Origin of the sequence: Mesorhizobium sp. B3-1-9 (assembly GCF_006439595.1) — a bacterium.
GTDB lineage: Bacteria > Pseudomonadota > Alphaproteobacteria > Rhizobiales > Rhizobiaceae > Mesorhizobium.
Window position 1 is genome coordinate 1 of record NZ_VFTJ01000004.1, and the last position, 56,252, is coordinate 56,252.

General features: G+C 64.6%; 54 protein-coding genes. 16 read left to right on the plus strand and 38 right to left on the minus strand.

Going from position 1 to position 56,252, the window contains the following annotated elements:
• Positions 1-274 precede the first annotated feature (274 nt).
• The 6 genes from FJW07_RS08585 to FJW07_RS08610 form a co-directional block, all read right to left on the minus strand.
• Entirely contained in the window at positions 275-1,771 is a 1,497-nt protein-coding gene (locus tag FJW07_RS08585) for a sugar ABC transporter ATP-binding protein (protein ID WP_140706532.1), read from the minus strand.
• Entirely contained in the window at positions 1,771-2,826 is a 1,056-nt protein-coding gene (locus tag FJW07_RS08590) for a hypothetical protein (protein ID WP_140855778.1), read from the minus strand. The genes FJW07_RS08585 and FJW07_RS08590 overlap by 1 nt, the downstream gene beginning before the upstream one ends.
• Positions 2,823-4,946 carry an SMP-30/gluconolactonase/LRE family protein gene (locus FJW07_RS08595; RefSeq protein ID WP_140855780.1) on the minus strand — a complete coding sequence of 708 codons (2,124 nt, stop codon included), beginning with the start codon at positions 4,944-4,946 and terminating at the stop codon, positions 2,823-2,825. Before FJW07_RS08595 ends, FJW07_RS08590 begins: the two co-directional genes overlap by 4 nt.
• 78 nt (positions 4,947-5,024) lie before the next feature.
• Positions 5,025-6,050, minus strand: a complete 1,026-nt coding sequence (locus FJW07_RS08600) for a sugar ABC transporter substrate-binding protein (protein WP_140656843.1) — start codon at positions 6,048-6,050, stop codon at positions 5,025-5,027.
• A gap of 90 nt (positions 6,051-6,140) precedes the next feature.
• Complete coding sequence (locus tag FJW07_RS08605) at positions 6,141-7,127, minus strand: ABC transporter permease (RefSeq protein WP_140656841.1); 987 nt, start codon at positions 7,125-7,127, stop codon at positions 6,141-6,143.
• 280 nt (positions 7,128-7,407) lie between these two features.
• Entirely contained in the window at positions 7,408-8,850 is a 1,443-nt protein-coding gene (locus tag FJW07_RS08610) for an MFS transporter (RefSeq protein ID WP_140856212.1), read from the minus strand.
• 111 nt (positions 8,851-8,961) lie between these two features.
• Between FJW07_RS08610 and FJW07_RS08615 the strand changes: the two genes are divergently transcribed.
• Both FJW07_RS08615 and hutH read left to right on the plus strand, forming a co-directional pair.
• Positions 8,962-9,963: an ornithine cyclodeaminase family protein gene (locus FJW07_RS08615; RefSeq protein ID WP_140855782.1), complete on the plus strand. Its 1,002-nt coding sequence runs from the start codon at positions 8,962-8,964 to the stop codon at positions 9,961-9,963.
• Positions 9,960-11,456 (plus strand): histidine ammonia-lyase, encoded by a 1,497-nt coding sequence (hutH, locus tag FJW07_RS08620; RefSeq protein ID WP_140855784.1) that lies wholly within the window; start codon positions 9,960-9,962, stop codon positions 11,454-11,456. Before FJW07_RS08615 ends, hutH begins: the two co-directional genes overlap by 4 nt.
• A 15-nt stretch (positions 11,457-11,471) precedes the next feature.
• Here hutH and FJW07_RS08625 read toward each other — a convergent pair whose 3' ends face one another.
• From FJW07_RS08625 to FJW07_RS08690, 14 genes are all read right to left on the minus strand, one after another.
• A complete protein-coding gene (locus FJW07_RS08625; RefSeq protein ID WP_140855786.1) occupies positions 11,472-12,275 on the minus strand; it encodes a 3-methyl-2-oxobutanoate hydroxymethyltransferase in 804 nt (267 codons plus the stop codon).
• Between the two features lie 29 nt (positions 12,276-12,304).
• Positions 12,305-12,619, minus strand: coding sequence for a MocE family 2Fe-2S type ferredoxin (locus FJW07_RS08630; RefSeq protein ID WP_140855788.1), 315 nt, complete (start codon positions 12,617-12,619; stop codon positions 12,305-12,307).
• Positions 12,620-12,664: 45 nt separating this feature from the next.
• A complete protein-coding gene (locus tag FJW07_RS08635; protein ID WP_140856214.1) occupies positions 12,665-13,750 on the minus strand; it encodes a fatty acid desaturase family protein in 1,086 nt (361 codons plus the stop codon).
• A 67-nt stretch (positions 13,751-13,817) separates the two neighbouring features.
• Positions 13,818-14,999, minus strand: coding sequence for an aldose 1-epimerase family protein (locus FJW07_RS08640; protein ID WP_140855790.1), 1,182 nt, complete (start codon positions 14,997-14,999; stop codon positions 13,818-13,820).
• Positions 15,000-15,003: 4 nt separating this feature from the next.
• Positions 15,004-15,780 (minus strand): ATP-binding cassette domain-containing protein, encoded by a 777-nt coding sequence (locus FJW07_RS08645; protein WP_140855792.1) that lies wholly within the window; start codon positions 15,778-15,780, stop codon positions 15,004-15,006.
• Positions 15,781-15,782: 2 nt separating this feature from the next.
• Positions 15,783-16,787 carry an ABC transporter permease gene (locus FJW07_RS08650; RefSeq protein WP_140656829.1) on the minus strand — a complete coding sequence of 335 codons (1,005 nt, stop codon included), beginning with the start codon at positions 16,785-16,787 and terminating at the stop codon, positions 15,783-15,785.
• Positions 16,788-16,847: 60 nt separating this feature from the next.
• On the minus strand, positions 16,848-17,792 hold the full coding sequence (locus tag FJW07_RS08655; protein WP_140855794.1) for a substrate-binding domain-containing protein: 945 nt from the start codon (positions 17,790-17,792) through the stop codon (positions 16,848-16,850).
• Between the two features lie 61 nt (positions 17,793-17,853).
• Positions 17,854-18,768, minus strand: a complete 915-nt coding sequence (locus FJW07_RS08660) for a sugar phosphate isomerase/epimerase (protein ID WP_140855796.1) — start codon at positions 18,766-18,768, stop codon at positions 17,854-17,856.
• A 61-nt stretch (positions 18,769-18,829) separates the two neighbouring features.
• Positions 18,830-19,918 carry a Gfo/Idh/MocA family oxidoreductase gene (locus tag FJW07_RS08665; RefSeq protein WP_140855798.1) on the minus strand — a complete coding sequence of 363 codons (1,089 nt, stop codon included), beginning with the start codon at positions 19,916-19,918 and terminating at the stop codon, positions 18,830-18,832.
• Between the two features lie 35 nt (positions 19,919-19,953).
• Entirely contained in the window at positions 19,954-21,024 is a 1,071-nt protein-coding gene (locus tag FJW07_RS08670; protein ID WP_140855800.1) for an ABC transporter ATP-binding protein, read from the minus strand.
• 3 nt (positions 21,025-21,027) lie between these two features.
• Complete coding sequence (locus FJW07_RS08675) at positions 21,028-22,113, minus strand: ABC transporter ATP-binding protein (protein ID WP_140855802.1); 1,086 nt, start codon at positions 22,111-22,113, stop codon at positions 21,028-21,030.
• Positions 22,110-23,066, minus strand: a complete 957-nt coding sequence (locus tag FJW07_RS08680; protein ID WP_140855804.1) for a sugar ABC transporter permease — start codon at positions 23,064-23,066, stop codon at positions 22,110-22,112. The genes FJW07_RS08675 and FJW07_RS08680 overlap by 4 nt, the downstream gene beginning before the upstream one ends.
• A complete protein-coding gene (locus FJW07_RS08685; RefSeq protein ID WP_140855806.1) occupies positions 23,063-23,923 on the minus strand; it encodes a carbohydrate ABC transporter permease in 861 nt (286 codons plus the stop codon). Before FJW07_RS08685 ends, FJW07_RS08680 begins: the two co-directional genes overlap by 4 nt.
• An 81-nt stretch (positions 23,924-24,004) precedes the next feature.
• The gene (locus FJW07_RS08690) at positions 24,005-25,618 is read right to left on the minus strand and encodes an extracellular solute-binding protein (protein WP_140855808.1); all 1,614 of its coding nucleotides are present in this window, start codon (positions 25,616-25,618) and stop codon (positions 24,005-24,007) included.
• A 352-nt stretch (positions 25,619-25,970) separates the two neighbouring features.
• On the opposite strand from FJW07_RS08690, the gene FJW07_RS08695 reads away from it, so the two are divergent.
• The gene (locus tag FJW07_RS08695; RefSeq protein WP_140640061.1) at positions 25,971-26,999 is read left to right on the plus strand and encodes a LacI family DNA-binding transcriptional regulator; all 1,029 of its coding nucleotides are present in this window, start codon (positions 25,971-25,973) and stop codon (positions 26,997-26,999) included.
• Between the two features lie 29 nt (positions 27,000-27,028).
• On the opposite strand, the gene FJW07_RS08700 is transcribed toward FJW07_RS08695, so the two are convergent.
• Positions 27,029-27,922, minus strand: a complete 894-nt coding sequence (locus FJW07_RS08700) for a LysR family transcriptional regulator (protein ID WP_140783652.1) — start codon at positions 27,920-27,922, stop codon at positions 27,029-27,031.
• A gap of 94 nt (positions 27,923-28,016) precedes the next feature.
• On the opposite strand from FJW07_RS08700, the gene FJW07_RS08705 reads away from it, so the two are divergent.
• Positions 28,017-28,985: a DMT family transporter gene (locus FJW07_RS08705; RefSeq protein ID WP_140855809.1), complete on the plus strand. Its 969-nt coding sequence runs from the start codon at positions 28,017-28,019 to the stop codon at positions 28,983-28,985.
• Here FJW07_RS08705 and FJW07_RS08710 read toward each other — a convergent pair.
• From FJW07_RS08710 to FJW07_RS08740, 7 genes are read right to left on the minus strand one after another with little or no spacing between them, the layout of a single operon-like run.
• Entirely contained in the window at positions 28,982-30,049 is a 1,068-nt protein-coding gene (locus FJW07_RS08710; protein WP_140855811.1) for an ABC transporter ATP-binding protein, read from the minus strand. The genes FJW07_RS08705 and FJW07_RS08710 overlap by 4 nt on opposite strands.
• Positions 30,049-30,837, minus strand: coding sequence for an ABC transporter permease (locus FJW07_RS08715; protein WP_140855813.1), 789 nt, complete (start codon positions 30,835-30,837; stop codon positions 30,049-30,051). Before FJW07_RS08715 ends, FJW07_RS08710 begins: the two co-directional genes overlap by 1 nt.
• Complete coding sequence (locus FJW07_RS08720; protein WP_140855815.1) at positions 30,837-31,706, minus strand: ABC transporter permease; 870 nt, start codon at positions 31,704-31,706, stop codon at positions 30,837-30,839. The genes FJW07_RS08715 and FJW07_RS08720 overlap by 1 nt, the downstream gene beginning before the upstream one ends.
• Before the next feature lie 26 nt (positions 31,707-31,732).
• A complete protein-coding gene (locus tag FJW07_RS08725; protein ID WP_140783647.1) occupies positions 31,733-32,812 on the minus strand; it encodes an ABC transporter substrate-binding protein in 1,080 nt (359 codons plus the stop codon).
• 39 nt (positions 32,813-32,851) lie between these two features.
• A complete protein-coding gene (locus tag FJW07_RS08730; protein WP_140855817.1) occupies positions 32,852-33,820 on the minus strand; it encodes a PfkB family carbohydrate kinase in 969 nt (322 codons plus the stop codon).
• Complete coding sequence (locus tag FJW07_RS08735) at positions 33,817-34,848, minus strand: ADP-ribosylglycohydrolase family protein (protein ID WP_140855819.1); 1,032 nt, start codon at positions 34,846-34,848, stop codon at positions 33,817-33,819. Before FJW07_RS08735 ends, FJW07_RS08730 begins: the two co-directional genes overlap by 4 nt.
• Before the next feature lie 2 nt (positions 34,849-34,850).
• Positions 34,851-35,576 (minus strand): GntR family transcriptional regulator, encoded by a 726-nt coding sequence (locus FJW07_RS08740; protein ID WP_140855820.1) that lies wholly within the window; start codon positions 35,574-35,576, stop codon positions 34,851-34,853.
• Between the two features lie 270 nt (positions 35,577-35,846).
• Here FJW07_RS08740 and FJW07_RS08745 point away from each other — a divergent pair, with 270 nt between their 5' ends.
• Positions 35,847-36,710: an HNH endonuclease signature motif containing protein gene (locus FJW07_RS08745; protein ID WP_140855822.1), complete on the plus strand. Its 864-nt coding sequence runs from the start codon at positions 35,847-35,849 to the stop codon at positions 36,708-36,710.
• 125 nt (positions 36,711-36,835) lie between these two features.
• On the opposite strand, the gene FJW07_RS08750 is transcribed toward FJW07_RS08745, so the two are convergent.
• Positions 36,836-37,606, minus strand: coding sequence for an IclR family transcriptional regulator C-terminal domain-containing protein (locus FJW07_RS08750; protein ID WP_140855824.1), 771 nt, complete (start codon positions 37,604-37,606; stop codon positions 36,836-36,838).
• A gap of 102 nt (positions 37,607-37,708) precedes the next feature.
• Between FJW07_RS08750 and FJW07_RS08755 the strand changes: the two genes are divergently transcribed.
• From FJW07_RS08755 to pcaF, 3 genes are read left to right on the plus strand one after another with little or no spacing between them, the layout of a single operon-like run.
• A complete protein-coding gene (locus FJW07_RS08755; protein ID WP_140855826.1) occupies positions 37,709-38,566 on the plus strand; it encodes a CoA transferase subunit A in 858 nt (285 codons plus the stop codon).
• Positions 38,563-39,366, plus strand: coding sequence for a CoA-transferase subunit beta (locus tag FJW07_RS08760; RefSeq protein WP_140855828.1), 804 nt, complete (start codon positions 38,563-38,565; stop codon positions 39,364-39,366). Before FJW07_RS08755 ends, FJW07_RS08760 begins: the two co-directional genes overlap by 4 nt.
• The gene (gene pcaF / locus FJW07_RS08765) at positions 39,367-40,572 is read left to right on the plus strand and encodes a 3-oxoadipyl-CoA thiolase (protein WP_140855830.1); all 1,206 of its coding nucleotides are present in this window, start codon (positions 39,367-39,369) and stop codon (positions 40,570-40,572) included.
• 13 nt (positions 40,573-40,585) lie between these two features.
• Here the strand turns inward: pcaF and pobA are convergent, their stop codons facing one another.
• From pobA to pcaD, 6 genes are read right to left on the minus strand one after another with little or no spacing between them, the layout of a single operon-like run.
• Complete coding sequence (gene pobA, locus FJW07_RS08770; protein ID WP_140855832.1) at positions 40,586-41,758, minus strand: 4-hydroxybenzoate 3-monooxygenase; 1,173 nt, start codon at positions 41,756-41,758, stop codon at positions 40,586-40,588.
• The gene (locus FJW07_RS08775) at positions 41,758-42,810 is read right to left on the minus strand and encodes a 3-carboxy-cis,cis-muconate cycloisomerase (RefSeq protein WP_140856216.1); all 1,053 of its coding nucleotides are present in this window, start codon (positions 42,808-42,810) and stop codon (positions 41,758-41,760) included. Before FJW07_RS08775 ends, pobA begins: the two co-directional genes overlap by 1 nt.
• An 11-nt stretch (positions 42,811-42,821) precedes the next feature.
• Complete coding sequence (gene pcaG, locus FJW07_RS08780; protein ID WP_140855834.1) at positions 42,822-43,436, minus strand: protocatechuate 3,4-dioxygenase subunit alpha; 615 nt, start codon at positions 43,434-43,436, stop codon at positions 42,822-42,824.
• On the minus strand, positions 43,436-44,188 hold the full coding sequence (pcaH, locus tag FJW07_RS08785) for a protocatechuate 3,4-dioxygenase subunit beta (RefSeq protein ID WP_181166955.1): 753 nt from the start codon (positions 44,186-44,188) through the stop codon (positions 43,436-43,438). Before pcaH ends, pcaG begins: the two co-directional genes overlap by 1 nt.
• Entirely contained in the window at positions 44,181-44,579 is a 399-nt protein-coding gene (gene pcaC, locus FJW07_RS08790) for a 4-carboxymuconolactone decarboxylase (RefSeq protein ID WP_140640091.1), read from the minus strand. Before pcaC ends, pcaH begins: the two co-directional genes overlap by 8 nt.
• Positions 44,572-45,408 (minus strand): 3-oxoadipate enol-lactonase, encoded by an 837-nt coding sequence (gene pcaD, locus FJW07_RS08795; protein WP_181166956.1) that lies wholly within the window; start codon positions 45,406-45,408, stop codon positions 44,572-44,574. The genes pcaC and pcaD overlap by 8 nt, the downstream gene beginning before the upstream one ends.
• Positions 45,409-45,476: 68 nt before the next feature.
• Between pcaD and pcaQ the strand changes: the two genes are divergently transcribed.
• The 8 genes from pcaQ to FJW07_RS08835 all read left to right on the plus strand — a co-directional run bounded on the left by pcaQ (position 45,477) and on the right by FJW07_RS08835 (position 53,601).
• Positions 45,477-46,394 (plus strand): pca operon transcription factor PcaQ, encoded by a 918-nt coding sequence (pcaQ, locus tag FJW07_RS08800; RefSeq protein WP_140640095.1) that lies wholly within the window; start codon positions 45,477-45,479, stop codon positions 46,392-46,394.
• 181 nt (positions 46,395-46,575) lie between these two features.
• A complete protein-coding gene (locus tag FJW07_RS08805; protein ID WP_140855837.1) occupies positions 46,576-47,892 on the plus strand; it encodes an ABC transporter substrate-binding protein in 1,317 nt (438 codons plus the stop codon).
• Positions 47,893-47,920: 28 nt separating this feature from the next.
• Positions 47,921-48,652, plus strand: coding sequence for an ABC transporter ATP-binding protein (locus FJW07_RS08810; RefSeq protein ID WP_140856220.1), 732 nt, complete (start codon positions 47,921-47,923; stop codon positions 48,650-48,652).
• Complete coding sequence (locus tag FJW07_RS08815; protein WP_140783631.1) at positions 48,649-49,377, plus strand: ABC transporter ATP-binding protein; 729 nt, start codon at positions 48,649-48,651, stop codon at positions 49,375-49,377. Before FJW07_RS08810 ends, FJW07_RS08815 begins: the two co-directional genes overlap by 4 nt.
• A complete protein-coding gene (locus FJW07_RS08820; protein WP_140855839.1) occupies positions 49,374-50,270 on the plus strand; it encodes a branched-chain amino acid ABC transporter permease in 897 nt (298 codons plus the stop codon). Before FJW07_RS08815 ends, FJW07_RS08820 begins: the two co-directional genes overlap by 4 nt.
• Entirely contained in the window at positions 50,267-51,328 is a 1,062-nt protein-coding gene (locus FJW07_RS08825; RefSeq protein ID WP_140855840.1) for a branched-chain amino acid ABC transporter permease, read from the plus strand. The genes FJW07_RS08820 and FJW07_RS08825 overlap by 4 nt, the downstream gene beginning before the upstream one ends.
• A gap of 2 nt (positions 51,329-51,330) precedes the next feature.
• A complete protein-coding gene (locus FJW07_RS08830) occupies positions 51,331-52,116 on the plus strand; it encodes a coniferyl-alcohol dehydrogenase (protein ID WP_140856222.1) in 786 nt (261 codons plus the stop codon).
• Positions 52,117-52,155: 39 nt separating this feature from the next.
• Positions 52,156-53,601 (plus strand): aldehyde dehydrogenase, encoded by a 1,446-nt coding sequence (locus FJW07_RS08835; RefSeq protein WP_140855842.1) that lies wholly within the window; start codon positions 52,156-52,158, stop codon positions 53,599-53,601.
• Between the two features lie 4 nt (positions 53,602-53,605).
• On the opposite strand, the gene FJW07_RS08840 is transcribed toward FJW07_RS08835, so the two are convergent.
• The 3 genes from FJW07_RS08840 to FJW07_RS08850 are packed head-to-tail and all read right to left on the minus strand — an operon-like array spanning position 53,606 to position 56,221.
• Positions 53,606-54,478, minus strand: coding sequence for a sugar phosphate isomerase/epimerase family protein (locus tag FJW07_RS08840; protein WP_224600686.1), 873 nt, complete (start codon positions 54,476-54,478; stop codon positions 53,606-53,608).
• Positions 54,462-55,238, minus strand: coding sequence for an ATP-binding cassette domain-containing protein (locus FJW07_RS08845; RefSeq protein ID WP_140656656.1), 777 nt, complete (start codon positions 55,236-55,238; stop codon positions 54,462-54,464). Before FJW07_RS08845 ends, FJW07_RS08840 begins: the two co-directional genes overlap by 17 nt.
• Entirely contained in the window at positions 55,235-56,221 is a 987-nt protein-coding gene (locus tag FJW07_RS08850) for an ABC transporter permease (RefSeq protein WP_140706604.1), read from the minus strand. Before FJW07_RS08850 ends, FJW07_RS08845 begins: the two co-directional genes overlap by 4 nt.
• Positions 56,222-56,252 lie beyond the last annotated feature (31 nt).

Consider the following 56,252-nt stretch of genomic DNA (forward strand, 5'->3'; position numbering starts at 1 on the left):
ACTGCGGAGATTGGCCGAAGCACCTCAGCGTCGTCATTCTAGGGCGGAGCAAGGAGCGAAGCGACGCGCGCAGACCCTAGAATCCATGCCATGACCTCGCACGAAGGGTGCAGCGGAGCAGAGTTCTGGACCGTCGCAGCACTCGAGAATCGCGGCATGGATCCTCGGGTCTGCGCGCGTCGCTTCGCTCCTTGCTCCGCCCGTGGATGACGAAATGACGGACGCCTCGGCTAATCTCCCGTGGTGTGCGATCGTCGGCCATTCCCCTGCCACCCTAGTGCACCGCCGCATACATAATCTTCTCCTCCGTCGCCTCCGCCGGCGAGAACTCCTCGACGATACGGCCCTGCCGGCAGACCAAGATGCGGTCGGAAAGGTTCATGATCTCCGGCAGGTAGGACGAGATGACGACGACGGCCAAGCCTTCGTCGGCCAGCCGGTTGATGATCTGGTGGATCTCGGCGATGGCGCCGACATCGACGCCACGGGTCGGCTCGTCGAAGATGACGATGCGCGGCTGCTGCACCAGTCCCTTGCCGATCACCACCTTCTGCTGGTTGCCGCCGGAGAGCTCGACGACGCGAGCATTGTCGTTGATCGCCTTGATGTTCAGCGTCTTGGTCCATTCGGCGGAAAGCTGCCGCATCTCCTGCTGGTTGATCACCCAGGCCTTTTCGCGGCCCGCTGCGAGCAGCCCGCCGAACAGGTTCTCGGCGATGCCCATCGTCTCGAAGATGCCTTCGCTCTTGCGGTCCTCGGTGACGTAGACGATGCCGTCGGCCACCGCCTCGCTCGGGACGAGGTAGCGCACCGGCTTGTCGTCGAGCTCGATCGCGCCACCGCGCCGAAAATCGCGCTTGTAAATGCCCGACACGATCTTGAAGGTCTCGGTGCGGCCGGAGCCGATCAGCCCGAACACGCCGGTGATCTGGCCCTCGAAGATCGAGAAGGAATTGTTGCGCACGATGTTGCTCATCGAGATGTCCTGCACGGACAGCACCTTCTTGCCTGCCTTGCGCAATTTCGTGTCGTCGCGCTGGCGGTAGATCTGCCCCGACAGCGAGCGCCCGACCATGGCGGCGACAATTCTGTCGCGGTCGAAGGCCGATGCCTCGTCGGTGATCACCAGTTCGCCGTCGCGCAGGATGGTGATGCGGTCGGCGATCATCAGCGCCTCTTCCAGCGCATGGCTGATGAAGACGATCGACACGCCGCGCGCCTTCAGCCGGCGGATCAGCGCGAAGAAATGGCGCTTCTCCTCAGGCGTCAGCGTCGCCGTCGGCTCGTCGAAGATGATGATCTCGGCATTGTGGTGGACGGCGCGCGCGATCTCGACCATCTGCCGCTTGGCCGCGCCAAGCGTCGCCACCATCGCGTTCGGATCGACCTGAAAATTCAGCGACTGCAGGAATTGCTGCGCCGAGATGTAGGTGCCGCGCAGCCGGTTGAGGAATTTCTCGGTGCCGAGATAAAGGTTCTGCGCCACCGTCATCGACGGCACCAGGCTGGTCTCCTGGAACACCATGGCAATGCCGGCTTCCAGCGCGGCATGCGGCGAGGCGTAAGCGATCTCTTGCCCCTTGTGGAACATCTTGCCCGAAGTGGCGTCGACGACGCCGGCGATGATTTTGGTCAGCGTCGACTTGCCGGCGCCGTTTTCGCCGAGCAGCGCGTGGATCTCGCCTTTCCTCAGATCGAAGCTGACATTCTTCACCGCTGGCACGCCGCGATAAGTCTTGGTGACGTTTTCGAGACGGACGATCGGTTCCATCAGAAGCCTCCCGAAGCGAGGTCGACGGCAAGCACGCAATCGCCGCCTTTCGAGGCGATGAACAGGCGGCCGCCCTGTTCCGCGACGCTGCAGATGCCGTGGCGCGTGCCGTCGGCGCGGCTGTGCAGGCTGAATTGCGGCTGCAGGGTCCGGTCGAGCCTGACTACGAGCCCATAGGAGCGGCTGGGCGACCACGGCTTGTGGATGCCCATGGTGCGGATGCCTCCGCATTGCAGCGGCTCGAGAAAACTGCGGTTGGAGGCCAGCGCCGGCGCGATCCAGTAGGCCGGCGGCACCTGGTCGATCATGTCCTGGCGATAATGCGTTTCCTGCAGCACGAATTCGATCAGCCGGTTGCGCGGCGCAAACAGCGTCAGCCAGGCGCCACCGTCGCCGGCCGGCGAGAGCCGCGCGGGATAGCCGGGCAGATGCGTCAGCACTGTCGACCGGCTCCCGCTCAAGCCGTCAAAGCGCACAAGCTGATGGCGCCAGCTTTCGCTCACCAGCACATCGCTGCCGAGTGGGTGAAGCCCATAAGGAAAGGCAATGCCGCCAGCGGTCTTCTGGAAACCGACATCCCCTGGCCCGCACCGCCACAGCGAGCCGGACGCGCCCTTCTTCATCAGGTCGGCCGCCCATTGCGACGGCAGATACTGTGCCGAACCATTGGCCAGCCAAAGCGTACCGTCATCGGCATAGGCAAGCGCGGTGATGCAACGGATTTCAGCCGGCAGCGAAACCTCCTTGCCGGCGATGAGCAGCTTGCCGCTCTCCAGCCCGACCGTCAGTTCGCCCGCTGGTGACAGCGCCAGCGCGGTGACGGGGGATTGAAAGGTCTCGACCACGACGGACTCAGAATCGGCCGCAACCGTCAGGACAGCGTTGCCGCTGGATGCGAGCAGCCGCTCGTCGGCGACCAGCAGGTTGTCCGGTTCAGTCAGCGCGGCGAAGGCCGGCGCGTCGTCCAGCCGCGTGTTCGGACGGAAGGCGCCGTCGAGCGGCGGTATGGTGACCGCCTTGCCACGGAAGACATCCAGGATCGGATCGAGGATCATGGCTTGCCTCCCCAATAGGAAGCGGGGCTTGTCCAGTTCGGATCCGCGCCGGTGATCTTGTAGCGCCCGATGCGGTTGTTGAGGATGCCGCCGACGAACAGATAACCCTTGTGCTCGCGCATCGACGTCACCATCGGATGCGCGTTGCCGGAAAGATCGCCGAGCGTCTCGACGATGCCGCCCTTCTCGTTGAACTTCACCACCCCGCCGGTGTTGATGTTGGGGAACAGCCATTCGTCCTGCGGCAGGCGGCGCGTCATGCGCTTGCGCATATCAGGGTGGCGCAGCGACAGGTCGAAGCTCGGTGTGCGCATGCCGAGCCAGGCCATCCAGTAATTGCCGTCGGAAGCCCGGTTGATGTTGTCGGGGTAGCCCGGCATGTCGCGGATGACGCATTCGGCGGTACCGGCCTTAGGCCCTTCCAGCCAGTAGCGGTGTACGCGGCAGGCCCAGCTTTCGGCGAAGAACAGCGACTTGCCGTCATGCGCCATGCACACGCCGTTGGTGTAGCGATAGCCGTCGAGCAGCGTCTTGGTCGAACCGTCCTTCGGGTCGTAGACCAGAAGGCGGCCCGTGGCGCGGTTCTCGATCGAGTCCAAGGCCCAATCGTGGGCGTCATAGCGCTTGGTGGAATCGGTGAAATAGATACGGCCGTCCGGCGCGATATCGCAATCGTTGGGATCGCGCAGCCGCGCATCGTCGACGATCGAGGCCCAGGAGCGCGTCGTCTCGGCCGACAGGCGCTGCACGTCCCGCTCCGGCGAGACCGAATAGAGCCCCATGGCGCCGACGCAGCTGATCAGATTGCCTTCCTTGTCGAAGGCCAGGCCCAGCGGGAAGCCGCCGATATGGGCAAACACTTCCGACTTCACATAGTCAGGCGCGAAGAAGCGGACGATCTCGCCATGGCGCGTGCCGCAGTAGAGATGGTCGTCGCGGTCGACGATGACGTCTTCGGGTCCTTCGAGTTCGCCAAGCCCGATATGGTCGGCCGCCGACAGCCGATTGTCGAGCTCGTAAGGCGTGCCCGAGCCGGGCGACGCGGACTGCGTCTCACCCATCTTGAGGTAGACCGGCGCGACATAGACCTCGTTCAGCACCTTGTGGCGGTTCTTCAGCCAGCGGATGTCGATGGTGACGGCGACCGCGAGCAGGATGCCGAGCACCATCTGGTTGGTGCCGGTGCCGTAACCCAGCCGGATCAGACCGTTGGTCATGGTAAGCACGATGATGGCGCCCATCAGGCCCTTGACCACAGAGCCGCGTCCGCCGCCCAGGCTGACGCCGCCGACCACCGCTGCCGTCAGCGCCATGATCTCGAGATTGAGGCCGGTGCCCGGCCCCGCCCCACTCAACCGGCAGGCGATGAGGAAGCCGCCGATCGAGGCGCAGAAGCCGGAGAAAACATAGGTCATGAACACGGTGCGGCGCACGCGGATGCCGGCATTATGCGCCGAGCGCCGGGAACCGCCCACCGCCAGCACATGCCAGCCGGGGCGCGATCGCGTCAGCGCGATATGCGTGACGATGGCGAGGACGATTGCCAGCCAGACCGAGACCGACAGACCCCAGAACGTGCCGTCGCCGATGAAGTCGAGCACATCGGAGCTCGCCTGGGAAAGCTGCACGTCGGCGGCATAGGTGGTGACGAGGATGTCGAACAGCGCCCGCCCGAAAATGAAGGTGACCAGCGTGGTGAGGAAGGCGCGCAGCCTGAGATAGCCGACCAGGTAGCCATTGATGGCGCCGAAGACGAGCCCCGTGCAAAGTGCCGCGGCCAGGGCCAGCCAGATCGACTGTTCGAGAATGAAGAAGACGTAGACGGCGGAGAAACAGGACAGCGCGAAGATCGAGCCGACCGCAAGATCGATGCCTCCGCCCAGCATCACCACGGTCATGCCGATGACCACAAGCGAGAACTCGCCCAGCTGGCGGGTCGATTCCTGCAGCGAGGTGAGCTTGAAGAAGCCCGGAATGATCGAGCCGAACACGCCGAGCGTCGCCACCAGCGCCAGGAAAGGTATGGCGTTGTCGGTCCAGCGTTTGGTCAGGATCTCGCCGACCAGATGGTCGGGCACGAGATTGTAGCGCCAGGCCTGGAGGCGTTCACGAAAATTCATCGGCTGCTGCTGTCATCAATGGGAAAGAGGTGGCCGGACCGATCCGGCCACCTCGTGGATGCGTTCTGGCGGCGTGGCTTATTTCGCCGCCGCTTCGGCCTGCAGCGCCTTCAGGTCCCAGCAGCTGTCGGGCTTGAGGTCGGCCTTGGTCGTCGCTTTCTCCAGCGTGTAGATATAGGTGTGCGAGGTGCCCGCCGGCTGCCCGCTCTGCAGCAGGAACTTGATGATGGCGTTCATGTCGCCCGACTGGCGGGCAAGATCGGTCATCACCACGGCGCCGTAGGTGCCGTCCACGAGTTTGTCGCAATCGGCTGCCTTCTCGCCGCCGCCGGTGGTGACCAGGAACACCTTGCCGTCGAGCTTGGCGTCGCGGATCGCGGCCGAGGCGCCGGTGGCGTCGCCATCCCAGAAGTCGATGATCGAGCAGATGTCAGGGTGCTGCTGCAGCATCGTCGTCGTCACGTTGCGCGAGGTGGTCGCGTCCCAGTTCGAGTCGGGCTTTGCCACCACCTGGAAGTCGGGATGCTTCTCCAGCACCTTCATGATGCCGGCATACTGGTAGAGGCTGGAGGAGTTCGCCTGGTCGCCCTGCACCAGCCCGATCTTCTTGGAGGAATTCTCGCCGCAGCCCTTGATCGCCGCTTCGGCTTCGAGCTGGCCGAGCTTGTCCCAGTCGCTGCCGACGAAGGCGTCGGCCGGGAAGTTGGCCGGATTGTCGACCAGCAGCACATAGGTGCCGGCGGCCTGCGCCTTCTTCATCAGCTTCGAATAGGAGTTGAGGTCGGGCGCATGGATGATGAGCACGTCAGGCCGCGTGTCCGAAGCGATGGCGTCGGTGATCGCCTGCGCGCCGGCATCCACGACCCAGTTCGGGTCACGGGTCTCGAAGGTGCCGCCCCAGGCCTCGACTTCCTTCTTCAGATAGTGCGCCCAGCCCTGCGCCAGGTCGAAGCCCATCGCCAGCGGCACCAGCATGACACGCTTGCCGTTGAGCGACTTGGCATAGGCGGCCGGACCCGGGTCGTCGGCGGCGAAGCTCGGCGCCACGAAGGCGGTAACGGCTAGCGCCGTGGCGGCGGCCATCAATGTTCTGAGTAGTTTCATGTCACATCCTCTGGTTCGGTTTTCATTGCCGGCCGATCGTCGCGATCGCTCCGGGTACCCCGAGAGCAAGATGGTGCTAGCCCATCTGCTCTAAATGTCGCCTTGTTGCGCCGTCTGTTCGTCGCGCGGATTGATGATGCCGTCGACGATGATGGCCCCTAACAGGATCGCCGCCTTGATCAGGTTCTGGTAGAGCAGCGGAATGTCGATGATGGTCATGGCGTTGAGCAGGATGCCGATCAGCGCCGCTCCCACCAGCACGTTGCGCACCCCGCCCCTGCCGCCGGACAGCCCGATGCCGCCGATCACCGCCACCAGGACAATGTCGTAGAGCAGCGTCGAATTGACGATGCGGGTGTTGATCGAATGCAGGCTGGCCGCCGTCAGCAGGCCGGCGATCAGGGCCACGAAAGCCGACAGCACATAGCGCAGCACCAGCATGGGCCGCACCGGGACGCCGATGTTGCGGGCGGCGACCGGATTGTCGCCTGCGAAATAGATGAAGCGGCCCCATTTGGTGTAGCGCAGGAACAGGAAGACCAGGAAGGCCAGCCCGGCGAAGACGAACACCTCGACCGGAATATCGAGGAAGCGGATGCCGCCGAGCAGCTCGACCCAGTGCCCCCCAGGCACCGGCACGGCATCCTGGGTGATCAGTTGCGAGCGCACATAGCCAAACACGAAGGAGCCGGTGGCCAAAGTGACGAATATAGCCGGGACGTCGGCATAGGCGACGAGAAAGCCGTTGAGCAGGCCGATGGCGAGCACGCCCGCCAGCACATAGACGAAGGCGAGCCCCTCCGAGGTGCCGGTGTTGAGCAATTGCAGGTACCAGGCGACCGACATCGCCATGATCGCCACCGCCGACAGGTCGATGCCGCGGCCGATGATGACGACCGCCATGCCGAGTGCCAGAATGCCAAGCACAGAGACCGAGCGAACGATGGCCACCAGATTGTCGGCTGTCAGGAATCCCGGCAGGCCCAGCGCAGCGGCGGCGAACAGCAGGATGGCGATGGCAAAGACGATGCCTTCTTGATTAAGGCGCCTCCAGTTCGGCCAGCCGATCGCATTCATCGCCTATGTCTTTCGCCCCGATGGCAAGGCCGTGTCGGCTCCCATCCCGCCCGAAAGCTAATCGGCTCAACAGTGGCTCGTCAAATGAATCCGCGTTCAAGACCCGTGCCTCTGCAACTATTTTCCAAGTGGACGCATCGATTGCCGAAACTGGCGCAATAGCCGGAAACTCCTGCGCTTTTGGCTATCCGTTGCCCCGATCGCCCGGTCGGCGGAAGAGCCCGTTCGACGGCGGCGGAGCCGACGCAATTTAAGTCCGAAAAATGCGACCGGCGCGACCTCAATTGTTCGTCGAATGGCCAGAAACCTCAGCCCCGGCATTGGCCGGCAGGACCAGGAAGCGCATCGCCGCGGCGAGACCGAGCAGGCCGATCGAAACAAAGGTGATTCTGAAGTCGGCTAGGTCGGGCACGGCTTCGCCCCTGACGATCTGCGACAGATTGAGGATCGCCGCCGCGATCGCCACGCCGAACAGCATCGCTATCTGCTGCAGCATGCTGGAGAGCGTCGCGGCTGAACTTCGCTGCGGCGCGCCGATATCGGCGAAGGCAAGCGTGTTCAAAGCGGTGAATTGCATCGAGCGCGTGAGACCAGCAACCAGCATCAGCGCGACGGTCAGCGCCAGCGGCGTCTGCGGCGAGATCGCGCCGCAAGCCATGATCGCCAGCGATGCGATCGCTCCGTTCACCACCATCACGGTGCGGAAGCCGAAGCGCCTCAGCGTCGGTGTGGTCACGGTCTTCATGCCGAGATTGCCGAGGAAATAGGCCAGCACCAACAGGCCGGCATCGACTGGACGCAACCCGAAGCCGATCTGGAACAGCAGCGGCAGCAGGAAAGGCGTGGCGTTGATCGCGACACGGAAGACCGTACCCGCGGCAAGCGTCGAGATCGCGAAGGTCAGTATCTTGAAGGCCGAAAGGTCGAGCAGCGGATGCCGGGCCTGCAAGAGGTGGCGAACGGCGAACCAGCCGATCACTATGCCAATGCCGATGGAGCCTATCGTCGGCAGCAAGCCGTCCTCGGGATGCGCCAGGCGTTCAAGCCCGTAAAGCATCACCGCAAGGCCGAGCGAGGTGAGGAAAAAGCCCGGCCAATCGAATGGCTTCGCCTCGGATACGCGATCGCCCGGCACGAACCGGGCGACCAGCGCAAGTCCGGCCAACCCCAGCGGCGCGTTGATGAAGAAGTTCCAATGCCAGGAGAGATAGGTGGTGATGAAGCCGCCGAGCACCGGACCGACCACCGGCGCGAACAGGGCGGGCCAGGTGATCAGCGCCGTGGCGTTGAGCAACTCCGACTTTTCGGCGTTGCGCAGCACCAGGATACGACCCACGGGCGTCATCAGCGCGCTGCCAAGGCCCTGCACGATGCGGGCCGCGACGAACTCCGTCAGGCTCCGCGAAAAGCCGCAGGCGATCGAGGCCAGCGTGAACAGCGCGATCGCCACGAGGAAGATGTTGCGCGCGCCGAACCGGTCGGCAAGCCACGCCGACAGCGGCACGAACACCGCCATGGTCAGCATATAGGCAGTGATACCGATGCTCATCGCCACCGCCGGCACGCCGAAGGACTGCCCCATCTGCGGCAGCGAGGTCGAGATAATCGTCGAATCCAGCAGTTGCATGAAGAAGGCGACCGCCACGATCAGCGCGACGCGCCGCGACTGCCTTGCGGAATCCATCGGCCGGGACACGCCTTCGTTGTCGGGGATGCTGGTCATGACGCGCTGGTTGAACAGCATAAGCATGGTCCAGTCCAGAGCTTATCCAACAAACTTCCGTGTCGCCGTTTCGCCTGTTATGGATGAGCCCGGGGTGGCCGAGGAAAACGCATGAAGCCCATCTATATCGACTACCTCAATGCTCTCGACATCGAAGCGCTTGCCATGACCGACGCCGAGATCATCGGCGCCGTGGAAGCCGGGCTCGTCGCGCAGGGCAACGGCCGGACTGTGATCGAGCCGCGCGTCCATCTCGAGCCCGACCCGTCCTTCCACGGTCACTTCAACGTGCTGCGCGGCTATGTGGCGCCGCTCGACGCCGCCGGCGTGAAGATCGTCGGCGACTATGTCGACAACTACAAGCACGGCCTGCCGTCGGAATTCGGCATTCTCAACCTTTTCGATCCGCGCACCGGCGCGCCACGCGCCATCCTCGACGCCACCGTCATCACCGACATGCGCACCGGCGCCGTCACCGCCATCGGCGCCAGGCACCTGGCGAAGAAGTCGTCCAAGGTGCTCGGCCATATCGGCGCGCGCGGCACCGCCTATTGGAATGTGCGCCTGCTCGATCATCTCTTCGACTTCGACGAGATCCGCGTCCATTCGCGCCGGCCGGAAAGCCGCGACGCCTTCGCCGCGAAGCTGGCCGCCGACCTCGGCAAGCCGGTCCTGGCCGTGGCTGACTGGAAAAGCTGCGTCGAAGGCGCGGATATCGTGGTCGAGGCCTCGCGGCTGCCGGAGCCGCAGCCGCTGCTCAAGACCGAATGGATCAAGCGGGGCGCGCTGGTCGTGCCCTACGGCACGATGAGCGCCGTCGAACTGTCGCTCACCGACATCATGCAAAAGATCGTCGTCGACGACTGGGGGCAGTGCAAGGGCGGCAAGTTCGGCTCGCTGCGCGCCCATGTCGAGACGGGACGGCTGAGCGAGGCGACGCTCCACGCCGAACTGGGCCAGATCGCGGCCGGCCTGAAGCCAGGTCGGCAAAGCGATGGCGAGACGATCCTGTTCTGGCATCGCGGCCTCTCGCTCTCCGACATTGCGCTCGGCAAGGCCATGCTCGCCAAGGCCGGCGAAAAAGGCATCGGCCAGCGGCTGCGCTTCGCATGAGCCCGCTCGTTCTCACCGGCGCCGGCGTCAGCATCGAGGATGTGGTTGCCGCCGCGCGCAATGCCTGCAAGGTCGAGGTCACGCCTGCCGTCCTCGAAAAGCTCGCCAAGGCACGCCAGGTCCTCGATGCCGCCGCGGCCGGTGGCCAGCAGATCTACGGGTTGAACAGAGGCCTCGGCGCCAACCTCGTCACCGCGGTCGAAGGCGACGCGAGCGCCTTCCAGCGCCAGTTGATCGAAGGCCGCAGCGCCGCAGTCGGCGAGGCCCTGCCGGTGCCGGCGGTGCGGGCGGCGATGTTCGCCCGCATTGCAATGCTGGCTTCCGGCGGCTCTGGCCTGTCGCCGCGTGTATTCACGGCGCTGGTCGAGGCGCTCAATGCCGGCGTGCATCCGGTGATGCCGTCGCTTGGCTCGATCGGCGCCGGCGACCTCCTGCTGATGACGGCGATCGCCAGGGTGCTGATCGGCGAAGGCGAAGCGGAATACCAGGGCCGCCGCATGCCTGCCGCCAAGGCGCTGATGATGGCGCGGCTTGCGCCCGTCACGTTCTCGCCGAAGGACGGCCTCTCCCTGATCAACGCTTCGGCGGTTTCCGCCGGCACCGGGGCGCTGGCGCTGACCGATGCGCTGTCGGCGCTCGAACAGCAACAGCAGGCCGGCGCGCTGACGATGGAAGGTATTGGCGCCAACCGCACCATCCTCGATCCGCGCCAGCACCAGGCACGTCCTGGCGCCTGCCAGCAGCTTGCGGCAAAGGCGCTGCGCGACCTGCTGGCGCGCGATGAAGCGCCGGCGCCGACCACGATCCAGGATCCGCTGTCGATCCGCTGCATGCCCTCGATCCATGGCGCGCTGATCCAGGCGATCGACCATGCGCGGCTGGCGGTCGAGATCGAGCTCAACGCCGCCGCCGACAATCCGCTGGTGCTTGCCGAGGATGCGCTGGTCATGTCGACCGGCAACTTCCACACCGCGTCGCTGGCGCTCGCCTTCGAGACGCTTGGCCTGGCGATCGCGCAATGCGCGGCGGCGTCAGCCGCGCGCTTCATCCAGCTCACCGGCTCAACCCGCCACGGCCTGCCGAAATACCTCTCGCCGATCGGCGGCGCCTCGGCGGGCTTCGTCCCGCTGCAGAAAACGGTGACGGCTATCCTGGCCGCGATCCGTCATAAGGCCAATCCGGTAATGCTCGATTTCCTGCCGGTGTCCGAAGGCGTCGAGGATCACGCGACGCAGACGCCGCTCGCTGTCGCCAAATGCGCCGAGATGACCGTGCTGTGGCGGCGGTTGATTACCTTCGAGCTGATGGCGGCGGCGCAGGCCGTCGATTTGCGCGAGGGCATAACGCTCGCGCCGGCCACGGGCGCAATCCACGCGGCCATACGTTCGCATGTGGCCACGCTCAAGGAAGACAGGCCGCTCGGCATTGATTCCGAGGCGCTCTATGCCGTCCTCGCCAGCGGAATCTGGCGAGGTTTACCAGCTGCGGGCTGAAGCTCGCGCGGCGGATCAGGACTTTGCGTCCACCTTCTTCATGAAGAAGGTGAGCTCGTCCGGATCCATGTGCACGATATGCCGGTCTTCCGGATAGGCGCCGCTGTCGACGTCGGCGACATATTCCGAAAACGCCGCGATACGTTCCGCCTGCAGCCGGTCGTATTCGGCGGCGAAGTTGCGGTAGACTTTCGAGTGGCGCGGCATGTGACCGCGATTGGTGCCGAGAATATCCTCGGCGAACAGATATTGCGCATCGCAGCCCGTGCCCGCGCCCATCGACAGCATGATCAGCGAAGTGCGCTCGGAGATCGCTTTCGCCACCTCCACCGGCACCACTTCGATCTCGGCGCCGATGGCGCCGGCGGCCTCCAGCTGCTTCACCGCCTCGAACACCTGCATGGCCGTATCGGCGGTCTTGCCGACCGCCTTGAAGCCGCCGGTCCAGGTGGCGCGCGACGGGATCAGCCCGACATGGCCGATGACGGGGATGGCATCGTCGGCCATCCGCTTGATCGTGGCGTAGCCGGCGCTGCAATAGACGGCGTCGGCGCCGGCCTTGTAGAGCCGGAACGACCAGCGCACGAAATCGTCGGTGGTGCCGATCTCGAAGAAATTGTCGCCCGGCATGGTGAAGAGGCTGGGCGCGGCATCGCGATATTGCGGATTGAGCACCAGTTCCGGCGGCACCGAGACGATGTCTACCCCTGCCCGTTCGGCGGCCTCGGCTTCTTCCAGCGTCAGCACGCGTAGCATGGTGAGCTGCCGCTTGCCCTTCATGGCGCGCAGATCGGCAACGGTCGGTCTCTTTCGGCTCATCGGTACATCCTGTTTTTGTCTGACGGCTTTCAGCCGATATCGATCATCACCTTACCGGCCTCGACCTTGACCCGATAGGTCTTCAGGTCGACGCAGACCGGCGCGCCCTTGGCCTGGCCGGTCTTGTAGTTGAAGCGGCCATTGTGCTTGGGGCATTCGATGATGTCGTCCATCACCAGCCCGTCTGCCAGATGGGCCTTTTCATGCGTGCAGAACCCGTCGGTCGCGAAGAAATCATTATCCGGCGAGCGGTAGATCGCGAAGGTACGGCCGCCATGGTCGAAGCGGATCACATCCTCCTCGTCCACATCGCCCACCGCGCATGCTTCGACCCACTCCGCCATCGTCCCTCTCCGGCCATCGTCTTTCTTTGGTGTGCTGCGCCACGCCTATTCGGCGGCCGCGGCCGTTATGTCGAGATCATGAAATTCGCCGCGATAGGGCTTTGCCGTCGGCGGCAATTTGCGCTTGAGATAATAGTCCTCGTATTTCAGCTGCCTGAGCAGCACCGGCCAGACCTCGCGATAGGCGTGCCACATCGACGGGTTCGGCACCGGCAGATCGTGCTTGATCAGTTCATGCAGTTTCGGCAGCGCATGGTAGGGCACCATCGGAAACATGTGGTGCTCCACATGATAGTTCATGTTCCAGTAGATGAACCGGCTGATGGGGTTCATATAGACGGTGCGGGTGTTGAGCCGATGGTCGGTGACGTTGTCGGCCAACCCGATATGCTGCAATAGACCGGTCGTCACCATGTGCCAGGTGCCGTAGAGGCGCGGCAGGCCGATCAGCACCAGCGGTATCCATGATTTAAGCGCGATCGCGACAGCGATCGTCGCAACATATACCGCGATGTGCCAGCGCGCAGCGGTCACCGCCTTGTGCTGCTCCATCTCCGGGATGTAGCTCTTCTCGTCGTCCGACAATGTGCCGAAGGCCTGGCGCACCAGCGTCGGCAGCGAATAGCGGAAATCGAGGATGCCGGTGAAGGCCAAAGCCGCCTTGATGAGATCCGGCGGCCGCATCACCGCGATCTCGGCGTCACGGCCGACGATGATGGTGTCGGTGTGATGGCGCGCATGGCTCCAGCGCCACTGCACTGGATTGCGCATCAGCATGAACGAGGCGATGTGATAGACGACGTCATTCATCCAGCGCGTGCGGAAGGCAGTGCCGTGGCCGCATTCGTGCCAGCGCGAGTCGCTCGAAGAGCCATAGAGCACGCCATAGACGAACAGGAACGGCACGACCCACCAGGTGGCCCAGAACCAGACGATGCCGGCGGCCGAGCCCAGGATCGCGGCGATCCAGATGATGGTGTCGCGGATCGCCGGCCCGTCGGAGCGCTGCATCAATTCCTTCATGGTCTTGCGCGCCACGTCGGTGTGATACCACTCGGCCGAGGCAAGTCCGGTCTCGATCGCCGTACGTGTGCTTTCGCCGACAAGGCTGTAGTCGCGCTTTTTCGCCATGGTCAAATCGGCCTCCAATCAAATCCGGTCCGCCGGCCGGAGGGCTTGCTATGGATATTTGTCGCGCTCATGTCCTGCCCGCCAGTCTTGGAAACTTGCTGGAGGGCTGAGGATAATCCTGCTCGGGCTGGCGGGCGATGGCAGCGATCCTGCGTTCAGCACCAGCAATCGCCTCCTTGCCGTCGAGGACGCGAAACACCGCGTCATAGGCGCGGGTCTCGTCGTGCTCCAGCCAGATCATCTCGCCACGCTCGCGCGCGGCAAGATTGCCGAGCACATGGTGCGTCGACGGCTCGATGCCAAGCACATACTGCCCGGCCTGGAAATTCTGCCATTCATAACAGCAAGGCAACTGGTCCTTGCGGGTGACGACCTCGAAGCCGAGGCCGAGGCGGTCGTTGACGACAGCCACCGGCACCTCGCCCGTGGCGTCGGCGCCCAGCTCATGCTGCCAGACCTGCTCGCTGAAGCCGAATTGTGGCTCAGGCATGGTGCGGTAGCCGACCTCCTGCGCTTCGTAGCGCTCGCCGGCATGCGCGGCCCAGACCACGTCGCGGATCGGCGCCAAATAGCGCGAGCCTGCGTCGAGCAACGGATGCCCGACATTGACATGGTAGAAATACATATGCGGCGTGCGGTGGAAGCCGTGATTGACGACGCGGTCCGAGAGCCGGATCTCGTTGCCGCCGACATCGGCCTCGATGCGGCGGATGAGGTGCAGATCCTCGCCGAACACGCTCGCCTGCTGGACGATGCCTTCGGCCCACAAAACGCAGCGGTCGCCGTCCCAGGCCTCGCCATAGCCGGTGAGCCGCGCCGGAATGGTGCCGACGCGCCCATGCAGCGAATGTGTCACGGTCTTGCGTCCGGGATAATTGTAGTTTTCGGCCGGCACCTCGTTGCGGCCGAGAATGTGGTCGAGGCCGCAGGTGACCAGCAGGCCGGAGAAGGACCGTCCCCAGGCAAAGCCGTCCTCGCCTTCATAATCGTGCAGGCCTGGGTTGCGAAACCCGCTCGGCGAATGCCAGCCGATCGCTTGGCCCTTGTACTCGCAATCGGCGATGTCGAGCGCGCGGTCGACCAACGCCGTGAAGCGCAGGCCCGAGCCGGTGCGAAACTCGAGCATGCGGATGCCGCGCTCGACGCCGTCGCCAAGCGTCATCAGCCGCACCCCGGCGAATTGCGACAGCATGCCGGAGCGTTCGGCGACCTGCCGGCGCGAAAGCGTTTGTCCGTAGAGCTTCACCATGCCGTCACTGCGCCCTTTTCATCAGGGCCGACAGGTCGGCGCCGGTTATCAGGCTTTCCACCGTCAAAAGATCGGTGTCGGCGACCGTCTGTTCGGCGACGATCTCGCCGCGGCGCATGACGATGATGCGGTCGGCGACCTCGAACACATGGTGGATGTTGTGGGTGATCAAGAGCACCGAATGCCCGGCCTCGCGCATTTCTTTGACGAAGCGCAGCACGCCATGCGTTTCCTCGACGCCGAGATTGTTGGTCGGCTCGTCGAGGATGATCACCTTGGCGGCGAACTGCATGGCGCGCGAGATCGCGATCGACTGCCGCTCGCCGCCGGAAAGCGTCGAGACCAACGCGTCGGCGTCGAGCTTCTTCGAGATGCCGACGCGCTTCAGCAGCGCTGAGGCAGCATTGCGCAGCTTGGCGAGGTCAAGCGGCGCGAAGACGCCCAGCCATTTGAGATTGACCGGCTCGCGGCCGACGAACAGGTTGCGCGCGATGCTGAGGTCCGGCGCAAGCGATGTGTCCTGGTGGATGGTCTCGATGCCGAGGTCCATCGCCTCGCGCGTCGAGCGGATCGAGACCTTTTCGCCGCGCACATAGATGTCGCCGCGATCGATCGGGAAAACGCCCGAGATCGCCTTGATCAGCGTCGATTTGCCAGCGCCGTTGTCGCCAAGCAGCGCCACCACTTCGCCTTCCTTGAGCGTCAGCGAGGCATTCTTCAGCGCGCGCACGCTGCCGAAGGATTTTTGCAGATTCTGCAGCCGGAGCACTTCCTGCATCATCATCAGCTCCTTGCGGCGTTTTTCTGCAGCAGTGCGTGCAGGATGAGCATGGCGAGGATGATGACGCCGACGAAGATGTTGTAGGCGAGCCCGGGCACGCCGACGAGCACGATGCCGTTGCGGATCGCGCGCAGCATCAGCGCGCCGACGATGGTGCCGAGGATGGTGCCGCGGCCGCCGGTCAGCGCCGTGCCGCCGACCACCACCATGGCGATCACTTCGAGCTCGTAGCCGGTTCCCGCCACCGGCGAGGCCGCCGAAATGCGGAAGGCGCTGATCATGCCGGCGAGCCCGGCAAGCACCGAGGTCAGGACGAACAGCCAGATCTTGACCGCGTCGGCCGGCACGCCGCGCGCCACCGCCGCGTTGCGGTTGGAGCCGATGGCGCTGATCCAGTTGCCGAGCTTGGCGTAGCGCAGGATGTAGATCGCAAGCAGCGACAGGCCGACGAACCACCACAGCGAGGTGTAGAAGCGGAACGAACCAACATTGAAGCTGCCGGCGAGCAGCGTGACGAAAAAACCCGGCTGGTCCCACGACTTCAGCGGAAAGCCCTGCGTGATGTAGAGCGCCGCGCCCCGCACGATAAGCAGCATCGACAGCGTCACCAGGAAGGACGAGATGCCGATCTTGGTGACGATCACGCCGTTGATCGCGCCGATGACGATGCACAGCAAAAGGCCAGCGAGCAGCGCCACGCCGATATCGACGCCGGCATTCTGCACCAGCAGCATCACCACCACCGGCGCCAGGCCGAACACCGCGCCGACCGACAGGTCGAATTCTCCGGCCGTGAGCAGCAGCGTCATGCCGAGCGCGATGATGCCGAGCTCCGGCAGGAACGCCATCATGTTGGAGATGTTGAGCGGCGACAGGAAATTGCTGTCGGCGACGCCGAACACCACGAGAAGCATGATGAGAATGACGAAAGACGAGAATTGCGGCGAGCGCATCAGCCTCGACCTGCTCCTTGCCCCTCGTGCGCCGTCTTCCGCGGTGACTGCCATGACCTGTTGAACCATGCTTGCTGCGTGGCGCCCGCCGCTCACGCGGCGGGCGCCAGTTCCTCACTTCTTGTCGTAGAGCTTCAGGATCGGCTCGACGCCGGAGGCGTCGTAGAGGCCGAAGGTGTGGATGTCGTAGCCGATCGGCTCGCCCGAAGCCGCCAGCCCGAGCAGCGCGACAGGCATGAAGCCTTGCGCCGAGGGATACTGCCAGGCGGCGGCGTTGACGAAGCCGTCCTTCACCGCCTGCGCCGTCTCCTTGGAATTGCCCCAGCCGACCACTGGGATCTTGCCGGCCGGAATGCCGGCGCCGTCGAACACCCGCTTGACGCTGGCTGCCACGGAATCGCCCAGCGCGATGATCGCCGGCGGATTGTTGGCGACCATGTAGTCGGTCATCTTGGCGATGATGCCCGCAGGATCGGTGCCGCAGTCGACCACGTCATATTTGATGCCAAGCGGATCGAAGACGCCGGCGATGCCTTCCGTCTCGAGCTGCTGGTAGCTGGCCCCCGGAACCTCGACCGGCAGGAACACCTTGTCGCCCTGCTTCACCATTTTGTGGTCGACGAGATATTTCGCCCAGATGGCGCCGGCTTCCTTGAGGTCGGCGCCGACATAGGCCTGGCGGCCGGTCGCCGGGTCGTCCGTGTTGAAGAACACGATCGGTATGCCGGCAGCCTTGGCGGCCTTCACTTCCTCGGTCCACAGTCCGGGCTGCGCTGACGTCGTGGCGATGCCGTCCGGCTTGGCGGCCAGCGCCGAGTTGAAAGCCTCTTTCTGGGCCGCCATGTCGCCGCCGCTGAAAGAGATCTTGCAGGTCACCTTGAGCTGGTCGCAGGCCTTGGTCGCGCCGGCGTTCCAGTCGATCCAGAACGCGTCGGACGGGCCGCCATGTGACAAGAGATAGAACGTCTTCTGGCCGTCAGCGGCCTGCGCCGCCGAGCCGAACGCGACGCTGGCGAACACGGCCGCTGCGGCCGCCAGCTTCAATCCAAACTTCAACATCTCGTTTCCTCCTATCTTGCAAATGCAGGCGCCGCTCCGGAACGGGCGGCGCCCTGCGATCTCACAGACCGCTGGCGCGCAGCTTCCCGTCGAGGAATTTCTTGGCGCGCGGCACGTCGTCTTCCGACAGATGCTCGATGATCATCGGGATGTTCGGATGCTTTTCGGCGAGCCGCTGAAGATAGAGGTCGTAGTTCAGCGAGCCGAGGCCCGGCGCCGGCAGTTCGATTTCGCCGACACCGCGGAAGGTGTGGCTTTCCATCGCGTCGGCGTCGCCGATATCGGCATGCTTCTCGGACTTGTCGTCGCCCGAGCGCTTCACATCCTTGGCGTGGGCTATTCTGATCTTGTCGGTCAGCGTGTCGAAGACCTGGTTGAGGATCTGGTCCATCCGGTCGATGTTGTGGGTCTCGAAATAGTTGGTCGGGTCCATCAGCAGGCCAAGGCCGGGATGGTCGACCTGCGCGAACATCTTCACCGTCTCCTCGACCGAGCCGACGACATTGTTGACATAGGTTTCGAGCAGGAACACCGCGCCGTGGTCGTAAGCCGTCTGTGCAAGGTCGGCGATCACCTTGCGGCATTCCTCGAACCCTTCCTCGGTCTTGTTCTTCGGGTGATGCACCCAGTCGGAGTCGGTGTTGTAGGTGCCGGTCTCCGAGATCACGTAAGGCGAGCCGAAATGCCGGGCGTTGCGGATGATCTCCTTGAGATAGCCGACGCGCTTCTCGCGCTCCGTCTTGTCCGGGTGGATGATGTTCGTATAGCCCGACACGCAGCAGACCGGCAGGTTATGGTCGCGGAAGGTGTCGCGCACCTTCTTCGCCTTGTCCTTGGTGATCTGGCCGGCCGACAGGTCGACATCCTTGAAATGCAGATCGAGCTGCACCGTGTTGAAACCGAGGCCGCGGATCTTTTGCGCCGTCTCTTCGAGGCCGTACGGGAAATAGCCCGTGAAAATACCTGCCTGCATCATGATCTTGAATTCCTCCCTGTAAGCGATTCAGTTGCCAGTAATTTCAGTTGATTGGGTTGATTCAGTTTGTCGGGATTTCGGAGAGCTTGACCGTGCGGCCCGCCGCCATCGAGCGGTAGCCCGCCTCGATCAGCGCCATGGTCCTGACGTTGTCGGCGACGGAGAGCGCCGGCGGCGTGCCGGTCTTCACCGCGTGCTGCAGCTGCTCCATGACGCCGATGAAGGCGTGCGGGAACCACATCGTTTCCCAGCTCGGGCTCACCCATTCGCCGCCGGTCGTCTCGGCCGAAGCGTAGGTCAGCGTCGAGGCGGCACCGGTCGGCCAGCCGATCGTGCCCTTGGCGACGCCCTTGGTGCCGTCGACACGCCAGTTGATATGCTGGTCGTCCTTGTAGCCGTCCTGGCGCGGGCCGGACCACACGTCCTCCAGCGACACGGCAAGCACACCCGACGGGAAGCGCAGCGTCGACACGGTGATGCCGTCGGAATGGTCGAATTGAGTACGCGGGTCCTTGCGCGTAAGCGTCGTGATCTCGTCCGGATCGCCGAACAGGAAGCGCAGCACGTCGAGGTGGTGCACGCTCATATTGGCGAGCGTCAGCCGGTCGTAGCCCTGAAGGAAGGTCTGCCAATGCGGGATCGCGTGCATGTCGATCTGCGCGAAGACGATGTCGCCGAGCGCGCCGCTGTCGATGATCTGCTTCAACACGCGCATCGACTGGTCGTAGCGCATGTTCTGGTTGACCGAGAGGATCTTGCCGGCCTTCGCCGCCTCGTCGCGCAGTTTGACGGCTTCCTCGACCGACAGCGCCAGGGGCTTCTGCGCCAGGATCGCCTTGATATGCTTCTGCTTCAGCGCGTGGCGGATCAGCGCCGGCTGCTGGTCCGGCGGAAATGCCAGGTCGATGATGTCGACGTTGGTATCCTCGATCAGCTTTTCCGGCGTGCCGTGAACGGTCGGAATGTCCCAGCGGGTGGCGACCTTCTCAGCATTCGCCTTGGTGCGCGAGGCGATCGCCACCACCGGAAAGCCGGCTTCCTTGTAAGCCGCCAGATGGCACTCGGCCATGATCATTCCGGCGCCGACGCAGCCGATTTTGTAATCCCTGGTGCGAACCTTGACGTCCGGCTCGAAGCCTTTGCCTGCCATCTCTTCCTCCCGAAATTCTTTCCTCGCGGCCGCCGTCACAGCGCGCCTCCATCCTGGCCGAAATAATGCACGCGACCCGGCTCGCAGGATATCGTCACCATCGCATCCGGCCTGATATCGGGCTGGCCGCGCAGCAGTGCCCTAAGCCGCGCTTGCCCTGCCGCGAGCGTCACCACGGTGTAGCCGCCGAGCGGCTCGACCTCGAACACCCGCGCCGGGCGGCCCTTGCTCCCTCCCGCTATCTCGCTGTCAGTCCAGGGTCGTACCTTGATGTCCTCGGGCCGCAGCCCGATCTCCATCACCTCGGCCGGCGCCTTGGCATCGGTGATGCGTATTGTCCCTTCAGCAGCCTCGATCCCACCAGCGCCGCGAACCGACGGCAGGATGTTCATCATCGGCGAGCCGAGCATGCGCGCCACATAAGCGCTTGCCGGCCGATCGTAGATCTCGGCCGGCGCGCCGATCTGCCTGATCCGGCCATTTTCCAGGATGGCCATGCGGTCGGCGACCGACATCGCCTCCTCCTGGTCATGCGTGACATAGATCAGCGTCTTGCCGAGCTCGCGCTGGATGCGCTTCAGCTCGACGCGCGTCTCTTCGCGCAGCCGCGCATCGAGCGCCGAGATCGGATCGTCCATCAGATAGGCTGCCGGGTCGCGCACCAGGGCGCGTGCGATCGCCACGCGCTGCCGCTCGCCGCCGGAAAGTTGCGCCGGCGGCTTGTGCAGGATGTGGCCGATGTGCAGCTTGGCCGCGACGTCGGCCAGCCGCTTCTCTATCTCGACCTCGGCCACCTTCCGCTCGACCAGCGGGAAGCGGACATTGTCGCGCGCGCTCATATGCGGAAACAGCGCCAGGTTCTGGAACACCATGGCGACGTTGCGCTCGGCCGGCGAGACGCTGTTGACCGGCTTGCCGCCGATCACGATCTCGCCTTGATCCGGCACTTCCAGACCAAGCACCAGCCGCAGGATCGTCGACTTGCCGGACAGCGGCGGCCCGAAGAAGCAGAAGAACTCGTTGTCGTTGACGGTGAAGGAAGCATCGTCGACGGCAAGCGTGCTGCCGTAGCGCTTCGTGACATTGCGGAAAACGATATCGGCCATGTCTCAGCCCGCCTTCACTGCGAGGCCGCTGGCGGCGTCGAAGACGCGCACCGACGAGGCCGGCGGCGCGACGACCGTCGTCTGCCCGACCGACAGCCCGACATCGTTCTCGAACACCGCCTTCACCGCGCTCTCGCCTTCGCCGAGATGGACGATGGTGCGCGCGCCGATCCGTTCGACGAAGCTTACCGGCATCGACAGCCCGCGCTCGGCAAGCGCCACCTGCTCGGGCCGGAAACCGTAGAGCACGTCGCCGCGCGCCGCTCTCGCAGCTGAAGCCAGTTCATCCGGCAAGGGCGGCGTGACGCCGAGAGGTCCGAGATCGATCACCAGTCCGCGATCGCTTTCCGCCGGCCTGCCCTTCAGCAGGTTCATGCCGGGCGCGCCGATGAAGCGCGCGACGAAGACGTTGGCCGGATTGTTGTAGACTTCGAGCGGCGTGCCGACCTGCTGCAGCACGCCATGATCCATCACCGCGATGCGGTCCGCCATGGTCATGGCTTCGAGCTGGTCGTGCGTGACATAGACCATGGTCTGCCTGAACTGGCGCTGCAGCTGCTTGAGCTCGGTGCGCATCACCGCGCGGAAGGCGGCGTCGACATTGGACAGCGGCTCGTCGAGCAGGAAGATCGCCGGCTCCATGATCGCCGAGCGGCCGATCGCCACGCGCTGCAGGATGTTGACCGACAGCCGGTCCGCCTTGCGGTCGAGCAACGGCGAAAGCTGCAGCATCTCGGCGATGGCGCCGACGCGGCGATCGATGTCGGCCTTGGCGGCGCCGCGCATCCTTGGCCCGTAGGCGAGGTTCTGCCGAACCGTCATATGGGTGAAGATGGCGTAGTTCTGGAAGACGAAGCCGACGCCGCGCCGCCCCATCGGCACGCCCGCCATGTCGCGCTCGCCGAACAGGATCTTGCCGCTGGTCGGTTCCTCCATGCCGGCGATCATGTTCATCGTCGTCGACTTGCCGCAGCCGGACGGCCCGAGCAGCGCCATGAACTCGCCATCGGCGATTTCGAGGTCCATCGTCTTCAGCGCGGTGAAGTCGCCGAATGTCTTGACCAGGTTCTTGAGGTGGATGGCGCTCATGCCGGCACCTCCCGCGCCTTCGTCATGCGCTTCATGGCGTAGACCGCGACGATCGAAAGCACGATCAGGATGGCCAGCGCGATCGCCGCCGCATAGCCCCAGATCAGGTCCTGCGTGGTGACCTTGTAGATGTAGACCGAGATCGTCTCGGTGGCGACGCCGGGACCGCCGCCGGTCATGATGTAGAGCGTGTCGAATATCTTGAAGTTCTCGATCACCCTTATTGCCAGCGCGATGATGATGATCGTCTTCATCTTCGGCAGCACGATGGTGATGAAGCGCTGCCAGGCATTGGCGCCGAGCAGCGTCGCCGCCTTCATCTGGTCTTCCGGCACGCCGACCAGGCCGGCGAGCAGGATCAGGAACATCAGCGGCGTCCACTGCCAGATGTCGGCGATCATGACCGCGATCAGCGCCAGGTTCGGATCCGACAGCCAGGCGATCGTCACCGGCGTGCCGAGGATCCGCGACAGGATGTCGTTCACCGGGCCGCCCGACTGGAACAGCATGAAGAACATGTAGCCGGCGACCGCGGGCACGACCATCATCGGCATCAGCAGGATCGAATAGAAGATCCGCTTGCCGGGAAACTCGTCGGCGAACAGGGTCGCCAGAGCCAGGCCCAGCAGGAACTCCGCCGGCACGCAGACCAGCATGACGATCGCCGTGCGCTGCAGCGCGCTCCAGAAGCGGGTGTCGGCCGCGAGATCGGTGTAGTTGGCGAAACTGTTCCACATCTCCCAGGCGTTCCACCAGCCGGCGCCCGAAAGCGGCGACCAGTCGGTGATGCTGATGTAAAGCTGCATCAGCAGCGGAAAGGCCGAGATGAACAGCACCAGGACCTGCGCCGGCAAGGTCAGTCGGAAGCCCAGCCTCAAGCCCTCGTCAGGCGTGGCGGGCTTTGTCCGCGCGCCCATCTCGTCCTCCGAAATCGTCGCCGTCACCGCGCTCATTGCTTGAGCGCTCCGAAGGTCAGCCCGCGCACCAGATGGCGCTGGATGGCGATGCCCATGATGACCGGCGGCACCGCCGCGATCAGGCCGAGCGCGGCCTTGGCGCCATAGAGCTGTCCGGTCATCGAGGACGACAGCGACGCCATGTAGACCGGGATCGTCACCCATTCGCGCGTCGTGAGCAGCAGCGCGATAAGGTAATCCGACCAGTTGAGGATGAACACGAAGAGCGCGGCACTCGCCAGCGGCGCGCGCATCATCGGCAGCGTGATGCGGGTGAAGACGCGCAGCCGCGAGCAGCCCTCGACAAGTGCTGCCTCCTCGATCTCGCGCGGCATGTCGTCGAAGAAGGTCTTCATCAGCCAGAAGGCGAAGGGCAGCGTGACGATGCCGTAGATCAGCGCCAGCCCCCACCATGTGTCGTTGAGATTGAGGAATGCCCACATGATCATCACCGGGATCATGACGGCCATCGGCGGAAATAGCCTCAGCTGGATCAGTGCCAGCGGCAGATTCTTGCCGGAGCCGAAGCGCGACAGGCCGTAGGCCGCGGCGGTGCCGGCCGACATGGCGATCACGGTCCCGAACACCGCCGAAAGCAGCGACGACAGGATCGGCTTCAGCGCCGTGTGGTCGAGCGCGACGATCAGGTCGTTGTCGGATTCGCCGAACACGAAGCGGAAATTGCTGAGCGTCGGCTGCTTCGGCCACCAAGTGAGGTCGGCGCCGGTCGCCGACCACTCGCCGATCGGCTTGAAGGCCATCGACACCATCCACAGGATCGGCACCAGCGTCACCGCCATCGCCGCAAGGATCGCGGCGTAGCGGAATATCTCGAAGGGAACGGAACGCTTCATCTGGCTGCTTTGCTGGTGGCGTTGCTGGCGAAGGGGAGGAGCAGTCGCCCCTCCCCTCCTTTTCTGATCCAGGGAGACGGATCAGCTGATCGGATCGAGAACGGTTGGCCATGCCTCCTTGTTGGTCTTGATGGCTTCGAGAAGCTTGTCCTCGCCGATGCGGCGCGCGATCTTCTTCCACTCCCGCTCGGTATCGGCCATCGCCTGGTCCGGCGTCTTGGCCTTGGTCAGCGAGGCCATCAGGTTCTCGTCGAGCGCATTGTGGAAGGCGGTGGCGCCGGGATAGTTGATGGTCGGCACCGTGCGCGCCACCGTCTCGCGAACGACGTCCATGTGATAGGCGTGATAGGTCTGGCGGACCAGCGGATCGGCGAAATCCGAGAGCCGGAACGGATCGAGATAGCCGCCGGGATTGGCGCTCATCCAGGCATAGATGCGGGCCGAGCCCAGCCACTGCAGCAGAAGGTAAGCAGCCTCCGGATTCTTCGACTGCGACGACACCATGCCGGTCAGCGAGAACCACAGAACGGAGCGGCTGATCAGCTTGCCGTCGATCTCGCGTCCCGGCGGCAGCATCGAGCCGATCTTGCCGGTGACGGCGGAATCCTTGTTGCCGGCATTGTCGAGGAATTTCGGCAGGTTGGAGAAGGCGCAGGTCATCGCCGCACCGCCCTTGGCGAAATTGCCATACTGCTCCGGCCAGCCCCACGAGATCGCGTCCGGCGAATGATGCGCCAGCGAATCCACATATTCCTTGGTGGCGGCGATGCCTTGCTCGGAATTGATCAGCGGCTTGCCGTCGTCGCCGAACAGGAACTGGTTGGGCGAGGCCATCGAGACATAGCGCTGGTACCAGTTGGTGTAGCCCCAACCCTGGTTGCGCAGGTCGGTGGAGCCGAACAGGCCCTTGTCCGGCCGCTGGAAAAAGGCCGCGACATCGCTGTGCTGCTTCCAGGTCTTCGGCGGCGCAAGGTCGTAGCCGTACTTGTCCTTGAACGCCTTCTGCTCCGCGGCGTCGCCGAACAGGTCGGCGCGGTAGACCCATGTCTGGAAGTCGCCGTCCAGCGACACGCCGTAGGTCGAGCCGCGATACTGGTTGAGCAGCGACACGCCCTTGGCGCCGTTGACGTAACCCTGCTTCGGGTCGTCCCATTCCGGCTTGTGCTTGGCGACGAAGTCGTCGAGCTTGGCGATGCCGCCGGTCTCGGCGAGATCGCCGAGGCGGTTCCATTCGGTCGAATAGATGTCGTAGGCCCCACCCTTGGTGGAGATGTCCTGCATCGTCTTGGTGAATTCCTGGCCGTTCGGCAGGCCGACGATCTCGATCTGGATGCCGGTTTCCTTCTCCCACAGGTCCTTGATCGACGGCGCGCCGGCCGGGAACGGCTTGGTCAGCTGGCCGATCGAGCCGTCGGAGAGGCCAAGCACGATCTTCGCCGGCGCCTTGCCGGCCGCCTTCAGGGCCTTGGCAGCCTCGACCGCACGCCCTTCCGGCGTGTCGGGTCCGTACTGGTAGCGTTCGGCGCCGTCGAAGCCGGTCGGCCCGCCGATCATGCCGGGCGCCAGCGCATCCGCCGCGAAGGCGCGGCCGGGACGAATGAACTGCGGTGCAATACCAGTCGCGGCGACAAACACCGCCGCCTTTCCTCCGGACGCCAGCAGGCGGCGCCGCGACATGCGGATCAAATGAGACATCGAATTCCTCCCTCGGGGCCTGTTCCTCCATGGCCCACGTGAGGGATATTGACGACAGCGCGTGAAGCCTGTCAACATCATAAATACTCAAAACACGTCATAAGATCGCAAATGAGGGAGAAAATGCAGTCCGCCGAACCCATCACATCGCACCCATTGCTTGGATTTGAGGGGCTTTCGCCTCGATCCGACCGCCTTGGCCGGACCTTCGCCGCCTTATGTAGCGCGCCGGCTTGCGCGCAAGCCAAGGGCGGTTACATCATTTCACATCAGAATCACGGTCGCCGCCGAGGCGCTTTCCGGAACTGAGTGGAAGCTGCGTGATTTTGATGCTTGCGATGAGGTGCTCGACGTGCGGTCAACCCTGACAGACATAGCCCGGGAAGCCGGCGTTTCTCCGGCCACGGTCGACCGCGTGCTCAACAACCGGCCAGGCGTGCGCGCCCGCACGCGCGAGATCGTCATCGAGATGGCGCAGCGCCTTGGCTATATCGCCGAGACGCCGAACGGCGTGCCGCAGCGAACCGCGCCGGGACAGACGATCAGGCTCGACTTCGCGCTGCCCGCCGGCACCAACTCCTTCATCAAGCTGCTGCACCGGCACATCGAGGCGCAGGCGCTGACGCGGCCCGATCTCGACGTCCGCGTGACGACCATCGAAGGCTTCAACCCCGACCGGCTCGCCCGCCTGCTGCAGGACCTGCATGGCCAGACGCAAGGCGTCGGCGTGATCGCGCTCGACCATCCGACGGTGCGCGAGGCAATCCGCTCGCTGTCGGCCAGCGACATCAAGGTCGTCACCATCGCCTCCGACATCCTGCATGTGCCGCGGGTCGCCTATATCGGCATCGACAATCGCGCTGCTGGGCGGTTGGCCGGCTATCTTCTCAACCGCTTCATGGGTGCCGGACGTCCGGGCAAGGTGGCGCTGTTCGCAGGCTCGCTCGCCTATCGCGGCCATGAGGAACGCGAGATGGGTTTCCGCCATATCCTCGCCGAAGAGTCCCCCAACCTCGAGATCGTCGAGATGCGTGAAATGCTCGACGACCGCGAAAAAGCCTATTCGGAGGCTTCCGCTTTGCTCGAGCGCCACCCCGACCTCGCCGCGATCTACAATGTCGGCGCCGGCAACACCGGCATCGCCCGCGCGCTGAAGGAACGCGGACGCGCCAAAGAGATCATCTTCCTCGGCCATGAGGTGACGGACGGCACCAAGGAACTCCTGCTCGACGGCACGCTCGACGCGGTGATCGACCAGAACCCGCGCGTCGAGGCCAGGGAGGCGCTCAACATCCTGTCCCACTCGGTCAGGGGGTTGCCCTACGAGCTCCACCAGCCGCGGCTGCAGGTGATCTTCCGCGAGAGCATCCCGGAGATTTGAGGTATAGGAACGCGTCTTTACAAGTCCTGTCAGGCCTCCGATCCGAAATGATCGACAAAGGCCCTGAGCAGACCGAGCCGGCCCAGCGATTTCGGAAAAAACACAAAGAAGCCCGGACGCCGCAGGCTGTATTGCGGCAAGACTTCCACAAGATCCCCTCGTCGCAGATCCTCGGCAACACCGGCACGCAGCGACCAGCCGATACCCAGGCCTTGCCTTGCCGCCTCTACGACGGTGCGCAGATCATTCAGGACAAGTCTCCCCGAGACATCCACGGAAATCTCACTGCCATCGACTTGGAAACGCCACTCGGCGATCCGCCCCGAGGATATCTGTCGGTGTCGGATGCAGCTGTGCGATAGCAGGTCGCGCGGTTGCATGGGATGCCCGTGGCGATCCAGATAGTCGGGAGCGGCAACGTAGGCGCCGTTCAGCGGCGATGTCAGGCGACGCGCGATCATATCGTCTTGCAGGTGGTCACCGAGCCGAATTCCAGCATGGAACCCTTGCGAAACAATGTCGGTAAGGCCTTCATCTATCGAGAGGTCCAGTTCAACTTGCGGATAGGCAGCTTCAAACGCCGCCAAACGGGGAGCGATGATCAACTGCCATGCCCGGTAAGGGAGAGTGACGCGCAGTTGACCTGATCGCGCCTTGCCGGTCTCGCGCGCGGTGTCCAGAGCTTCTTCGATTGCCCCTATCAGATGACGCGTGCTCAGGAAGAGCGCCCGCCCAGCATTGGTCATCATGACGGATCGGGTGCTGCGGGTGAACAGCGCAATGCCGAGCCGGTCTTCAAAGGCCTTTAGCTGCAGGGAGACCGCCGGTGGATTTACGCCGAGCACGCGCGCTGCCGAACGCAGCGACCCATGCTCGGCGATCGCCAAAAAAGTCTGCAATCCTGACAGCTCTACTCGCGGCATTGATTAATATGACCAATCATACTGATCATATTATGCTGCCTATTCGCACCGATCAACAGCTGCAAGACTGGGAAACCATGACGGGAGACGACAGATGGCTGCCCAACCGACAGAACGATCTCTGCCTGTCACTGGTGTGATCGTCATTCTCATGACCGTGTTTGCGATGGCGCTGACCGACGCCTTCGTAAAATTCTCCAGCGCCAGTCTGACACTCTGGCAGATTTACGTGCTGCGCTCCTCGATCGCGTTTCCAATCCTGCTCCTGCTCACACGCGGTGCGGTCTGGCCGTCGGCTCCTGGTTGGGTAGCGCTCCGCAGCGGAGCGTTGCTGCTGATGTATCTGGCGATCTACGCAGCGATCCCGATCCTCGACCTCTCTGTTATCGCTGCGTCTCTTTACACGGCGCCCTTGTTCATCGTGCTGCTGTCATCGCTCGTCCTTGGTGAGCGCATCGCACTGCTTCATTGGGTGGGCATCGCAATGGGGTTCGCCGGCGTCCTTTTGATTGTACGCCCGACGGCGGGCGGTTTCTCGCCACTGCCGCTGATACCGGTCGCCGCCGCACTCCTCTATGCAATCGCGGCGGTTCTCACACGCGCCAAATGTGCTGGTGAAACGCCAATGACCAAGGCGTTGTGGCTGAACGCAACGCTGCTTATCGCCGGGTGTATCGCGAGCCTCGCCATCGGGCTCGCCGGCCCTTGGCCAGCCTATCCATTTCTGTTCGGAAACTGGGCCGCCATGGGGCCGCGGGAGTGGCGGATCATCGTCATCCTCGCGGCCCTGATCATTGCTGTGAGCATAGGTTTGGCTCGTGCCTATCAATCGCCCAAACCCCAGATCATCGCCACATTCGACTACGCCTATTTGATCTTCGCTGCATTCTGGGGCTATGTGTTCTTCAACGAGGTCCCCGGCCGGACGACTGTCGCCGGAATGATATTGATTGCCCTTGCCGGCGTGTCGGTACTTTGCATCAAGCCCTCAGCGGACGGCACGGCAAGCGCAACCGCCCGATCGGGAATATCGGGCCCGGTCAACGAGCAACCGCGATCCTAGTTCAAAGCGATAAGCACCGTGCTGTCCGGCGACCAGCTAAGAACTACGGGCTGATCTTCGGCAAGCCGCTCGGCGCCCGTGTTCTGGACGATCACTTTCAGCGTCTGGCCATCGCGGTCGACGAAATAGGTGCTGTTGTTGCCGGCAAAGATGCGTTTCGAGACTTGTCCCTTGAGCGTGTTCGCGTTGCCTTCATCAGCCTTCCCCGCGCCGGTCGAAATCCGGATGCGTTCGGGCCGGACCGCGCAACTCGCCTTGGCCCCGGCCGGCACCGATGCGCCTGTCGATGCCGCGATCGTCGTGCCGTCCGGCAGCCTGATCCCGGAGCCGGTCGCATCGCCGCGAAAGATATTGGCGTCGCCGAGGAAGGTCGCGGCGAACTCGCTTTGCGGCCTGTCGTAGATCTCCTCCGGCGGCCCTTCCTGCACCATCCTGCCGTCGCGCAGGATGCCGATGCGGTCGCTCATCGTCAGCGCCTCTTCCTGATCGTGCGTGACGAAGATGGTCGTGATGCCGATCTCGCGCTGGATGCGCTTCAGCTCGATTTGCATGTCGACGCGCAGCGCCTTGTCGAGCGCGCCAAGCGGCTCGTCGAGCAGGAGCACGCGCGGCTTGGTGACGATGGCCCGCGCCAGCGCCACGCGCTGGCGCTGGCCGCCGGAGAGCTGGTGCGGCTTTCGCCCGCCAAGCTTGCCGAGTTGCACGAGATCGAGCGCGCGCTGCACTTCCGTAGCGATCGTCGCCTTCGGCTCGCCGCGCACCGAGAGGCCGAAGGCGACATTTTCGGCGACGCTCATATTGGGAAACAGCGCATAGTTCTGGAACACCATGCCGATGCAGCGCTTTTCGACCGGCACGCGCTCGACGCTCTCGCCGCCTATGGCGATGCTGCCGGCGTCGGGAAAATCGAAGCCGGCGATCTGGCGGAGCAGCGTGGTCTTGCCGCTGCCCGAAGGGCCGAGCAGCGCGTAGAACCCGCCGTCGGCAAAGTCGATCGAGACATCGTCCAGCGCCTTGTGCGCGCCGAAGCTGCGCGAGACGTTCGCGACCTGGACGCCAGCCATTATTTCTCTCCGCCAAACTTGAAGAAGCGCGCCGTGAGCAGCATCAGGGCCATCGACACGACAATGATGATCGTCGAGACCGCATTGATCTCGGGCGTAAAACCCTTGCGGATCGCGGCATAGATTTCGACCGGCAATGTCGTCTGTCCCGGCGTCGACAGGAAATACGAGACCACGAACTGGTCGAACGACACCGCGAAGGCGAACAGCCCGCCGGCTATAACCCCGGGCATGATCCAGGGCAAAGTCACGCGCATGGTCACCTGCCACTGGTTGGCGCCGAGCGAGCGCGCCGCCTCCTCCAGCTCAGGTGCGAAGGTCTGCAGCCGGGCCGATACCACGACGATCACGTAAGGCAGCGCCAGCGCGACATGGCCGAGCAGGATAGCAATGAGCCCGCGGCCGATGCCGACGCCGAAGAAGAAGATCAGCATTGCCGTGCCGGTGATCAGCCACGGAATGGCGATCGGCGGGAAGAGCAGCGCCTGCAGGACTTTCTTGCCGCGGAACTCGTAGCGGTAGAGCGCCAGCGAAGCCATCGAGCCCAGCACCGTCGAGATCAAAGTGGTGATGATTGCGATCTCGATGCTGTTCCAGGTCGCGGCGATCAGCTGGTCGTTCTGCCAGAGCGAGGCGTACCAGTCCGTCGTCCACTCGAACGGCAATTGGTAGAAAGGCGAAGCATTGAAGGACATTGCCGCCATGATGATGATCGGCAGGTAGAGGAAGCCCAGCAAAAGCACGATGTAGAAGCGCCCGAGCCATTCGAGGATGCGCGTTGTCGCCATCACGCAGCCCTCCGCAGGACAGGCGCCGCCAGCGCCAGGATGATCAGCACCACCGCGAGCAGGATAAAGGAGAGTGCCGCGCCCAGCGGCCAGTTGAAGACGGCGACGAACTGATCCTCGATGACGGTACCGTAGAAAGTGCCGGTGCGGCCGCCGAGGATGCGCGGCTCCATGAAGGAGCCGACGACCGGCACGAAGATGAGCGCTGAGCCCGCGATCAGGCCCGGCATCGACAGCGGGATGATGACCCGCCACAGCACCTGCCGCCGCGAGGCGCCGAGCGAGCGTCCCGCCTCGATCAGCGAGTCGTCGATGGCCTGCAGGGTGAGGTAGCAGGTCAGCACCATGTAGGGCACATAAGAGTGCACCAGGCCGATGATGACGGCCGGATAGGAATACATGAGATCGATGTTGATCTTGAACGGCAGCACCGCGTTGAGTGCCGTGTCGAGAATGCCGCCTTCGCGCAGCACCATGGCCCAGGAGAATATCCGCACCAGCCCGTTCGACCAGAACGGCAGGATAACGAGCAGGAAGATCGCCTCGCGGCTGCGCCCTTTGAGCACCTTGGCCAGCACATAGGCCGCCGGATAGCCGATGACGACGCACCACAGCGTCACTTCGAGGCCGAGACGCAGCGATGAAAGCAGCAGCGTCGAATAGAGGCTTTGCGAAAAGAAGGCGGCGTAGTTGCCGAGCGTGAACGACCATTCCTTTCCGGCCAGCGGCAGGTCGGTCATGAACGAGAAAAAGACCATGGCCGATAGCGGCAGGAAGATCGCCACCGTCAGCCACAGATAGGCGGGAAGGAGAAGCGGCAGGGCCGGCTTCAGTCCGCGCCGCGAACCGATCGCAAGCTGGTCAGCCATTTGCCTCTCCTCCCCGAAAGACGTGATTACTTCACGTTGACCTTCAGCTCCTGCCACAGCGCCAGGTATTTCTCGCGCTGCTCGTCGGTGATCGGCGCCTGGAACTGGATGCGCTTGGCGACGTCCGGGCTGCCCATGACCTTGCGGTTGAAGGCGTCCTCCGGCAGCGCATCGACCGCCTTGGTGTTGGCCGAAACCGGCGCGCCGACCTTGGTGACCCACTCGACATAGAATTTCGGGTCGATCATGTAGTTGATGAAGGCCTCGGCTCCGGCGACGTTCTTGGAGCCGACGGGAATCGAGAACGCATCCAGCCAGGCGACCGAGCCTTCCTGCGGGATGACCAGCGAGACCGGCAGCTTGAAATGCGTCTTGGCGCGATCGGCCGAACCGCTCCAATAGGTGCCGATATCGATCTGGTTGGAAGCGACCATCTGGTTCCAGTCGTTTTCCGAGCTCCAGAAGGTCTTGATCTGCGGCATCAGCGAAGTCAGCTTCGCCTTGACCGCTTCCATATCCTTGATGTCGTTGATGTTCTGCCCCGAAGCGAGCGCGCCGAACTGCACCGCCTCGACGGCGTCGTCGCGGATGATGACGCGGCCCTTATGCGCCGGGTTCCACATCTCGGCGATGCTCGTCGGCGGCTTGTCGAAGGACTTGTCATTGATGGCCAGAGCCGTCAGGCCCCAGACCCACGGCACGCCATAGACCTTGCCGTCATGGTTGAGCATCGGCGAGCCGGCCTTGTCCTTGGCGATGTCGGCATAGTTGGAAAGCTTCGAGACGTCGATTGGCTGGATCAGCTTGCCGGCCATCGCCTGGTCGTTGAAGGCGGCATTGATCATGACGACGTCGTAGAGACCGGGATTGGTGCGGATCTTGGTCAGCATCTCCTGTTCGGAGTTGAAGAAGTCGTTGACCACCTTGAAGCCGGTCGCCTTCTCGAAATTGGCGACCGCCCACGGCTCGTCGGCGCCATAGCCCTTCCAGTTGAGCACATGCACTTCCTCGGCCGCTTGTGCTGCCAAAGGGAATACACAAACCGTGAATGCGGAGACGAAGACGGCGGTGGCCGTCAGAAAAGCGGTCAGTCTGGGCATGCGCATGGTATTTTCCTCTCATTGTTTGCCCGATTGACGGGCTTGTTAAGTCGCTTCCGCTCGGCCAAGCGCGGCCGTCGCTGCGCCTCGCTGGGTCAGGAACTCCTGGATCTCTTCATCGGTCGGCGCCGAAGACCCGCCATGGCGGGTGACGGAAAGGGCCGCGGCGGCGTTGGCATAACGGGCCGCCTCGCAAGGGCGCATGCCGTGCGACAGGCCACTGACAAAGGCGCCGATATGCGTGTCGCCGGCGCCATTGGTATCGACGGCCTCCACCTCGAAGCCGGGCACCGCGCGGGTACCGCCGTCGGCCATGCGCACCAGGCAACCATGCGCGCCGGCGCGGATGACGACGCCTTCGGCTCTGGGGCAATGCTCGGCGAGCAACCGGATGGCGACGGTTTGGGCGTCGCCGGCGCCGGCAATCTCTGCGGCCTCGTCGGTGTTGCAGCTCAGCCAGGTCGCGCGCGCCAGCACCCTGTCCAGGATCGGCCGCGGAATATCGGCGATCACCGGCGTCGGATCGAAGACCAAAGGAATGTCGGCCGGCAGCCCCTCGATCCAGTCGGTGAGCGCGTCACGGCTGCCGGGATAGCTCAGCGTATAGCCGGAGGTGAAAACCCAATCGCCGGGAACGACGTGGACGGGCGCCATCATGTCGAGCGTGAGCCGGCTCTCGGCGCCCGGCCACGAGACGAAGGTTCGCTCCGCGTCGCTGCTGATCATGGCAACACAATTGCCGCTATCCATGAAGGGCGACGGCGGCGTCAGCGCCTCGATGCCTTCTGCCGCGAAGGCGGCGCGCAGGAAGTCTCCGTCCGGCCCGGTGCCGAGTTGGCCGCCGAATACCACCTTCATGCCGGTGCGGCTTGCCGCGACCATCATGTTGAAGCCGCCGCCGGCGACGCGCGCGTAAGCTGACGCGGTCTTTTCCGTGCCGGCCGCCGGCAAGGCCTCGATGCGGTAGACATAGTCGACGACCGCGCTGCCGACATGGACGAGCCGCCCACTCACGCCGCGTTCTCCTTGCCTGGACCGGTCTTGGCCGTCCGGGCCGCGACCAGATCCCCAACCAGCGCGCGGACATCCGCGATGTCGATGCCATGCAATTCGGGGATGCGATCCTGCGGCAGTCTCGACAGGCCGGCGCAGGCGCCGGCCATGCCGGCGGCAATCGCCCCGATCGTGTCGGTGTCGCCGCCGAGATTGGCCGCGATCACCGCAGCCCGCCATGCATCGCCTTGCGCGACCTCCAGCACCGCGAATGCCGCCGGCACCGATTCCTGGCTGGCGACGCCCGTGCCGACCAGGTCGACGATCAGCTTGATTGCTTCCTTCTCCGCCTTGCCGCGGACAAGCGACTGCGCCCAGAGAATGCGCGCGGCGATGTCGCCGCCGGTGACCCAATGGCCGAGCGCCGCACCCAGTCTTGCAGCCGCGGCGGCATGGCCGGAAGCGGCCCGCCAGTCGCCACCCGAGACACCGAGGCTGACCGCGGCGGCGACCGCCGCAGCCGAGGCAATGGCTATCGAGGTGTTGTGCGTGGCCCGGCAGGTCTCCGCGACTTTAGCGACCAGCGCGTCGAGCGGCTCCGGCGGCATCATGATGCCGACCGGCGCGATGCGCATTGCCGCGCCATTGGTGTCGCCGCTGCGTCCGGCCTCTTCGGCCGGCACGCCGCTGTTGATGGCGTCGATGGCGCGCTTGGTCGATGGTCCAAGCAGGTCGTAGCTGCCGCGCGCCTTGACGTCGCGCTCCCAGTCGAGCAGCGCGTTGACCCAGCGCGCATGGTCCAAGCGCTCGCCGGACTCGACCAGGATGCGGCCAAGCAGCAGCGCTTGCTCGGTGTCGTCGGTGATCGCGCCGGCCGGCAGTCCCTTCGAGACCGGGTGGTCGGCGGCAGGCGCGACGAAATCCTCGACATGGCCGTAGAGCGCGGCGATGCGGGCCGGCGACAGAAGCTGCGTCGGCATGCCCAGCGCATCGCCAAGCGCCCCGCCGATCAGCGCGCCCATTGCCCGATCAATCGCGTCGGCCGCCATGCTCAGAACTCCAGGTGAAGCGCGAAATGCGCGGGGTTGAGCAGGCTGGTGACGAATTCGATGGCGCGCCCGTCGGCGGCGCGCGTCAGGCGGCGTGTGCGCAGGAACGGCGTGCCGGGCGCGCAGGCGAGGATCGCGGCGTCGGCCGCGCTCAGCATCTCGATATCGACCCACTCCTCGCCGTGATCGGGCACCAGCCCTGCCCCGCGCAGCGTCTGGTGCAGCGAGCCTTCGCGCAGGCCGCGCAGGGGTATATCTTCCAATTCGGGCGATAGCGGCAGCCGGCTGCGCTCGATCGAGATTGCATGGCCGTCATCGGCATTGGTGCGGGCGCGGTCGACCGCGATGAAGGACGCGCTCGCGACGCCGAGCCTGGCCGCCAGTTCCGCGTCCTCGATGATCTCGAGCCGCAATGTGCGAGTCTCGGCATTGGCGCCCGCATTGGCAAGCGCGCGCGACCAGCCGATCGCGTCGTCGACCGGCATGCCGTCGAAGGTCACGAAGGAGCCGATGCCGACCTTGGTGGTAATCAGCCCGCGGCTCGACAGTTCCTCCAGCCCCTTGCGGACCGTGTTGCGACTGACGGAGAAGCGTTGGACAAGTTCGCTCTCGCTCTGCAGGCGGTCGCCGAAGCCGAGCAGGCCGGAGCGTATCTCATGTTCCAGAACCGTTGCGATCTGCTCTGGCTTGCCCGTGCCGGGAGTGATCTGCATCGCGCGACGAGCCATATCGATACCTGTTCAATGAACCTGTATAATCCTGTTCAATATTAGAAAAGAGAGATGGAGTCAACGAGTTCGTGGTGAGCGGCGTTAGCGGCCTCTTGACGGGCAGCACGCAGGGAACTGTCCGAAGGCTTTGGCTAGCAGTCAGGGCTGAAATTGCACGACCTCGTTACGAGCACCACAACCAGCGGGCGGAGTCGCATGAAAAAATCTGCCAAGACGTTGGGCGAAAATAGCGGTAACGGTGCTGGGCATCCCACAAGGTTTCCATGAATGCCATCCAACAGGGTCGTCATACTGCGCAACCGGGTTTGCCCCTACTGCCGGATCGATCTATCACCGGGGAACGAAAGTACAGAACACGTCGTCGGCCGAAAGTTCGTTCCCAAGGGAACGCTGGAAAATCAATGGAACCTGATCCTGAAGGCGTGCGATAACTGCAACGGCAACAAAGCCGACCTCGAAGACGATATATCCGCGATAACCATGCAGCCTGACGTTTCTGGCCAGCATTTTGGATCCCATCCTCAACTGGCAAAAGACGCCGCCCATAAGGCCACAAAGGCCAGCAGTCGACACACTGGAAAGGCCGTAGGAGATAGCCAGCCGAACCTTGTTGTGAAAGGCGAGCTCGCGAAGGGTGTTTCGGTCACCTTCAACTTTACCGGCCAAGCTGTCATCTCGCCCGAGCGGGCGTTCGACCTCGCCGCCTACCATTTCCAGGCATTCTTCTTCTATCTCACCTTCAATCCAGGAGATGGATGCGGGCCGGAGCTACCAGGCGTATATGCCGAAATCCAAGCCGTCTCTAAGAGAGACTGGGGGAATGATGTCGCGCGGGCGTTTATGGCTCGCACTCGCAGTTGGGAGCCGCAACTGGTTTTCACCACCGCAAGCGGGCACTTTCGGTTGGCAATCCGCAAGCATCCGGACAAGCAGATGTGGTCGCTGGCTACAGAATGGAATGAAAACTACCGCGTAATGGCCTTGTGCGGCGAAGAGAGCGACCTCAGGGAATTCATGTCAGGGCTCCCGGCGATGGGGGGCGAGGTCTACCGCGGCGCGGACGGAAGCACTCTAATAGCAAGAACCGAAAAACAGCTTGCAACAGAGGATGATGACCTTTTTGCACCCTGATGGGTGTCAGAAAGGACTTGTGCAAACGGCGGATGCGAGTCAGTTCCGCCATGCAATCTCTTTGGGGGCGATGAGGGGCAGCGCCGACTTCCGACAATTGGTCGACCAGCGACGAAACCCGTATTTCAAACGAAGAAAAATTCCTCGACCCGCCGCTTGGCGCTGCGCAGCACCGGCAGGATGTCGCGCTCCATCGCCTCGACCGAGAAACGCGCCGACTGCGTCGAGACGTTGATGGCGGCGACGGTGCGGCCGGCCCGATCGACGATCGGCACCGCGATCGAGCGCAGCCCGAGCTCCAGTTCCTCGTCGACGATGGCAAAGCCCTCCGCCCTCGCCTTGTCGATGGCCTTGCCGAGCGCGGCGCGGCCGGTGATCGTCTTCGGCGTCCGCCGCTCGATGCTCGCTTGCGCCAGGAAGGTCTTCAAGTCGTCCGCCGCCAGACCGGAAAGCAGCACCCGCCCCATCGAGGTGCAATAGGCCGGCAGCCGCGTGCCTACATCGAGCGCGACGCTTAAGATCCGCCGTCCGGGGATGCGCGCAACATAGACGACGTCCTCACCCGATAGCACCGCCGCGTTACAGGCCTCGTTGAATTTGCCCGCCACCTCGCGCATGATCGGCGCCGCGAACGTCCAGAGCGATGCGCCGCCGAGCCAGGTCCGCGCGACCGTCAAAAGACGCGGCGATAGCGAAAAAAGCCGGCCGGACTGCGTCGCATAGCCCGTGGCGACCAATGTCAGCAGAAAGCGGCGGGCGCCGGCGCGCGTGAGATCCGCCTCTTCGGCCATCTCGGTCAGCGTCATGCCGGCCGGATGGCGCGCAAGGATTTCCATCACCGCCAGGCCGCGTTCCAGCGAGCCGACATGGTCGCGCGAAATTACTTCCTCTCCCACGAGCGCCTCCAGGCCGGCGTTGACTCAATGCAGAGCTCGGAGTTAGAAATATCTCATATAAAACAGATGTTCGCAATGCGAACTTTTTCGTGGGGTTTGGAGATGGTCAAGTTCCTGCCGCTGAAAGAGGCGGTCGCGGAAAATCTGGATGACGGCGACACCGTCGCTTTCGAGGGCTTCACGCATCTGATCCCAACCGCGGCCGCGCATGAGGCGATCCGCCAGGGCTTTCGCGAGCTGACGCTGATCCGTATGACGCCCGACCTGATCTACGACCAGATGATCGGCATGGGCATGGCGAAGAAGGTCGTCTTCTCCTATGTCGGCAATCCGGGCGTCGGCCTGCTCAGGCGCGCCCGCGACGCCATCGAGAATGGCTTTCCCCGCGCCATCGAGGTCGAGGAACACAGCCATGCCGGCATGGCCAACGCCTATGAAGCGGGCGCCGCCGGCCTGCCCTGCGCGGTGTTTCGCGGCTATCGCGGCGCCGGTCTCGCCACGGTCAATCCGAACATCAAATCCGTGACCTGCCCGTTCACCGGCGAGGTGCTTGCCGCCGTTCCGGCGATCCGGCCCGACGTCACCTTCATCCATGCGCAGAAGGCGGACCGGAAAGGCAACGTGCTGGTCGAGGGCATTATCGGCATCCAGAAGGAGGCCGTTCTTGCCGCAAAGCGCGCCGTGGTGACGGTCGAGGAAGTCGTGGACAATTTCGATGACCTCCACCCCAATCTTACCGTGCTGCCGAACTGGACGATCGCGGCGATCTCGGTCGTGCCGGGCGGCTCGCACCCCTCCTACGCGCATGGCTACTACGAGCGCGACAACGCCGCCTATCTGGAATGGGACGAGATCGCCGCCGACCGCGACCGCTTCCAGGCCTGGATCCAGAAGAACGTCATCGAGAGCAGCGCGGACGACTTTGCCGGTCGAGTCGAGCATCTGAGGAAAGCCGCATGAGCGACGCGAAGGATATGGGTTTCACCCCAAACGAGATGATGACGATCGCCGCCAGCCGCGCGCTGAAAAGCGACGATGTCTGCTTCGTCGGTATCGGCGCGCCGTCGGCCGCCTGCAATGTCGCGCGGCTGACGCATGCTCCCGACATCACCTTGATCTACGAAAGCGGCACCATCGGCACCGCGCCCGACGTGCTGCCGCTCTCGATCGGCGACGGCGAATTGTGCGAGACCGCGGTCACCACGGTCGCGGTGCCGGAGATGTTCCGCTACTGGCTGCAGGGCGGCCGTATCTCGATCGGCTTCCTGGGCGCCGCCCAGCTCGACAAGTTCGGCAACATCAACACCACGGTCATCGGCGACTACGCGCATCCCAAGACCCGCCTGCCCGGCGGCGGCGGCGCGCCGGAGATCGCCACCTCGTCGAGGCAGGTCTACATCACCATGGCGCAGTCGAAGCGCGGCATGGTCGAGAAGATCGACTTCTTCACCTCCTTCGGCCATGGCGACGGTGGCGACCACCGCAAGCGCCTCGGCATCGACACGGCCGGCCCGACTTTGCTGATCACCGACCTTGCCATCTGGAAGCCGGACCCGGTGACCAAGGAATTCACCGTCGTCTCGCTGCATCCGGGCGTCAGCCGCGAGCAGGTGCAGGAAGCCTGTGGCTGGACGGTCAAGTTCGCGCAGGCCCTTGACGAGACGCCGGCGCCGACAGAACTCGAGCTGAAGACATTGCGCGACCTGCAGGCCCGCACCAAGGCGGCGCATCAAGGGGCCGCCAAAGGGAAAGCTGCCTAGATGACCGAAGCCTTCATCTGCGATTACATCCGCACGCCCATCGGCCGCTTCGGCGGCGCGCTGTCCTCCGTCCGCGCCGACGATCTCGGCGCGATTCCGTTGAAGGCGCTGGTCGGGCGCAATGCCGGCGTCGACTGGGCGGCCGTCGATGACGTCGTCTATGGCTGCGCCAACCAGGCCGGCGAGGACAATCGCAATGTAGCGCGCATGGCGCTGCTGCTTGCCGGCCTCCCGCAGGACATTCCAGGTTCGACCGTCAACCGTTTGTGCGGCTCGGGCATGGATGCCGTCACCATCGCCGCGCGCGCCATCAAATCAGGCGAGGCCGAGCTGGTGATTGCCGGCGGCGTCGAATCGATGAGCCGAGCGCCCTTCGTCATGCCGAAGGCCGACACCGCCTTCTCGCGCAACGCCGAGATTTACGACACCACCATCGGCTGGCGCTTCGTCAATCCGCTGATGAAGACGCTGTATGGCGTCGACTCCATGCCGGAGACCGGTGAGAACGTCGCCGAGGATTTTTCCGTCAGCAGAGCCGACCAGGACGCCTTCGCGGTACGCAGCCAGGACAAGGCGGTCGCCGCGCAAGCCAATGGCCGGTTGGCGAAGGAGATCGCGCCGGTGACCATCCCGCAGAGGAAAGGCGACGCGATCATCGTCGTGAAGGACGAACACCCCCGCGCGGGCACCACCATCGAGACGCTGGCCAAACTGCCGACGCCGTTCCGCCAGGGCGGCAGCGTCACCGCCGGCAACGCTTCCGGCGTCAATGACGGCGCTGCTGCCCTGATCATCGCGTCCGAGGCAGCCGCGAAGAAGCATGGCCTGACGCCGATCGCCCGCATCCTCGGCGGTGCCGTCGCCGGTGTGGCGCCGCGCATCATGGGCATCGGACCGGCGCCGGCCACGAAGAAGCTTTGCGCCCGCCTCGGCCTGACACCCGAACAATTCGATGTCGTCGAATTGAACGAAGCCTTCGCCTCCCAGGGCATTGCCGTGCTCCGCCAACTCGGAATTTCCGAGAAGGCGGAGCATGTGAACCCCAACGGCGGCGCGATCGCGCTCGGCCATCCGCTCGGCATGTCCGGCGCCCGCATTACCGGCACGGCGGCGCTCGAGCTGCGCGAGCGCGGCGGCAAGCGCGCGTTGGCCACCATGTGCATCGGCGTCGGCCAGGGCATCGCCATCGCGTTGGAGCGGGTCTGACCGCCCAGGCGGATCAATAGGGCAGACCGACGTAGTTTTCGGCCATTGCCGTGGATGCAGCCTTGGAATGCACGAGATAGTCGAGCTCGGCTTCCTGGATGCGTTGGCCGAACTCGCCTGTCTCGGGAAAACGGTGCAGGATCGTCGTCATCCACCAGGAGAAGCGCACCGCTTTCCAGACTCGCGCCAGCGCTTTTGACGAATAGGCGTCGAGCCCGGCCTCTGACTTCCCGTTGTAGAATTCGCGAAGTCCAGCAAACAGATAGCGCACGTCGCTGGCAGCGAGGTTGAGGCCCTTGGCGCCGGTCGGCGGCACGATATGGGCGGCGTCTCCGACCAGGAACAGCCTGCCGAAGCGCATCGGCTCGGCGACGAAGGAGCGCAGCGCCGCGATCGACTTCTCGAAGGACGGCCCAGTGGTGACGGCGGCCGCTATCCGCGGCGGCAGGCGTCCGCGCAACTCGTCCCAGAAGCGGTCGTCGGACCAGGCCTCGACGCGCTCATCGGCGGGAACCTGCACATAGTAGCGGCTGCGCTGCGGCGACCGCATCGAGCAGAGCGCAAAACCGCGCTCGTGATTGGCATAGACCAGTTCGTGGTCGGCCGGAGGCACCTCCGCCAGCACGCCCAGCCAGCCGAATGGGTATTGCCGCTCGAACGTCTTCAGCGCGCCTTCCGGCACCGATTTGCGGCTGACGCCGTGGTAGCCGTCGCAGCCGGCGATGAAGTCGCAGTCGATACGATGCGTGAGGCCGTCCTTGTCGTAGGTGACGAAGGGCGACGCGCCGCCGAAATCATGCAGCGCGACATTCGATGTTTCGAAGACGGTGGGGAGTCCCGCCGCTTCGCGCTTCTGCATCAGATCGAGCGTCACTTCGGTCTGGCCATAGACGGTGACATGCTTGCCGCCGGTAAGCGTTGTCATGTCGATGCGATGCGCGCGGCCATCGAAGGCGAGCGAGATGCCGGCATGCGGCAGGCCCTGGGCGTGCAGCCTGTCCGCCGCGCCCGCGTGGCCGAGCAGGTCGACCGTGCCCTGTTCGAGCACACCCGCGCGCACACGTCCAAGCACATGCTCGCGGCTCGACCGTTCAAGCATGATCGTCTCGACGCCAATGGTGGCGAGCAACTGACCGAGCAGCAGGCCGGACGGTCCGGACCCAATGATGGCGACCCGTGTGCGCATCAATGACCGAGGCTCTCGATCTGTCCGGCCAACTCGGCCGCAAGCCTGAGCGCGGCCGCGGTCGCCACGACCATCTGCGGCAGGATGAGCCATTCCAGCGTCCAGGCCGCGCCCGAGCGCTCCTGCTCATGCACCAGTGCCTGATGCATCCCGGAGAGCTGCGTGGCGTTGAAGCGCGCCAGCGCCACCAAAGCTTCCGCCTTCACCGGATTCTGCTTGTGCGGCATGGCCGAGGAACCGCCGCCGCCGGACAGCTTGATCTCGGAGCCCGTCTGCGCCATCAGCGCAACGTCCTGTCCGAACTTGCCGAGGCCGCCGGTCGCCAGCGACAGCCAGCCGGCGAATTCGGCAAGCGTATCGCGCTGGCTATGCCATTGCGGCGCATCGGCAAGACCGAGCTTGGCGGCGAGCGCGGCGCGCACCGCGCCGGCCTTGCCGCCGAGCTTTTCCAGCGTGCCTGCGGCGCCGCCGAACTGAACCACTAGCAACCGACCCGAGAGCTCTTTCAAGCGTTCCTGGTGACGCTCAAGCGGCACCCGCCACGAAACGACCCGATCGCGCGCAGTTATTTGTATTGCCGGCTGCATGCGCGTCGTCGCCATGAGCTCGCGGCTCCCGAAGTCCAGTTCCAGCCCGGTGAGGCGCACGATGTTCTCGCCGAGCAGCAGGCCGATATGGTCGACCGCGCCGCGCAGCCTGAGCACCAGCGCGCTATCGATGACATCCTGGCTGGTCGCGCCGAAATGAACGTGCGTATCGTGCGGCGCTCCGACAGCAGCCTTGATCTGGCGCACCAGTTCCGGCACCACGACGCCATCCTTGGCGACGCCCGCCTTCAGCTTGGTCGTATCCGGCCGGAACGATCCCAGTGCTTTCACGATCGCTGCCGCGGCATCACGTGGAATGACGCCGCATTCGGCTTCCGCCTCGGCCAGTGTCCGCTCGAAAGCGAGCATCGCAGCGATGTCGGCTTCGACGGAGAAATACCTGGCCGCCTCTTCGTCGCCGAGCAGGCCGGAAAGCAGCGGGTGATCGAAGGGCGAAACGGTCATGGCGGCCACGGTCAGCTGTCGAAGAAGACCGTCTCCTTTTCGCCCTGCAAATGGATATCGAAGACGTAGGTATTGCCCTGACGCTCGGCGATCAGCGTCGGCACGCGCAGGCGATGCTCGATGCGCGCAAGGATAGGGTCCGCGGCATTGGCCTTCTCCTCGTCGGAGAAGTAGAGCCTAGTGTGCAGGCCGATATTGATGCCGCGTGCCACGATCCACAGCGTGATATGCGGCGCCATCGGCCGCCCGTCGCGGAACGGTACCCGACCCGGCTTGATCGTCCGGAACAGGCAGACGCCCGTTTCCATGTCGGTCGGCTGCCGGCCCCAGCCCTGGAAGTTTGGATCGGCGGCGCCGCGCATCTCGGCCGGTGAGTTGTAGATCCCCTCGGCATCCGCCTGCCAGATCTCGACCAGCGCGTCCTTGAGCGGCGTGCCGGTGCCGTCGAGCACGCGGATGCGCAACTCGATGCGCTCGCCCTTGGTCTCACCGTTGACCATCGCCGAACCGAGGTCGCTCGCATAGACGCCGCCTATACCGCAGAAATTGGGCGTCAGCCCGATATGCACATAGGGTCCAGCGGTCTGCGAAGGGCTCTCCTTCAGCCGGTTGAGCGACTGCGTCATCAATTGCCCTCCGGCCTGTTCTCGAACAGCGTCGAGCGCCGCCCGCGCAGCACGATGTCGAACTTGTAGGCAAGCGCGTCCATCGGGATGGTCGACTGCATATCGAGCGCCGCGATCAGCGCCTCGACCGCGACCTTGTTGGAAATGCCGCCGACGATCGGACAGCGCCAGATCAGCGGATCGCCCTCGAAATACATCTGCGTGATCAGCCGCTGCGCGAAGCCGTGGCCGAACACGGAAAAATGGATGTGCGCCGGCCGCCAGTCGTTCGGCCCGTTCGGCCAGGGATACGGTCCGGGCCTGACGGTGCGAAACGCGTAGCCGCCGTCCTCGCCGGTGATGGTGCGGCCGCAGCCGCCGAAATTCGGATCGAGCGGCGCAAGATATCCGTCCTTCTTGTGACGGTAGCGGCCGCCTGCATTGGCCTGCCAGAATTCGAGCAGCACGCCAGGAACGCCCTTGCCGCGCTCGTCCAGCACGCGTCCATGAACGATGATGCGCTCGCCGATGGCGCTCTCGCCGGGTCTGGCGAAATTGTGGATCATGTCGTTGTCGAGCTCGCCGAGCATCGCGTGCCCGAACACCGGGCCGGTCAATTCCGACAGCGTGTTGTCGAACGACAGCAGCGCTTTCTGCGGCGAACGCAGCACCGAGCTTTTGTAGTTCGGCGTCAACGCTGGCGGATGCCATTGGCGGTCGCGCTGGAAGAAGGCGCCGGCTTCCGGCGCCTGGTTGGAGCCGGTCTCAGCCATGATCGGCTCCGTCCATCTGCGCGAACACCTGCTTGGCGATCTTGAAGGCGCGGTTGGCGGCCGGCACGCCGGCATAGATCGCGACATGCAGGAAGGCCTCGCAGATGTCGTCGCGCGAGGCGCCCGTATTGGCGGTGGCGCGCACATGCATGGCCACTTCCTCGTCATGGCCGAGCGCTGCAAGCAGCGCCAGCGTCACGATCGAGCGCTCGCGCTTCGACCAGCCGGGTCGCGCCCATACCGTTCCCCAGGCGGCTTCGGTGATCAACTGCTGGAAGGGCCGGTCGAAATCGGTCGCTGCATCCTCGGCGCGGTCGACATGCGGACTGCCGAGCACGGAGCGGCGGACCTCGAGCCCGGTACGGTAGCGGTTCTTCGTGACATCATCCATGAGCAGACTTTCCCTCAGGCAATGAGGCGACGAAATCGCGGATCAGAGTGACGAGCGCTTCGGGCTGCTCGATACACGGGATATGCGCGGCATCGCGGATCACTTCGAAGCGTGCGCCGGGGATCATTCCGGCCAGCGAGCGGACAAGATCCGGCGGCGTCGAACCGTCCTGGTCGCCGACGATGCAAAGCGTCGGCACCGCGATGCGTCGCGCGCTGTCGGTGAAATCGGCATCGCGCACCGCCATGCATGTGCCGATGTAACCAGGCAGTGCCTGCCTGGTCAGCATGTTGCAGCAGCCGGCCAGGTCCGCCGCACGCTTGGCATGGAATTGCGGCGTGAACCACACTTTCATGATGCCTTCGGCGATCGCCTCGATGCCGTCGCGCTCGACAGTCGCGATGCGCGTGTTCCAGCTTTCGGCGGTGCCGATCTTGTGCGCCGTGTCGCTGAGGATCAGAGCCTCTACACATTCGGGATGGCGGGCATAGAGCCGCTGCGCAATCATGCCGCCGACGGACAGGCCGAAGAGCACGACCTTGTCGAAACCGAAATGGTCGATGAGGGCTGCCAGATCATCAACATGGTCGTCGATGGAACGTACGCCGCCGCCGAAGTCCGACAATCCGTGGCCGCGCTTGTCGTAGACCAGCATCGGCATTTCACCAGCAAGCCGCGCGACGACGTCGTCCCAGATGCGGAAATCGGTGCCCAGCGAATTGATGAAGACGATCGGACGCGACGTGCCGGGCGCCTCGATATGGCGGTGGTGCAGCGTGACGCCGCCTATGCTGACGAATGGCACGATTTCGATCCTCCGAAGCCACATTGCACGAGCGGTTTGGTTCGGTAAAATGATATTTTGCGGCGTTTCATTAACTCTGAGGTTATCGAACCATGGCCGAAAGCCGGATCCGCTTCCGCCATCTTCAGGCGTTTCTCGAAGTCGCGCGGCAAGGCAGCGTCGCGCGCGCGGCCGACTTCCTGCATGTCAGCGCGCCGGCCGTGACCAAGACCTTGCGTGAGCTCGAAGAAGCGCTCGGCATAGCCGTGGTCGAGCGCGACGGGCGCGGTATCCGTGTCACGCGTCTCGGCGAAATCTTCCTTGGACATGCCGGCTCGGCGATTTCGGCGCTGAAACGCGGCGTCGATTCCGTGCGCCAGGACGGCGCCCTCAATCGCGACCCGATCCGCATCGGCGCGCTGCCGACCGTATCGGCGCGGGTCATGCCGCTCGCCATGAACCTGTTCCTCGAGGAAAACACCGGCGCCGCGCTCAAGATCGTCACCGGAGAGAATGCGGTGCTGCTCGAACAGCTGCGCGTCGGCGCGCTCGATCTCGTCGTCGGCCGCCTCGCGGCGCCGGAGCACATGACCGGCTTCTTCTTCGAGCACCTTTATTCCGAGCAGGTGCTGTTCGTGGTGCGGGCCGGACATCCCCTGGCCGAGCCGGACGCCGACATCTTCGCGCGGCTTGACGAGTTTCCCGTCCTGATGCCGACGCGGGAATCCGTCATCCGGCCTTTCGTCGACCGGCTTTTCATAACCAACGGCATGACTGCGCCGGCCACGGAAATCGAAACCGTTTCCGATTCCTTCGGCCGCTCCTTCATGCGCCAGAGCAACGCGGTATGGATCATCTCGGCGGGCGTGGTCGCCAACGAGATCGCCAGCGGCGCCTTCGTCGCCTTGCCGGTGGATACGGCGGAGACCAAGGGGCCGGTGGGCCTGACCATGCGCACCGACACCGCGCCCTCACCCGCCTTCACCATCCTCTTGCAGACGATCCGCGAGGCAGCACGGCACCACGCCTGACGATCGGCCTGTCGGTTCGAATTCCACTAACCCAGGGGTTAATGAAACACCGTAAAATATCATTTTACCGAACCAAACCGCTAGTGCAATGTGGCCTTCGGAGGATCGAAAGCCGTGCCGTCCGGCCGCAAACGGAAGACCCGTTTGCCGCCGCGTCGAACGGCGACTGAGGGAGGAGCAGATGTCTCATATTATCGGCAGCAAACCCGCTCTGTCGGGCATTTCACGGCGCCAGTTCATCGCCACTTCGGTGGCCGGCGGCGCGGCGCTGGCATTCGGCCGCGGCAGGGCCTTCGCGCAAGCCGCCGACACGCTCAAGGTCGGCTTCGTCAGCCCGCGCACCGGCCCGCTCGCCGGCTTCGGCGAGACCGACGGCTACGTGCTGGATCTTGCCCGCAAGGCCCTGGCCAACGGTATCGAGCTTGGCGGCAAGAAATACAGCGTCGAGATTGTCGACCAGGACACCCAGTCGGATCCGTCCCGCGCCGGCCAGCTCGCCAAGGACCTGATCAACAACCAGGCGATCGACCTGATGCTCGCCGTCTCGACGCCGGAGGTCATCAATCCTGTGGCGGACGCGTGCGAGGCGGCCGGCGTGCCTTGCCTGTCGACGGTCATGCCGTGGGAGGCCTGGTATTTCGGCCGCGGCGCCAAGCCGGGCCAGCCCTCGCCGTTCAAATGGACCTATCATTTCGGCTTTGGCGTCGAGGAATTCTTCAAGGCCTATATCTCGCAGTGGAACCTGATCGAGACCAACAAGAAGGTCGGCGTCATGTATCCCAACGACGCCGACGGCAACGCCATCCGCGCCCATCTGGCGCCGTTGCTGGCCAAGCAGGGTTTCACCATCGTCGATCCCGGCGCTTACGAGACCGGCACCACCGACTATTCCTCGCAGATCGCGCTGTTCAAGCAGGAAGGCGTCGAGATCTTCAACTCCTTCCCGATCCCGCCCGACTTCGCCGCCTTCTGGCGCCAGGCCGCGCAGCAAGGCCTGACCCGGCAGATCAAGATCGCCCAGGTCGCCAAGACCGGCCTGTTCCCGTCCGACATCGAGGCGCTCGGCGACCTCGGCATGAAGATTTCGAGCGCCGCCTATTGGCACAAGGCTTTCCCCTACAAGTCGTCGCTGACCGGCGTTTCGGGCACCGAGCTTGCCGATGGCTATGAGGCGGCGAGCGGCAAGCAATGGACGCAGCAGCTCGGCGCCTCGATGTCGTTGCTCGATGCCGGCTTCGCAGCTCTTAAGGCAAGCGCCAACGCCAAGGACAAGGCGGCTGTCGCCAAGGCGCTGAGCACGCTCAAGACCGAGACCATGGGCGGCAAGGTCGACTTCACAAGCGGCCCGGTCCCCAATGTCTCGCCCGGCCCGATCATCGGCACGCAATGGGTCGCCGCCAAGGAAGGCTCGAAATTCCCGCTCGACTATGTCGTGACCGAAAACGCCACCGACCCGAACGTGCCGGTCGAGGCCAAGCTCCAGCCTTACAACGGCTGATCTGTCGAGGGACCGCATCGTGAACGCCATGCCCAACGGTGCGATCCTCAGCGCCGCCGGCATCCACAAGCGCTTCGGCGCGCTTGTGGTGCTCGACCACATCGACTTCGCCATGGGCGCCGACGAGGCGGTCGGCATCGTCGGCCCCAACGGCGCCGGCAAGACCACGCTGCTCAGCGTGCTCTCCGGCGCCTATCCGCCGAGCGCCGGAACGATCGCCTTCAAAGGCGATGACGTGACCGCCTTGCCGGCAACGCGGCGCTGCCGGCTGGGCCTGGTGCGCACCCACCAGGTGCCAAAACCCTTCGGCGGCATGACCGCTTTCGAGAATGTCTTCGTCGCTGCCTCGCACGGCGCCGGGCTCGGCCGCGACGAGGCCTATGACGAAGCGCTCGGCTCGCTGAGGCTGTGCGGCATGCTTGGCGTCGCCAACCGGCGCGCCGAGACGCTCGGCCTGCTCGACCGCAAGCGGCTGGAACTGGCGCGCGCACTCGCCGCAAAACCGACGCTGCTTCTGCTCGACGAGATCGGCGGCGGCCTGACCGACGGCGAGGCCAGCGAACTCGTCGAGACCATCCGCGAATTGCGCCGCCGCAAGATCGGCATCGTCTGGATCGAGCACATCGTCCACATCCTGTTGCAGGTGGCCGAGCGGCTGATCTGCATGGATGCCGGGAAGGTCATCGCCGACGGCGAGCCGCAGGCGGTGATGGCCGATCCGCAGGTGATCAGCGCCTATCTCGGCGGAGGCCCGAAATGAGCCTGCTGTCGGTCGAGGATCTCGTTGTCCGGCATGGCCTGCTTCAAGCAGTGCGCGGCGTCAGCTTCGGCGTCGAACGCGGCGAGACGCTGGCGCTGGTCGGCGCCAACGGCGCGGGCAAGACGACATTGCTCAGGGCAATTGCCGGCGCGCATCAGGCAGCCTCCGGCCGCGTGGTCTTCGGCGGCGCCGACCTTTCCGGCGTGCCTTCGCATGAACGTGTCCGCAAGGGCATCGCCCTGGTGCCCGAGGGCCGGCGGCTCTTCGTGCAGATGACGGTCGAGGAAAACCTCCTGCTTGGCCGCAGCGCCGGTCGTCCCGGCGAGTGGAGCGTCGAGCGCGTGCTCGAAACCTTCCCCAACCTCAAACCGCGCCGCCACGCCAAGGCCGGGCATCTCTCGGGCGGCGAGCAGCAGGCGACGGCGATCGGCCGCGCGCTGATGAGCAATCCCGACCTCCTCCTGCTCGACGAAGTCTCGCTCGGCCTGTCGCCGCTGGTCGTCGACCGCGTCTACGCCTCGCTGCAGGGGCTGATCAGTTCCGGCACGACGATCATCCTCGTCGAACAGGATCTCAACCGCGCACTCTCCGTCTCCAGCAAGGTCATCTGCATGCTGGAGGGCCGGATCGCGCTCGCCGGCGACAGCAAGACCGTTTCGCGCGACGAGGTGACCAAAGCCTATTTCGGCCTGCACCGGAAAGGCGCCACAGGCGTGCCGGCATGATGAACCAGATCGTCCAGGGCATCCTGCTTGGCGGCTACTACGCGCTGATCGCCTGCGGCCTCTCCTTCATGTTCTCGGTGATGCGCATCATCAACCTGGCGCATGGCAGCCTCGCCGTGCTGTCGGCCTTTGCGCTATGGCTGCTCGCATCGCGCTTCCACATCCCGCCCTTCCTCGGCTTGCTCATCGTGCTGCCGTTGATGGCCGCGATCGGCTGGGCCTTGCAGCGCTTCCTGCTCGAGCGCAGCGCGCGCGGTGGCGCGCTGCTGCCGATCCTCACCACCTTCGGTCTCGCCATCGTCATAGACAATGTGCTGTTCGAACAGTTCGGCGCCGACACGCGCTCGCTGGCGCCTTTCATAGGCAGCCTGTCCTACGATTCCTGGGAATGGCCGGGCAGCATCTATGTCGGCAAGCTCGCGGTCATCATCTTCGTCGCCGCCGTCGTCCTGCTCGGCGGACTGCAGTTGTTTCTGACCCGCACCGGGCTCGGCCGCTCGATCCGTGCGACTTCGGAAGACCCGGATACGGCGGGGCTGGTCGGCGTCGATGCGCGCCGCGCCAACGCCATCGCCGCGGCGATCGCCATGGTCACCGTCGGTCTCGCCGGCGCCTTCCTCGGCATGCGCGCCACCTTCGATCCCTATGCCGGCGCCACGCAACTTCTGTTCGCCTTCGAGGCGGCCGTCATCGGCGGCGCCGGTTCGCTCTGGGGAACGCTGATCGGCGGCATCGTCCTGGCGCTCGCCCAGACGCTCGGCGCCAAGATACATCCGCAAGGTTTTCTCATCGGCGGCCATGTCGCTTTCCTGATCGTTCTGTTCATCCGCCTCTACACCTCAGGTCTCGGCCTGCGCGGCTTGCTGCGCATCTCCATGGGGAAGGCATCATGAGCGCCGCCTCCCCTGTCATCGAGCGCGGCACCGCCGCCTCGCGCTTTGCCGGCATCGGCGTGGCGGCCGTCATCCTGCTGCTCGCCATCGCGCCGCAGTTCCTGTCCGCCGGCGCCGTCGACCGCATGACCGCTTTGTTCATCTATGTGATCCTCGCCGCCATGTGGAACGCGCTCGCCGGCTTCGGCGGACTGGTGTCGGTCGGCCAGCAGGTGTTCTTCGGGCTCGGCGCCTATTTCGCCATCCGGCTCGCCAATGCCGGGCTCAATCCGTTCGTCTCGCTCTTCATCTCGGCGGTCATTGTCGGCGCGGTGTCCTGGCCGATCTCGCTGTTCATGCTGCGCTTGAAGAATGGCGAGTTCGCCATCGGCATGTGGGTGATCGCCGCCCTTACTCACCTGCTCGTCAATCTCGATCGGCTGATCCAGGGCGAGACCGGCACGTCGCTGATCTCGCTCAACGTCTACGATGCATCGACACGCAGGCTGACCATCTACTGGCTGGCGCTGGCATCGATGACGGCGCTGCTCGCGATCCTCTTCGGCCTGCTGCGCGGCAGCACCGGTGCGGCCATCCGCGCCATCCGCGACAATGAGGATGCGGCAGCCTCCGTCGGCGTGCGCGTCACCGGCACCAAGCGGCTGCTCTTCGTGCTCGCCGCCTTCGGCATCGGCGTTGCCGGCGCGCTGTGGCTGGCGACCGCGATCACCTTCCAGCCAAAGACCTATTTCAGCGTGCAGTGGACGGCCTACATGATCTTCATGGTGCTGGTCGGCGGCATCGGCACCTTCGAAGGCGCCATCCTCGGCGCGCTGCTCTTCTTCCTCATCGAAACCTGGTTCGGCGGCACCGGCGTCTGGTACCTGATCGGGCTCGGCGCTACGGCGCTCGTCTTCTCGCTGCTCTTGCCGCGAGGCCTCTGGGGCACGCTCGAGGAGCGGTTTGGCTGGCGCCTGCTGTCGGTCGGCTACCGCGTCAGGCTTCCCGCGGGGGCATCAAATCCGACCGGCGAGATTGCTTCGCCGCTGCAGACCACCGATTCTCGGGAGAAGGCATGAGCATCCTGTTAGGCAAGACGATCCTCATCACTGGCGTCGCCTCGGGCATCGGTGCGCGCACCGCGGAACTCGCCGGCCAACTCGGCGCCGACGTGATCGGCGTCGACATGCGCGAGCCGGCCGGCCACCAGGGCGTCTTCGTCCAGGCCGACATCTCGTCCAAGGCCGGCGTCGACGATCTCGTCGCGCGGCTGCCGCAGCGCCTCGACGCGCTCTGCAACATCGCCGGCCTCTCCGGCAACACCGGCGCCGCGCCGACGCTTGCCGTCAATTTCTACGGCCTGCGCGCGCTTTCCGAGGCGCTGGCGCCAAGGCTTCGCGAAGGCGGCGCCATCGTCAACGTCGCCTCCATCGCCGGTTATGGCTGGCGCGCCAATCTGAACCGCGCCGCCTCGATGGTCAGCGTCGAAGGCTTTCCCGACGTCGCCAAGGTGATCGCCGACCACGCCGTGAAGAACGAGGAAGGCTATCCTGTCTCGAAGGAGCTTTTGCTCCTGTGGACCTTCCGCGCCGCGCATCAGGACCTGTTCAAGAGCCGTGGCATCCGCGTCAACGCGGTCAGTCCCGGCCCGGTGGAGACGCCGATCCTCAAGCAATTCCGCAGCGTGCTTGGCGATGCCCGCGTCGACAGCGATATTGCGCGGGTCGGCCGCGCCGGCACATCGGGCGACATCGCGCCTGTGGTGCTGTTCCTGTGCTCGGACGGCGCGCGCTGGATCAACGGCGCCAACGTGCCGGTCGACGGCGGCCTCGAAGCATCAATAAACGCCGAAGTGCTCGGCTTCTGAGACAATCTGCAACGCCCGATCGCGAGCGAGGAGAGACCCATGGACATCGGACTTCTGATTGACGGCGACGAGCGGGCGGCGACCGGCAAAGCCTCCTATGAGCGCCTGGACCCATTCACCGGCAAGCTCGCGACGCGCGCCGCTGCCGCAAGCGTCGCCGACGCCAACGCGGCCGCCGATGCCGCGGCCGCTGCCTTCGATGCCTGGTCGAAGACCGGGCCTGGCGAACGCCGGGCGCTGCTTTCCAAGGCAGCCGACGTCATGGCCGCCAAGGTCGGCGAGTTCACGAAACTGATGATGGAGGAGACTGGCGCCACTGGCCCCTGGGCCGGCTTCAACGTCATGCTGGCGTCGAACATGCTGCGCGAGGCGGCGGCGATGACCACGCAGATTTCCGGCGAGGTTATTCCGTCTGACAAGCCCGGCACGCTTGCCATGGCGATCCGCCAGCCGGCGGGCGTGTGCCTCGGCATCGCGCCGTGGAACGCGCCGGTCATCCTCGGCACGCGCGCGCTCGCCATGCCGCTCGCCTGCGGCAACACGGTCGTGCTGAAAGCCTCCGAAATATGCCCCGGCACACACCGCCTGATCGGCCAAGTGCTGGTCGAGGCTGGCCTGCCCAAGGGCGTGGTCAATGTCGTCACCAACGACCCGAAGGACGCGGCGGCAATCGTCGAGGCGCTGATCGCACACCCGGCGGTGAAGCGCGTCAACTTCACCGGCTCGACCAAGGTCGGCCGCATCATCGCCGAGTTCTCCGGGCGGCATCTTAAGCCGGCCTTGCTTGAGCTCGGCGGCAAGGCGCCGCTGGTCGTGCTCGACGATGCCGACATCGACGCCGCGGTGAACGCAGCGACCTTCGGCGCCTTCATGCATCAGGGCCAGATCTGCATGTCGACCGAACGGCTGATCGTCGATGAGAAGATCGCAGACGAATTCGTCTCCAAGCTAGCCGCCCGCGCTTCGCAATTGCCGGCGGGCGACCCGCGCGGCCATGTCGTGCTCGGCTCGCTGATCAGCAGCGAGGCGGCCGACAAGATGGAAGATCTGATCGCCGACGCGACCGCCAAGGGCGCGAAATTGGCGGCTGGCGGCAAGCGCTCCGGCACGGTCGTCGAAGCAACGCTCCTCGATCACGTGACGCCCGCGATGCGCGTCTATGCGGAAGAGTCCTTCGGCCCGGTGAAGCCGGTCATTCGCGTGGAAGGCGAGGACGAGGCGGTACGCGTTGCCAACGACACCGAATACGGCCTGTCCTCCGCCGTGTTCAGCCGCGACATCCGCCGCGCCATGGCCGTCGCCGCGCGCATCCAGGCCGGCATCTGCCATATCAATGGCCCGACCGTCGGCGACGAGGCGCAGATGCCCTTCGGCGGCGTCAAGGGCTCAGGTTATGGCCGCTTCGGCGGCAAGGCATCGATCGCCGAATTCACCGACCTGCGCTGGGTGACGATCGAGGATCCCGGGCAGCACTACCCGTTCTGAGGGTTCACCCCAGCGTCAGCCCGGCCTTCCTCGCCTCCTCGCGCAAGAACGGCAGTCCGACCTCGATGACGTCGCGCGGATCCTCGGCCACCGGCCGCCACACGGCGAGCCCGCCGGCGATGTCGACATCGACATGGTTCATGCTTTCGAGCGTGATCGCGCCCTGATAGCCGATGTCGGCGATGGCCTTCATGCAGGCCGCCCAGTTCAGCATGCCACGCCCCGGCACGCCGCGGTTGGCTTCCGACACATGCACATAGCCGAGATAGGGCGCCGCCGCCTCGAAACCGGAAGCAAAGCTCTCTTCCTCGATATGCATGTGATAGGTGTCGAGATGAATGAAGATGTTGGGCGCGCCGATGCGCTCGATGATCTTTGCCGCGTCGATGCCGCGGTTGATCAGGTGCGTCTCGTATCGGTTGCAGGGCTCGATGCCGAGCTTCAGGCCGCGCGACTTCGCCGCCTTCGCCGCGCGTTCGAGGAAACGGCACATACCGTCGATTTCCCTTTGCGTCGGCGCGCGACCGGTGGTCTTGCCGATCGTGCCGTAGGTGACGCCGCCGAGCGCTTCCGCGCCGACCTCATTGCAGACCCGGAAAGCCGGTTCGAGGAAATCCAGCGCCTCGTCCGGCCGTTCGACCACATCGAGCGCGCGCGGCAGGCCGAGCGAGGGGACCAGTTCAACACGATAGTGATTGGCAAAGCTGCGCGTCCGCTTGGTGTCGATCTCCTCAGGCCGAAGCAAAGGGATCTCCATCAGCCCGATGCCGTATTCCTTGAGCCTGTCCATCTGCGGCTCGATGCGGGCAAGGTCCCAGACCGGTGCGATGGCGAAAGTGTGTAGTCCGAAGGTGTTCATGTCAGCCTCGTTGCTCATGCGCCGCCGCTGCGGCCGTATCGCCGCCGCCAACGATGCGGCTGACGACTTCGTTCATATTGGTGTTGGCGGTGACGAGATCGGCATCCGCCCTGCCGTGGCGCAGCACAACGATGCGATCGGTGACCGACAGCACGTCGTTCAGCCGGTGTGAGATCAGGATGACGGCGATGCCTTCCGACTTCAGCCGCCGGATGAGGTCGAGCACGCTCTGCACCTCGCGCACGGCCAGCGCCGCAGTCGGTTCGTCCATGATGACGAGCTTCGGATTGAAGGTGAGCGCCCGCGCGATCGCCACCGTCTGCTGTTGGCCGCCGGAGAACGAACCGACCGACCGGTTTATCGACGGCAGATGCGCACCCAGCCGCTCGATCATTTTCGACGCTTGGCGATCCATCTCGCTTTTGTCGACGAAGCCGGGGAACAGGCCGAACAGCCTTTTCGTCGGTTCGCGACCGAGGAAGATGTTCGACGCCACGTCCTGTTGCTTGGCCAAAGAAAGATCCTGGTAGATCATTTCGATGCCGAGGCGCCGCCGCTGACCGGGGTCCAGCGCCAGGATATCCTTGCCGTCGAACTCGATCGAGCCGGTGTCGGCACGGTAGATGCCGGTGATGGTCTTCATCAGCGTCGACTTGCCGGCGCCATTGTCGCCGACCAACCCGACCACCTCGCCGGCTGCGACCGAAAGGTCGACGCCATGCAGCACGTCGACCGCGCCAAAACTCTTGCGGATGTTGTGGAGCGAGAGCAGGGTCATACGCGCGACTCCTTCCGCACCTGGTATTGGTCGATGAAGACCGCGAGGATCAGCACCGCGCCGATCGCCATCTGCTGGTAATAGGATTGCACGGCAAGCAGCGTCAGCCCGTTCTGCAAGACGCCCATGATCAGCGCGCCGATCATGGTGCCGAGGATCGAGGCTCGGCCGCCGAACAGATTGGTGCCGCCGATGATCGCCGCCGTGATCGCGGTGAGCTCGTAGTTGATGCCGGCGGTCGGATCGCCGGCATTGACCCGGGCGGTGAACAGCAGGCCGGCAAGCCCGGCCAGCGCGCCCGACAGCGTGTAGATGATGCGGCGGTGATGCTCGACGCGGATGCCCGCGGCTCGCGCAGCACCTTCGCTATCTCCCAGCGCCAGCGTGTGGCGACCGAAACGCGTATAGGCAAGCACCGCATGGGCGACGATGGCCGTCAGCACCAGGATGATCACCGGCATCGGGACGCCGAACGGCCGCCCCTGCCCGATATAGACGATCTCGGGCGGCAGGCCATAGATCGCCCTGCCTTTCGAGATGACCAGCGCCAGACCGCGCGCCAGGCCCAGCATGCCGAGCGTGACGATGAAGGCCGGCACGAAGGCGCGGGTGACCAGCTGGCCGTTGATGTAGCCGGCGATCCCGCCGGCCAAGATGCAGGCGACCACCGCCAACACCGACGGCCAGCCGAGATTGACGGCGACGAAGGCGCCGGCCACGCCCGCAAGACCCATCACCGAGCCAAGCGACAGATCGAGCCCGCCCGAGCCGATGACGAAAGTAGCGGCGATCGCCAGCACGCCGATCGTCGAGGTCGCGAGCAGGATGTTGAGGAAATTGCTGAGCGACAGGAAATAGGGCGACAGCAGCGCCATCGCCGTGCTCAGCGCTAGAAGCACCACCAGCGACTCAAGTCTGATGTGGAGCCTTTCGACGGATGCGCGCTGCACCCGAGCCCAGAAGCCGGGCTGTTCAGAAGCCATGTCTTTGCACCTTGAGAGAGGCCAGTAAAGC

What these genes read in the sequence shown, in the direction of transcription:
- FJW07_RS08685 (WP_140855806.1), bottom strand. Translation starts at nt 23,923, where the DNA reads ATGAAGCGTTCCGTTCCCTTCGAGATATTCCGCTACGCCGCGATCCTT.
- FJW07_RS08640 (WP_140855790.1), bottom strand. Translation starts at nt 14,999, where the DNA reads ATGGTGAAGCTCTACGGACAAACGCTTTCGCGCCGGCAGGTCGCCGAA.
- FJW07_RS08645 (WP_140855792.1), bottom strand. Translation starts at nt 15,780, where the DNA reads ATGATGCAGGAAGTGCTCCGGCTGCAGAATCTGCAAAAATCCTTCGGC.
- pcaD (WP_181166956.1), bottom strand. Translation starts at nt 45,408, where the DNA reads ATGTGGCTTCGGAGGATCGAAATCGTGCCATTCGTCAGCATAGGCGGC.
- FJW07_RS08850 (WP_140706604.1), bottom strand. Translation starts at nt 56,221, where the DNA reads ATGGCTTCTGAACAGCCCGGCTTCTGGGCTCGGGTGCAGCGCGCATCC.
- FJW07_RS08840 (WP_224600686.1), bottom strand. Translation starts at nt 54,478, where the DNA reads ATGAGCAACGAGGCTGACATGAACACCTTCGGACTACACACTTTCGCC.
- pcaC (WP_140640091.1), bottom strand. Translation starts at nt 44,579, where the DNA reads ATGGATGATGTCACGAAGAACCGCTACCGTACCGGGCTCGAGGTCCGC.
- FJW07_RS08705 (WP_140855809.1), top strand. Translation starts at nt 28,017, where the DNA reads ATGGCTGCCCAACCGACAGAACGATCTCTGCCTGTCACTGGTGTGATC.
- FJW07_RS08820 (WP_140855839.1), top strand. Translation starts at nt 49,374, where the DNA reads ATGATGAACCAGATCGTCCAGGGCATCCTGCTTGGCGGCTACTACGCG.
- FJW07_RS08615 (WP_140855782.1), top strand. Translation starts at nt 8,962, where the DNA reads ATGAAGCCCATCTATATCGACTACCTCAATGCTCTCGACATCGAAGCG.
- pobA (WP_140855832.1), bottom strand. Translation starts at nt 41,758, where the DNA reads ATGCGCACACGGGTCGCCATCATTGGGTCCGGACCGTCCGGCCTGCTG.
- pcaH (WP_181166955.1), bottom strand. Translation starts at nt 44,188, where the DNA reads ATGGCTGAGACCGGCTCCAACCAGGCGCCGGAAGCCGGCGCCTTCTTC.
- FJW07_RS08835 (WP_140855842.1), top strand. Translation starts at nt 52,156, where the DNA reads ATGGACATCGGACTTCTGATTGACGGCGACGAGCGGGCGGCGACCGGC.
- FJW07_RS08610 (WP_140856212.1), bottom strand. Translation starts at nt 8,850, where the DNA reads ATGACCAGCATCCCCGACAACGAAGGCGTGTCCCGGCCGATGGATTCC.
- FJW07_RS08815 (WP_140783631.1), top strand. Translation starts at nt 48,649, where the DNA reads ATGAGCCTGCTGTCGGTCGAGGATCTCGTTGTCCGGCATGGCCTGCTT.
- FJW07_RS08810 (WP_140856220.1), top strand. Translation starts at nt 47,921, where the DNA reads ATGCCCAACGGTGCGATCCTCAGCGCCGCCGGCATCCACAAGCGCTTC.
- FJW07_RS08630 (WP_140855788.1), bottom strand. Translation starts at nt 12,619, where the DNA reads ATGGCGGAGTGGGTCGAAGCATGCGCGGTGGGCGATGTGGACGAGGAG.
- FJW07_RS08650 (WP_140656829.1), bottom strand. Translation starts at nt 16,787, where the DNA reads ATGGCAGTCACCGCGGAAGACGGCGCACGAGGGGCAAGGAGCAGGTCG.
- pcaG (WP_140855834.1), bottom strand. Translation starts at nt 43,436, where the DNA reads ATGACGCAGTCGCTCAACCGGCTGAAGGAGAGCCCTTCGCAGACCGCT.
- FJW07_RS08745 (WP_140855822.1), top strand. Translation starts at nt 35,847, where the DNA reads ATGCCATCCAACAGGGTCGTCATACTGCGCAACCGGGTTTGCCCCTAC.
- FJW07_RS08655 (WP_140855794.1), bottom strand. Translation starts at nt 17,792, where the DNA reads ATGTTGAAGTTTGGATTGAAGCTGGCGGCCGCAGCGGCCGTGTTCGCC.
- FJW07_RS08595 (WP_140855780.1), bottom strand. Translation starts at nt 4,946, where the DNA reads ATGAATTTTCGTGAACGCCTCCAGGCCTGGCGCTACAATCTCGTGCCC.
- FJW07_RS08675 (WP_140855802.1), bottom strand. Translation starts at nt 22,113, where the DNA reads ATGAGCGCCATCCACCTCAAGAACCTGGTCAAGACATTCGGCGACTTC.
- FJW07_RS08590 (WP_140855778.1), bottom strand. Translation starts at nt 2,826, where the DNA reads ATGATCCTCGATCCGATCCTGGATGTCTTCCGTGGCAAGGCGGTCACC.
- FJW07_RS08585 (WP_140706532.1), bottom strand. Translation starts at nt 1,771, where the DNA reads ATGGAACCGATCGTCCGTCTCGAAAACGTCACCAAGACTTATCGCGGC.
- FJW07_RS08775 (WP_140856216.1), bottom strand. Translation starts at nt 42,810, where the DNA reads ATGACCGTTTCGCCCTTCGATCACCCGCTGCTTTCCGGCCTGCTCGGC.
- FJW07_RS08710 (WP_140855811.1), bottom strand. Translation starts at nt 30,049, where the DNA reads ATGGCTGGCGTCCAGGTCGCGAACGTCTCGCGCAGCTTCGGCGCGCAC.
- FJW07_RS08845 (WP_140656656.1), bottom strand. Translation starts at nt 55,238, where the DNA reads ATGACCCTGCTCTCGCTCCACAACATCCGCAAGAGTTTTGGCGCGGTC.
- FJW07_RS08665 (WP_140855798.1), bottom strand. Translation starts at nt 19,918, where the DNA reads ATGGCAGGCAAAGGCTTCGAGCCGGACGTCAAGGTTCGCACCAGGGAT.
- FJW07_RS08600 (WP_140656843.1), bottom strand. Translation starts at nt 6,050, where the DNA reads ATGAAACTACTCAGAACATTGATGGCCGCCGCCACGGCGCTAGCCGTT.
- FJW07_RS08635 (WP_140856214.1), bottom strand. Translation starts at nt 13,750, where the DNA reads ATGGCGAAAAAGCGCGACTACAGCCTTGTCGGCGAAAGCACACGTACG.
- FJW07_RS08605 (WP_140656841.1), bottom strand. Translation starts at nt 7,127, where the DNA reads ATGAATGCGATCGGCTGGCCGAACTGGAGGCGCCTTAATCAAGAAGGC.
- FJW07_RS08715 (WP_140855813.1), bottom strand. Translation starts at nt 30,837, where the DNA reads ATGGCGACAACGCGCATCCTCGAATGGCTCGGGCGCTTCTACATCGTG.
- hutH (WP_140855784.1), top strand. Translation starts at nt 9,960, where the DNA reads ATGAGCCCGCTCGTTCTCACCGGCGCCGGCGTCAGCATCGAGGATGTG.
- FJW07_RS08625 (WP_140855786.1), bottom strand. Translation starts at nt 12,275, where the DNA reads ATGAGCCGAAAGAGACCGACCGTTGCCGATCTGCGCGCCATGAAGGGC.
- FJW07_RS08680 (WP_140855804.1), bottom strand. Translation starts at nt 23,066, where the DNA reads ATGAGCGCGGTGACGGCGACGATTTCGGAGGACGAGATGGGCGCGCGG.
- pcaF (WP_140855830.1), top strand. Translation starts at nt 39,367, where the DNA reads ATGACCGAAGCCTTCATCTGCGATTACATCCGCACGCCCATCGGCCGC.
- FJW07_RS08725 (WP_140783647.1), bottom strand. Translation starts at nt 32,812, where the DNA reads ATGCGCATGCCCAGACTGACCGCTTTTCTGACGGCCACCGCCGTCTTC.
- FJW07_RS08660 (WP_140855796.1), bottom strand. Translation starts at nt 18,768, where the DNA reads ATGATGCAGGCAGGTATTTTCACGGGCTATTTCCCGTACGGCCTCGAA.
- FJW07_RS08720 (WP_140855815.1), bottom strand. Translation starts at nt 31,706, where the DNA reads ATGGCTGACCAGCTTGCGATCGGTTCGCGGCGCGGACTGAAGCCGGCC.
- FJW07_RS08735 (WP_140855819.1), bottom strand. Translation starts at nt 34,848, where the DNA reads ATGGCGGCCGACGCGATTGATCGGGCAATGGGCGCGCTGATCGGCGGG.
- pcaQ (WP_140640095.1), top strand. Translation starts at nt 45,477, where the DNA reads ATGGCCGAAAGCCGGATCCGCTTCCGCCATCTTCAGGCGTTTCTCGAA.
- FJW07_RS08805 (WP_140855837.1), top strand. Translation starts at nt 46,576, where the DNA reads ATGTCTCATATTATCGGCAGCAAACCCGCTCTGTCGGGCATTTCACGG.
- FJW07_RS08690 (WP_140855808.1), bottom strand. Translation starts at nt 25,618, where the DNA reads ATGTCTCATTTGATCCGCATGTCGCGGCGCCGCCTGCTGGCGTCCGGA.
- FJW07_RS08825 (WP_140855840.1), top strand. Translation starts at nt 50,267, where the DNA reads ATGAGCGCCGCCTCCCCTGTCATCGAGCGCGGCACCGCCGCCTCGCGC.
- FJW07_RS08700 (WP_140783652.1), bottom strand. Translation starts at nt 27,922, where the DNA reads ATGCCGCGAGTAGAGCTGTCAGGATTGCAGACTTTTTTGGCGATCGCC.
- FJW07_RS08760 (WP_140855828.1), top strand. Translation starts at nt 38,563, where the DNA reads ATGAGCGACGCGAAGGATATGGGTTTCACCCCAAACGAGATGATGACG.
- FJW07_RS08670 (WP_140855800.1), bottom strand. Translation starts at nt 21,024, where the DNA reads ATGGCCGATATCGTTTTCCGCAATGTCACGAAGCGCTACGGCAGCACG.
- FJW07_RS08740 (WP_140855820.1), bottom strand. Translation starts at nt 35,576, where the DNA reads ATGGCTCGTCGCGCGATGCAGATCACTCCCGGCACGGGCAAGCCAGAG.
- FJW07_RS08755 (WP_140855826.1), top strand. Translation starts at nt 37,709, where the DNA reads ATGGTCAAGTTCCTGCCGCTGAAAGAGGCGGTCGCGGAAAATCTGGAT.